Raw genomic sequence first — 57,671 nt, forward strand, 5'->3', positions numbered from 1 at the left:
AAGGATCAAACGAAGTATAAGGATGAGTCTGTAATGACATTTGATGAGCTGGTTGATCTGGCAGGTAAATGGAATGCAAAGGGGTGGCTGCCCAAAGATGCCCCTAAGGTAATTGAGGTTTTTGATGTTCAGGATAAAACCGCTGTAGGTAAGCTTACTGCCCATTGGGGTACTGACTACTTTCATCTTGCTAAATATGGTGATCGCTGGATGATCACCAATGTGCTCTGGCAAAGTCCTGCCCCTATGGATGAAACTGCTAAAAATTAATTCTTATGGCACAGTTCAGTTTAAATATTAATCAACACAACTATAAAGTAGATGTTAATCTGGATACACCATTGTTATGGGTGTTGAGAGATATGTTAGGGTTAAAAGGGACCAAATTTGGTTGTGGCAAGGCGCTTTGCGGAGCCTGTACGGTACACCTTGATGGTAATGCCATTCGTTCGTGTAGCTTTCCCGTGTCTGCGGTCAAAGGTAAAGTTGTGACCATTGAAGGGCTGTCTGAAAATGGAGATCATCCACTTCAACAGGCTTGGGAGGAGATAGATGTACCACAGTGTGGGTATTGTCAGGCAGGGCAAATCATGTCGGCAGCAGCACTTCTTCAGAGGAAGCCCAAGCCTTCTGAAAAGGATATTGATATGGCTATGTCGGGTAACATTTGCAGGTGCGGCACATACCTGAGAATAAAGAAAGCAATTCTGGCTGCTGCTGAGAAAGGAGGAGCAAAATGAGTGAAGTAACTAAAATCAAACGTCGCGACTTTCTAAAGATAAGCGGAATAACAGGTACAGGGCTTATACTTGGTTTTGGGCTGTCGGCACGAGCTGGAGAAAACGTATTGACACAATTTGAGCCCAACGCATTCTTAAAGATCGGTGCGGATAACAGCATTGTCATATTTGCTAAAAATCCGGAAATAGGACAAGGAGTAAAAACCTCTCTACCTATGATCATAGCAGAGGAGCTGGAGGTTGATTGGAATAAGATACAAGTGGTACAGGCAGGGCTTGATGGCAGGCTAGGTGGTCAGTTTGCCGGGGGTAGTACAGGAATAAAGAACAACTGGCAGGCTTTGAGAACAGCCGGGGCAACAGGTAGGTCTATGCTTGTTACTGCAGCAGCAGTGAAGTGGCAAATTTCTGAGAGTGAATGCTATGCTGAACAGGGGAAAGTCAAAAATAAACGAAACAACAAGCAATTTACTTATGGAGAACTGGTTGATGATGCTTCAAAGCTGGACGTGCCGGAGTCTCCGGGCTTAAAAGATCCAAAGGATTTTAAAATTATAGGGACTCCTAAGAAAGGGGTTGATAATCACAAAATAGTAACTGGAACGGCTGAATTCGGAATTGATGCCAGGAAAGAAGGAATGCTGGTGGCAGTTATCCTAAAATGTCCTGTTTATGGCGGTAAGGTTACAAGTTTTGATGATACGGAAACCCGAAAGGTTGAAGGGGTACGGCATGTGGTCAAGATCGATGCCCGTGCACCAGGCCAGCGGGTAGCGGGTGTAGCTGTAGTGGCAGACAATACCTGGGCAGCAATAAAGGGACGGAAAGCTTTAAAAGTAACCTGGGAACATGGTGAAGGGGTGACAGAAAGTAGTGCAGGGATAAACGAGCAATTTAATACCTATATGAGTCAAAAAGGATCAATTGATCTTCGTAATGACGGGGACGTTGATTCTGCTTTTAATCAAAGTGACAAGGTGCTGGAGGCTACTTATGAGGTGCCATTTTTGTCCCATGTTCCTATGGAGCCAATGAATTACTGTGCTGATGTCAAAGAAAATGAGTGTACTGTTTGGGGGCCAACCCAAGTACCTGGATATGTACAGCGTTTGGCTGAAGTAATTACCGGTATAGCTCGTGAAAATATAACTGTAAATATGACCCGTGTAGGGGGTGGCTTTGGTAGGAGGTTAATGGGAGATTATGCGGCGGATGCTGTCACCATTTCTCATGAATTAAAGCTGCCAGTACAAGTGGTATGGACCAGAGAGGATGATATACAGCATGATTATTTCAGACCCGCCGGCATGTACAAACTCAAAGCTGCTCTGGATGATAAAAATAAACTTGTAGCCTGGCACCTTAATGCATCCACTACTTCAAGGTATTTGTATCGAGGTTCGAAAGATTCTCCACACACTACTGAGGTATTTCCTGATGGTTTCCCGGCTGGTTTTGTTTCCAATTTTCGTATGGAATATACCCCGGTAAAAACGCTCGTGCCAACCGGAGCCTGGAGAGCCCCCGGTCATAATGCCACGGCTTTTATAGATCAAAGCTTTATTGATGAAATGGCACATCTTGCAAAAAAAGATCCTGTTGACTTCAGACTGGAAATTTTGGGAGAGGAAGATAAAGAGATGCCATACTCAGATCACGGTGGGCCGACATATAGTACGAAAAGGCTCAAGCATGTTATAAACGTTGCGGCAGAGAAGTCTAACTGGTACAAAAAAGAATCGGGTGTTTATAAAGGTTTTGCTGCTCATTTTATGTTTGGAGCTTATGTGGCAGAAGTTGTAACTTTAGCATTAGACTCAAATGATCAACCACGCATAGAAAATGTGTTAGCTGTTGTGGATTGTGGTATAGTGGTGAATAAGAGTGGTGCAGAGTCTCAAATAGAGGGTGGTATAGTGGATGGCCTGGGAGCAGCCATGTTTGGCGAAGTGACCATTGCGGAAGGTATGGCTCAACAAGACAATTTTGATACTTACAAAATGATCAGAATGAAAGATGCACCCAAAATAGATATTCATATTGTAGATAGTCAAGAGTCACCTGAAGGTCTGGGAGAAATGAGTTTGCCTATGATCAGTGCGGCTTATGCCAATGCCATTTTTGCAGCAACAGGTAAGAGAATCCGAAAGTTGCCAGTCAAGTTATCTGAAGTTAGTTCGTAATATGAAGGAAATAAAGAATATTATAACCGAGTATCACAAGATTGATTTTGACAAGAAGAAGGCCGCCCTGGCTACTGTTGTTAAAGTAAGAGGGTCTTCATACCGTAGCCCCGGAGCCCGGATGCTTATTACTAATGATGGGAGATGGATTGGATCAATAAGTGGAGGGTGTCTGGAAGGAGATGCTTTACGAAGGGCCAGGGAAGTGATGAACACGGGCAAGCCTCAGGTAATAACCTATGATACTACTGCTGAAGGAGATTCTTTGGGAATAGGGTTAGGTTGTAATGGTATTATAGATGTGTTGATACAGGCCATAGACGAAAGTGAAATTGATAACCCTGTCAGGCGACTGGAGAGCTTTGTAAATTATGATAACCTGTCTGTCATTGCAACAGTTTTCAGAACTGAGGAAGTTCCGGGGATTGCAGAACAACTCTGGATTGATAGTGATCAAAAAGTGCAGGGAGATATTGTTGATGAAGCATTAAGAGAACAGATGAGTAAGGATTTGTTTCTTGTTCAACAAAACAGAAAGCCGGAAATTAAGATTTACCAGGAGGGACGATTAGAAGTCTTTTTTGAGATAGTAGAGCCATGTATTGATCTTTTAATCTTTGGAGCCGGGTTTGATGCACGCCCTGTTGTTGATCTTGCCAAAGTGATGGGGTGGGATGTTACCGTGACTGACGAGTGCATTGCGCATATTGCTCCGGCGCGTTTTCCTTTAGCAGATAATGTTAAGCTCTGCAAGCGCGAACATGTTAAAGAAGAAATAAAAATAAAACCTTACTCTGCAGCTGTACTGATGTCGCATAATTACGAATATGATTTTCAGGTGCTGAAAAGACTTCTTTCTACGGATGTAAACTATATTGGCATACTTGGCCCCAGGAAGCGGGTAGACCAAATGTTTGAAGCCCTTGATTCGGAAGGTATTCAATTAACCTCTGAAGACAAGCATCGGATACACAGCCCAGTGGGACTTGACATTGGGGCCGAAACCCCTGAAGAGATCGCACTTTCTATTGTTACTGAGATTCAGGCTAAATTCACTAACAGAAGTGGAGGCTTTCTGAAATATAGAAATGCTCCCATTCATCACCGTGATGGGAAGGAAGATCAGGTGTTCAAGCAGGTTTTTATTAATCAGGCTGAAAGAAACAAGCGTTCAATATAGCCCAATTTGGAGGAGTTGGTAATAGGATTTTATTTGTTAATTTGAAGTGTGAGTAAAATTGGAGTTATCATACTTGCCGCAGGTTCTTCCTCAAGGCTGGGGCGGCCCAAACAGCTTTTGAGGCTCAACGGGGAATCTTTGCTTCAGAAAAGCATAAAAGCGGCTCTTGATGTCTCAGAAACTACCCTAACAGTACTAGGTGCCCACTATCAGGAGATAGGGGAGGAAATCAAATACCTAAAAACCGAAAGCCTCTTTAACCTGGACTGGAATAAAGGGATGGGCAATTCAATCAAATTTGGCCTCCATGAAATTCACAAGCTACATCCTGATCTCAATGCGGTCATCATCATGGTTTGCGATCAACCATTCGTGACTGGGGGGCTTTTGAATAAAATGATAGAAGCCTATCATAAAGGCCACCCCCTGGTGGCGTCAGCATATGGAAACACAGTAGGAGTCCCCGCTTTGTTTGATAGACAATACTTCAAACAAATATTAAAGATCGACGATAAAAAGGGTGCTAAAGCAATTTTAGGACATGGTGACGCCTTCTTAGTTCCCTTCCCACTGGGCGGTCAGGATATAGATACTCCAAAGGACTGGGAGAATTTCAAAGCTTTGTCATAGAAGAATGAAGTTGATATCAGCAAAATAACATGCCTGAAGATATCGATTAATAAAAAAGCCTTCCTAAACTTGAAAGTTTAGGAAGGCTAGTCTTAAAAAAGGTCAGTTTACTTTCCTGCAGGAACCAGACTAATCGCTGCACCACCACCAGGAGCAAGTTTTAGATTGAGTTTATCTTTGCTGGTCACTGTTTTAGTAGTGATCTCATAAGCCGTCGGGTTATCGTCCCAATGAGCATCAGCAGCATCTCCATAAATCGTTGCGGTATAAGACTGGCCGTTATCCAAAAAGCTCAAATCAAGAGTTAGTTCACGAGGATTTTCATCAGTTATTGAACCAATAAACCATTTGTGGGTACTTTTTTCTCTTCTGGCAATGGTGACATAATCGCCAATTTCACCATTCAATACCTTAGACTCTTCCCAGTCTACTCCTACATCACGAATAAACTGTAGAGCCTCATGACCCTTATAATACTCTGGCAGGTCAGCTGCCATTTGCACTGGACCATAGATCACGACATACAGTGCCAGTTGCTGAGCCAATGTGGTGTTTACCTGGTTGTCTTCCTTCCATGGATCCAGTTTGATATTGAAAATGCCAGGTGTATAATCAATCGGGCCAGCCAGCATTCGAGTGAAGGCCACAGTAGGGAGATGTGATGGAGGGTTACCGCCGTCACTGGCCCAAGCGTTGAACTCTTGCCCTCTTAAGCCCTCTCTGGCAATAGCGTTGGGGAGTGTTCTTCTAATACCGGTTGGTTTTATTGGCTCATGAGCATTGACAGCCACTTTGTGTTTTGCTGCGGTTTCGAGTACTTTTCTATAATGGTTAACCATCCATTGACCATGATGATATTCGCCTTTAGGTATGATTTTACCTACATATCCTGTTTTTACGGCATGAATACCCAGGTTCTCCATCAGCTTATATGCAGTGTCTAATTGTTGCTCGTAAGTTCTTGGCGCTGCTGAAGTTTCATGATGCATGATAATGTTAACATTTTTTGCCTTACCATACTTTATTACTTCTTCCAGGTTATAATCTGGGTATGGAGTTACAAAATCGAATACACCTTCACGATCTTCGAAACCGATCCAATGTTCCCATCCCGTATTCCAGCCTTCAACCAACATGGCTCCAATATTATTTGCAGCTGCGAAGTCTATGAACGCTTTGGCGTTTTCAGTGGTAGCGCCATGCTTACCACTTGCCATATCCCATGAAGATTTGCCTAAATGCATTTCCCACCAGATTCCTACATATTTTGTAGGCTTAAACCAGGATACATCACCCAGTTTATTAGGATCGTTGAGATTTACAATAAGTTTAGATTCTATCAGATCTCCTGCCCTATCAGCAATTTGTATCGTTCTCCATGGCGTGTTAAAAGGTGTGTTTCGTTTTACCTTATAGCCGGTAATTTCAGAGCCCACCAATTCACTTTCCATACCAAAGGTTGCCGGATCAACTTTTATAGTCATGCCCGAGTAGTCAGTCAGGTTGGCCTCATGAAAACTAAGATAAAGACCATCTTCGGTTTTCATCGTTACGGGTGTATTTACTGCATTTTTAGGAATATGCGTTTGCGCCAGGTTAGGGTGGTTACGTTTGCTGATAGCATCTATTTCCGAAAATTTAGTTTCATTATAAAGGTGCTCATAGATATCCCAGTCACCTGGCATCCACCATACCTTGTGATCACCGGTGAGATTAAACTGAGTATTCTCATCTGTAATGATAACCTCCTTCATGTTAGGTTGGTTGGGGAAGTGGTACCTGAATCCCAGCCCATCATCATAAACCCTGAAAATGACAGTTAATTTGCGCTCCAAACCCTCCTGCTCGGTGAGGTCGATGGTAAGTTCATTAAAATTATTTTTCACCTTTCTTTGTTCTCCCCAGGGCATCTCCCAGGTTTCTGTGACGGATTTAGATGATGAATTGCTTATTTTAAGTCCTGACCCTAAAGGATCCATCCCCTTAAAGTCAAAACTGAGATACGAACTATCAATTACTACCTTATCATTATGAGCCACTGTATATCCAACTTCCCCGCTTGCATTGGAGAAAAATGTTACAATGTTGTTTCCCGAAGGGGATTCAGCGGTAAGTGGGACGACAGTTTCTACTGGTATCTTGCAAGAGATGTTGAGTGCAAATAGAATGAGTATTAATTGGTACTTATACGCGACCAGACGTTTTAGCTGGTTATTTAACATTTTTAATGGGGTTATGGTTAGTTCAAAAGAGAATGCGAAAATACTAAATTATGTCACAGGTTAATTTACCAATGGTCTACTGTCGGGTTTATCGGGCCAAACTTCTACTATAAAGTATGCTATCTGGCCTATGGTACTGGTAAAAACCACAATCAGTACCCATATGATACGCTGAGTACTGTCGAATGACCTGTTTTTACTAATTAAGATGATGTAGTAGATCATTAAAATAAACCCGGAACTCACGGCCATAAACATTAAAATCATCATTGGAATGAAGGATTGTAAGAATAGAGGGAATTCTTCCGGCAATATGTCCTTGTGCATCTCATGAGAGGCAATATTAATAAAAAACATAAAGAAGAAGATGAAGTAAACCATTAGGAGTATTAATGGTAAGATGGTGAATAGCCCTAGAATTACTTTTTTTGATGTACTCATATACTGTTATGCCTATTGAGATGTAATTTAAGGAGATATTGTCAGAATTGGAATTTTGGTGTAATTACAAAGAATGGGCAGCACATTTGTCAGGTATTTCCAACTATGGTGGAGTCACAGGAAGGGTTAATTTCCTCCTTGGTAATGTCGTCAACCTGAAATTTTTATATTTGAGTTGTTAATCAGAGTAGAATGGCAAGGAAGCTTAGGTTTTACTACATATGGAATATTAAGCACATATTAGTTGGAGTGATTGTCATATTGATTTCTCTGATTGCCATTGTTGGATTCTACAGTTATCCCCGTTGGTATAATTTCTATAAACTTTCCAGGTATGATAAGGTCGCGTGGGGTAAGGTTTTATCTTTTCATGAAAAATCAATAATCAGACAGACCCAATACGGGAGTGGCCTGAAGGTTGATCATTTCAAAGTAAAATATACTTTTAGTTATAGCGACTCTACTTATATAATAAATGAGGAGGTTAACGGCACATTTCTTAATGGCTACAGATTAAGAAATGTGCTGTCCAAACAAGATAGCATTGCCAAAATCCGTTTTTTGTCATCAGACCCTTCAGATAGTATGGTGGATTTAACAGAGATTAAAGAATAGAATTCACCAGATGTTGCCCTTACCTCCAGGGTAAATGTTCAGTTTACTACTATCTACTAATCAAACATGCCTTTTCGGAAGCCGTACCAATGCAAACTTTTCGCCCGGAGTTAAACTCCAGGTAGTCTTCCAAAATGCCATCGCTGAATATCACTCCATTTTCCGGCATTTGAGATTCTATAGTTAGTTTTGTCTGATTATTTATAGCCCCAACTACCAATTTAGAACTCGTGCTTGGACTGTTGTAAGGTTCACGAACAATAAAACACAGGCGGTCTTCATCCCATTGCATTTCGTAGGAATATGTTGAAGTGCTTGTCCCAAAAAACTGGGACAGGCCATTGTATTCATTGAAAATGGAACTCAACCAACCCGTAGAACCTGCACCCGTCGAAACAATCAGCCCACTGGAAGATTGAATCTCTGTTTGCTCGCCAAAGGAGATCTTATATCTGGCCGAAGTGTGATTGGCTTTACCAATGAAAAAATCATTAAAAGCCAACAGTTTTTGCCCATCATTCAACTCAGCCTCCGCAAGAGTGACTCTTTTCATTCGGAAGCTTCCGTTCAAAGACTGTATCAGACCCTCTTGGTAATTACCTATATTGAAAGGCAATAAAACACCACTGTTACGCCCAGGGTCAGGGTTAATAGCAAGGATCGGGTTAGAACCAACATATTTAGCTGTATTGGCGACGAGACCATCCTGCCCCAGTACCACTACAAGGTCTGTATTTGTGAAAATGTATGACGGCAAAAATTCCTTTTCGAGCACTGTGGTTTTCAGTTGTTTAGTCACAGCGCGTTGTACACTTAGCAGGCTGTTGTAGAAGGTGTTATGCTCATGCTCATAGCCGTCGAAGTCGCCACCACTATGTTCTATGTAGAATCTGGCCTGAGATTTTGAGTTGAACCTTTCAATCAACTTTTCTAATCTTGTCTTGTTTTTAATCAGTATTACCCTTTCAAAGTTCATGATGGTGGTATTATTTTGAATGTTTTAGTAAACTATCCAGTAGATCAGGACTAATGTTTAGGTTACTGATCTTACCTGCATTGTCAGCTAATTCTCTGAATGCCAATGCGATGTTTGACCCGGCATCTGATTTTTGAGACATCGCCGTAAGCAGCCTCCAATCCATATTTCTGTAAGGCTTGATCATCGTTTCTATGGCATAGCCTTTCGCATCCGCAGTTTTCTTCTCGTTGGTCACCTTCATATCAATGTATTCCTGCTTTTTGGATTCGACAGAAATATCTGCCTCAACCCTCATTTCCCTGATCTTTCGCTGGTTTTGAGCTTCGGCAACTTCCCTTTCCATCTGCGTTTCGGCGATCTCTTTTTTCTTTTGCTCTATAGCAATCTCGGTATTCAGCTCACTTTGCTTGATCTTCCTTTCCTGCTCCACTGAAAAATTCCGACGTTCATAGATAGCCAAATCAGCTTCTTTTAGGAGCTCTTCCCTGGCTTTTGCCTCTAAAGCTCTGCTGGTTTCGGGAGTAGCTTTAATAGCCAGAATATTTATACTTAAAGGCTCTATACCTAAAGAGGCTATAGTTTTGGAAGCCTTCAAGCCACTGCTGATTGTGCTTTCAAGCGAGGAAGAACTATTAATAGCCTCTCTTAATCCCATTTTTCTTATGAAAGTAGCTGTAGCTGTTTGAGCCTCATTAATCACCCTCGCGTTGAGCTTTTCATGATCGTCAGTTTTAAAATCACCGTTTTCATTTACAGTAAAGTCCAGTAAATCGGCCAATTGTTTAGGGTCTTTGATCTTATAAGTGATCTGCCCCTGAATGCTCGTTTGCTGGAAATCGGATGTAGTTTCGGTGAAAATAAAATTAACATCACAACTGCCCATAGGGATAGCTGTAATCGAGGTATTCGGAGCGAAATAGAAGAAAGATAGCCCTCTGCCTTCATTGACGATCCTGCCGTTTTTGTATTTGATGACATAGGTCATCGAATCGAATTTTATATATTTTATACCAAACATGGCATTATGATTTAAGTGAATTATTAAGTAAGAGTTCTTCCCGGAGTTCTGTCAGGATCTCTCCCAACAGGTTTTTACCTAGCCAGGTTTGGCGTGACTTTGCTCGGGGATCATCCTCCGCCAGCCCTATGCCCCAAATAGCATCTACCGGACTGGCTTCTACAATGGTAGTACCCTCCGTTTTTAACAACCTTTTCAGAAGGTTCTCATTTTGGGTAAACTTGGCTTTATTGCCCTGGTAAACAATGTGCTTGCATTGCTCTTCCCAAACCTGCTGATCGAAGTTTTTCACCTTCCTTCCAAGAGCCTTTTGCTTTCCTGGTGTTTTGGCCTTCAATATCTCAGAGGCAGTTTCCTGATCGTCAAACAACAGCGCCTTATGATACATCATATGCTGTTCGCTACAATTGAAAGTGATGTTATCAATTTCAAAAGTGCAGGGGTGCCAGTTGCTAAATGGGGAAGCCGTCCTCCAGAAGTATGTAAATTTTTCCTCTTTCATTCTTTTACCAGTTTTATGACTTCTTCCCAGTCTTCATAAGGGTCAAAGCCCGCTTTATCTTCAAAAAGTACATTGAAATACGGCTTCTTTTCATAGTAGCCATATTTTTTGCTGACAATCTCTGGATTGCCATTCACATGATCGAAATGAATATCATTTTCTTTAAAGAAGGCCAGATACTTTTCGATCTCGTTTGGATGTGAGCAGGTAAAAAGTATCCTGCTCACATCCTTTCTTTTGCTGATCAGTTGCAGTGCTTCTTTAGCCAGAGGGTAAAACTCTGTTGGGATATTATTCTCTGACCAGTTAGGCTTTATGATAGTCTCGTGAATGTCAAATGCCCAGAAGGTTTTGTCCCAGTTCTTTTCTTTGGCTTGTGCAAATGCTCTTTTGATCGCTCGGGTAATCATCCTACTAGTTGTTTTTCGTTTGTATTAATTTTTGCTCTGTCTCTCAACTCTTCAAAAGTCCACTCCTGAAGCAACTGACCATTTTCAAATATGGTCAACATTTCATCCTTCATTTCAGGGAACTCATGCTCCAGCACGGTTTCGTAAGTTTCAGCCAGCTTTATAAGTTTCAGTCTTCCTCCCTTACTTTTTTTGAAGCTTCCGGTAATATTACCATCAGCATCCATTTCAGTAGGGCTTTTTTGTACTATGACATCTTTGCCATTAACCTCGGCATAACTGCATTTTAAGGCAAACTTTTGGGTGTCACGATCCACTTTCTGCAAAAGTGCTCCGCCCATGCCTAACACCAGATTTTCAGCACTAATACCATTAATTTTTAATGCCTGGTACATGTCTTTGATGGCATCATAATTTACACCATCACCCTGAATGACACGTACTTGTGGAGGCAATACTTTATAACCTTTATCATTGACCGTGTAACCAAACTTGTCAAATAGTATATCGAATACGTTAAGCAAAGTCATTACAGGGTCACCACTGTCGGGGCGTATAACCAATACACCTTCTCTGTCGAGAACCTGGGCTTTGAGGTTTTCTCCCCAGTATTCTTCACAGGCTTTGAAGATGTTATAGCTGTCAGATACGCATGCTACTATGCCGCTAGGGAAGGTGTTGAGTACATGTTTGAATATATCAAGCTCGCCGTCTTTACCCAAAAGCGTACATATACTGTGCTCGGTGGCTGGTATACTTTTTCCATAAACCTCGCTGGTATTGTAATACTGTTGAGCCAGTACAGATCCTGCCAGTGTATCACTTCCCTGAAAGTTGAGCAGGTGGGCACTTCCTCCGAGGCCAGCACTTTCCACACTGCTCACACCACGGAACCCAAAGTCATTCAGTACATACTCAATACCGGCTTCGGCACCTTCGGTAGCGGTTTCTTCGAAATACTGAGTTACAACCTTTTTTACCTCACGACTAAGTGTTGCTACCGTGGTAGGATACCAGATTTGCATAAGTAAAGTCTCAAGAAAATTGGTTAACCAAAAGCATTCAGGGTCGGTGTTCTCTATGGTCATCAGTACATTTTTGGTTGCTATGGCAGTTCCTTCAGGTATAGCCTTAATTTTAACAGGAAGCTTACCGTCATACTTGTCCAGTATATATTGGAACTTGCTTTTGTCAAACACATCGTCACGTCCAAAAACTTGTTTCAGAAACGGTTCGGCCTGATCAAGATCTTCCTGAGTAAAGGCTTTACCTTCAAGATATTCTTTAATGAAGTACTGCAGACCGTAGAAAACCGTGTTATCAAATTTACCGCCACGGCTTTCGAGGTAACTGTATACTTTGGTAGTACCAGGATAGTACAATTTGTGGTGAGAGTACTTGTAAGCATCTGCGAGGAGTATTAAGTTATTGCGTTTCATAGCTATAAATGTTTGTGGTAAGACTTTAATTAGTTTAAAACTGTTGCGTATTTATTGGTCAGGAACCTGATCAGTCCCACATGCTCAGGGCTGAATTGTTCGCTGGCAATAAGGTTTTCTATACCTTCAAGTTTGAACCATTTTACTTCGGCAATGTCGTCATGGGCACTTGGAGTGCCATATTGAAGGTCGCAGCTGAAGAGTAGCGTTATGATCTTATCTGTATCACTTCGGTACCTCCAGTCATCTATTTTCATAGAAGTCTCGTAAGTCATGTCTCCAACCTCGATTTGTCCGCACTCTTCAAGCAGCTCTCGCCTGGCTGATACTTCGTAGTTTTCATCTTCAGGATCCGCAAAGCCGCCAACCAGTCTCCACTTGCTGCTGTTGGCTTTTCTACCTAGCAAGATCTCTTGCTTATCGTTCCTGAATACAGCCACATCTACCGTGGGGTATACCTTTTTGAACTGGTTGTGATAAGCATAAAGTATCCCTGCTCTGAAATCCCTGGAATCGAAGATCTGATCCTGATATTTCTTTCTTAGCTCTGTAGCGTTATAGTCGCCATGCTCAGGAAGGTCAACAGTCTCAAATCTACCTGTGTAGTAGGGGATAAAGCTGTCACGACTGCCATACAGTTTGAATTGCTCCGTTGGGAATACGCTGCTTAACAGGTTGTCCAGGTTTTCTGACCAGGCCATATCGCTGGGGTGATCGCTCAAAGGAAGTACAACCACATCGTTATATTCTTTTTTGATCATCTTCTCGCGGGTGTAGTAATCGTAAGGATTCTTACGCCCGGGTACCGGGCTAATCCCCAGCACAATGATAAGCTTGTTATGATTTGCTTTTACCTTCTCAATGAGGTCAACGTGTCCCTCGTGCAGATATGGTGATTGAAACCGTGCTATTATGACTCCTGTCTCCATTTGTTTTTGCGTTAATGTTACGCAAATATAGATATGTGTAATTATAACGCAAAATAATTAATGTAAAATTTACGCATTTTATTTTGAACTGAATGTAATTAGCTAATAATCAAATATTTAAATGAAATTTTTTTGTGTATGGATGCCGCTTAATTTCAATAAAGGCTTAGAAGGTGTATTGTCAGGGGATAGTTCATGGGTATATTGTTCCCTGAAAATACACGGGTTTACTAGTTTTACTAAGCTTTTAAAGATTAGTAAAGCTTAACCAAAGCTATAGAATGCCAACGAAGCTAACTTGTATAACACAGAGCTTTTGGTGAAAACAACCACCAACAGGGGAGAAGCATGTTACGGCTGATGAGTGGATTGTTACAAACTTAGGCACTGCCACAATCTGGGAGATTCCAAATATTTTCTTCAAATGCGGCAATGAAACACATTTTGTCAGGAAAATTCGGGAATGATGTGGAAAGGGTTAGCCTTCAAAAAAAATCTTAAATCTCAAAAGTGATTCCTTCCTTCTTTAATTCGAAATACTTTTTCTCATTGAAGCGGAAGAGGTTACCAGGCCGGCCGGCACCGGACATACTTTGCTTTTCATCAGTTTCTTCAAGAAAGCCGAATTTGAGTATTTTCTTTTTGAAGTTTCTTCGGTCTATTGGCCTGTCTAAAACTGTTCGGTAAAGCTTTTCAAGTTCTGAAAAGGGAAATTTCTTTTCAAGCAATTCAAAGCCTATAGGTTCATAGGTTATTTTACCTTTAAGCCTTTGTACAGCTACATCTAAAATTCTCTTGTGGTCAAAAGCAAGAGACGGAAGCTTCTTTACATTAAACCACTCTACATCTCTGGCATCGGTGCTGGCATGCAATTCAAAAACATCCGGCTTCACCAGCCCATAATAGGTTATAGAGACCACCCTGTTTCTGGGATCTCGGTTAGGATCGCCAAAACTATAAAGCTGTTCGAGGTAGTTGATCGAGATCCCTGTTTCCTCTTTAAGCTCCCGTTGTACAGCTTCCTCCAGAGATTCGCTATTCTTTACAAGCCCGCCAGGCAAAGCCCACATGCCCTGATAAGGATTAATGTCCCGTTTGATCAACAATACGGATAGACCTTCTTTTGAGGTATACCCAAAAACCACTGCGTCGACTGCTAATTTAATATCCTGATTCAGGCTCATGAGTCAAAGATATTATTTATGTAAATATTACACAAATTTTAGGGCTCCGTTGTATGTATTAATTTATTTCATCAGATCGTTTAAATAAAAACATACTGACTTCCAGCTGAAAAGGATCGTTCTCCGTTGAACAAGAGCATGGAAAAGGTAGATATCAAAAGTGTTTGGATAGATCTACAGGGTGAGCTCTTCAGGTTTATTTCTCGTAAAATACAGGATAGTGCGACTGCACAGGACATTCTTCAGGATGTTTTTATTAAGGTTTATCTCCATGTCGAACAGCTAAACGATGGCCACAGATTAACTTCATGGGTATATCAAATCACGCGTAATACTATATCAGATTACTATAAAAAGAGGCCTGAAATAAGTGGATTGAAAAATGATAATTGGCCTGAAGAGGAGAAAGAAGATGATTTATACAGCTCCTTAAGTAATTGTATCAATAGTAAAATAGCCAGCTTTTCACAGGCAGATCGAGACGTGATGCTCCTCACTTATTTTAAAGGTTACAGTCAAAAAGATCTGGCAACATTTCTTGATATGTCATATTCGGGGACTAAAAACAAAGTACAGCGACTCAGGTCTAAACTGAAGGATTCAATTCTCAATTGTGAGCATGTTGAAGCTGATAGCACCGGTAATGTCATCAACTACCAAAAAAATAATATCTAGAATAATGGGTCTTTTTTGAAGGCTTTCAGTCTATGAATTGAAAACAAAATATAAGACTGATGAAAAATATTGAGGTACATATTGTTAGTGCTTTTGAGCACCAGAATAATGGAGGCAATCCAGCTGGGATTGTATTTGATGCGGATAGCCTGACCCCAAAGCAGAGGCTGGAGATTGCCAGCCAAGTCGGACTTTCTGAAACAGCCTTTGTTTCCAGGTCTGTAGAGGCTGATTATAAACTTGATTTTTTTACACCTACCAGACAAATAGCGCATTGCGGGCATGCTACCATCGCGACTTTTACGTATTTGAAGCAGCAGGGAAAAATAGCAGGTGATCGGTCATCCAAAGAAACTGTGGATGGGGTTAGACAAATATATTTTGAGGGTACAAGTGCGTTCATGGAACAGACAGCCCCAAAATTTATTTCCATTTCGAAAGAAGACAGGGAGTCTGTACTTTCTGCATTGGGTATAATTGAGCAAGACCTGTTATCCGATTTTGAAATTGAAGTAGTTAATACAGGCAATTCTTTTCTGATTGTTCCGGTAAAAAATGAACGTGTGCTTGAAGTGATTGTGCCGCAACATGAACTTATTGAGAGGCTATCTGAAAGGTATGGACTTATAGGATTTTATGTTTATAGTCCTTCTGGAGATGTTCAGACTCATGCTACTTCCAGAATGTTTGCCCCGTTTTACGGTATTAAAGAGGAGGCCGCAACAGGTATGGCAGCCGGGCCATTGGTAGCCTACCTTTATCATTATGGTGCGGTGACCTCTGAAGAGATAGTTATTTCGCAGGGAAAGTATATGAACCCACCTTCCCCCAGCCTGATTAAAGTGAGGCTTAAAACCAATAAGCGTGGTATTGAAAAATTGTATGCCGGCGGAGGAGGCTATCTTTCAGGAGTTAAGTCCATAACAGTTGGCCAGAGTTAAATAAGGAGAGAGTGAGATGAGAACAGTGAAAATATTTCAGGTTGATGCGTTTACGGACCAGAAGTTTAAGGGCAATCCGGCAGGAGTTGTTCCGGAGGCCGACATGCTGGCGGATCAGGAAATGCAGGAAATTGCAAGGGAGCTGAATAATTCTGAAACGGCATTTTTGCTGAAGGGCAATGACCTGGAGTATGATCTTCATATCAGGTATTTCACACCCACAGCTGAGGTTCCGGTTTGTGGTCATGCCACTATTGCAGCTATATATGTTCATGCTTTGCAGCACGCCCTGCCCTCATGTGAACTTAGGGTAAAAGCGCAGGTAGGCATTTTGCCGGTTGCTATCCATGAGCTTCAGGGAGACTATGAAGTTGTAATGGAGCAAGCCCCACCTGTATTTGAAGAGCCGCTTGATAGGCTCATTACTGAAGCGATCATAGATGCATTGGGTATAAAAAGGCAGTCATTGGCTGCTGATAGCCCGATACAGATAGTCTCTACGGGTCATTCAAAAGTTCTGATTCCTGTAAACGAAGAGCGCAAAATAAACGAATTAAAACCTGACCTGGGGGAGCTCTCCCGGCTAAGTAAGGAGATTAATTGCAACGGTTACTTTGTATTTTGTATAACAAAAATGTCACCTGAATATGTTACCTATGGGAGGATGTTTGCCCCGGCAATAGGTATCGCAGAAGATCCTGTAACGGGTAATGCTAATGGTCCTTTAGGTCACCATCATTTGGTAAAACCTGATGGTGCTACATTTCAATTTACAGCTACACAGGGTAATGCCATGCAGCGACCGGGAAGCATGAAAGTTATTGTAGACATACAGGATGGCAAACCTTCTAAAATTAAAATAAAAGGAACGGCGGTAATTGTATTTTCAACTGCCATCAAACTCGATTAACTTATGGATGAAATACTAACTAAAGATCTCAAGGTTCTTGATAGCCTGTTGCAGTCGGCCTTGGACGAAGGTCTACTTTATTTGAATGACATTGACAATATCCCCACTTCGGTTGAATTTGAGGTACTCAATGGAGTAGACCTGCCTTTAACACCCCAGGGAGGTGCTTCCGCGCTTGATGAGTTTAAAAGAAGATATAGGGATCTGATGATATCCTCTTCAGGACCTCGTTATTTTGGGTTTGTTACCGGAGGAGCAACTCCGGCGGCACTTATGGGGGACATACTGGCTACCATTTATGATCAAAACACGCAAACCACCAAAGGGCATGGCGATGTCTCTGCGCTATTGGAGTTTGAGGCTATTCGCATATTGCTCGATTTTTTTGATCTGCCGGATGATTATCTAGGTGGATTTGTGACAGGGGCTACCATGTCTAACTTCACATGTCTGGGAGTTGCACGGCAATGGCTGGGTAGAGAAAATGGGATTGATGTTGCTAAAACAGGTGTGACCGGTGAGTTCAATGTAGTATCTGCGGTGCCTCACTCTTCTTCCATTAAGGCTTTGGCTATGCTTGGGCTTGGGAGTAGCAATATTATAAAAGTTGATACTATTGACCCTTCACGTGAGGCTATCGATATCGAAAAGCTCGAAAAGGCAATAAAAGCACTGGATGGACAACCTTTTATTTTAATTTCCAGTGGGGGAACAGTTAATACTGTAGATTTTGATGATATGCAGGCCATAGCTGAGCTAAAAAGAAAGTATAACTTTTGGTGGCATATTGATGCTGCGTTTGGAGGTTTTGCGGCACTATCTCCGAAATACGCTCATTTGTTGGAGGGATGGGAAAATGCTGATAGTATTACCATTGATGCACATAAGTGGTTAAATGTACCCTATGAAAATGCATTCTTTTTCGTAAAGGAAAAACATAAGATCTTACAGGTAGAGACCTTTCAGAATTCCAATGCGCCTTACCTTGGAGATCCATTGGAAAATTTTAATTATCTCAATTTTCTTCCTGAGAACTCCAGAAGGTTCAGGGCACTACCTGTCTGGTTTACATTGAAAGCCTATGGTAAGCATGGTTACAGAGAGATTGTTGAAAGAAATATTGAACTCGCCCAATCTTTAGGAGACTTTATTGTTAATAGCGAATTCTTTGAGCTTTTGGCTCCGGTGAGGCTAAATACAGTTTGCTTTACTCTTAAGGATGAGCTTGACCCACACCGTACCCAAGCATTTTTGGATGCTGTAAATGACGGCGGAAAAGTATTTATGACGCCAACGGTGTATAATGACAGAAAGGGTATAAGGGCAGCACTGGTCAATTGGAGGACAGCTGAGATGGATATTAGGATAGTGGAGAATGAAATGCTAATAGCCATGAATAAGATTGCTGCCCTGTTGTTTTAAGCAACCTTAGTTTCCAGGAAGGGTTAACCACTTATCAAATTTTTGTAAAATTTATATTGTAAAGCTGATTGCAGAATATATAGTAAATCCCCGCAGTTGTTGGGGATTTGCTCTTTACGGTTTAGTTTTTGTATATCGTCATCACAGTTCTTTTCCTGAAGGTCAATGCAAGCACCTTAGATTTCTATGCGTACCTTTTTGTCATTGGCATATACTTCAAGCTCAACTTTTCTAGTCAGAAGTCTCTTTTCGTTCCTCTATCCCTTTATTGTGTCTGTTTAAACATTCATTTTAGCTTCATGCAGGAGAAGCAATATCATCTCACCATCTGTTAAAATTTGCATGGTCATGAATCATTTTTAGCCTTATATTTAGCCGCTGCTTAAAAATCGGAGGCCTAAAAAATCAACACAGCCTGCGGCAGCACAATAAATTATCAAAAGCTATGACATACATTATTGTTACGGTTGCCTATCTCGTTTTCTTAACCAGTATAATCATCTACAAAAGCCGCTCTGTTAAAACTCAGGATGACTTTGTGGTGGCAGGTAGAGGGGTGCCGGTATATTTACTTGTAGGTACCTTAGTATGTACCTGGATTGGTTCAGGAAGTCTTTTTGGTACGGCGGGCCTGACTTTCAGGTCTGGGTTTTCTGAGCTATGGTTCTCTATGGGAGCATGGATAGGTATTATTGTTATTTATTTCATAGCAGCGCGTATACGCGCAATTTCAAAATATACACTTACAGACCTGCTGGAGACACGATATAACAAGGCTGCCAGGTTACTGGGTACAATAACCATTATTGTAGCCTATCTGGTCATAGCAGGTTATCAATTTAAAGGAGGGGGACGATTCATAAACATACTTACAGAAGGGAGCGTTAGCCCTGAAACCGGTACGATGATCACTTGCGTGCTTATCATATCATTTACTGCACTGGCAGGTATGGTTTCTATTGTTAGTATTGACATTTTTAACGGAGTTATTATGTTGCTGGCAGTAATAGTAGCAGTGCCGCTTGCTATAAACTCTCACGGAGGCTGGGGAGAAGTAGTTAATACAATAAAGGAAACCAGGCCTGATTACCTCTCTCTGACCGAGGGACACAGCTTCACCTGGGCGCTTGGTGTTATCCTGCCTACTCTAATGCTTCTGCTAAGTGAAAGCAGCATTTACCAGAAGTTTTCATCTGCCAAAGATGCACGATCTGCAAAGAAAGCTGTGGTAGGCATGCTATCCGGTGTGGTGGTTATTGAACTTTTGATGTGTACACTTGCTGTTGTTGGTTTTGCTATTTATGCCCATGATTCAAGGTTCTTTTTAAGTGATGGTTCTGTCAACAGGGCTATGTCAGAGGAGATCATTCTCAGAATAGGTTATGAGCAACTACCGGCATATGCAGGCTCACTTATATTTGCTGCAGGTGTAGCTATAATTCTGTCTACAGGAAACACATTCTTGATGGTAAGTTCCACTAACGTTACCAGAGATCTTTTACAGCCTATTTTCGGCAAAGTGGTTGAAGAAAAATTCCTGATGATCCAACGTGTGGCAATTGTTGCTCTTGGCATATTAGCTTTTGTGCTTGTTTCTCAGTTTGAGACGATACTTGAAATGGCATTCATTTCTTATACTATGATAGGAGCTTCTATTGCACCGGTGCTGATGGCCTCTTTCTTCTGGAAAAGAGTTACTCCTGCTGGCGGGGTGGCGTCTATTATTGGAGGGATGATCGTGCCCGTGATTAATAAGGTGTTGGAATCTACGGAGGGTAGTTTCTGGATATTTCCTATGGATACCGATTATATTGCTATTCCTGCATTGGCAGCTTCACTGATCTTGTTGGTAGGAGTAAGCTTAATGACTAAGCCATCTCCGGAAAGTAAATGGAAGCCATTCTTTTCTTAAGATCTAATTGTATTCAAAGTGGGGATATATGTAGTAAAAGAGCATTTTAAACTTGTTCATACATTTGTAATTTTTATGTTTGAATTTGAATGATAGGGGAGATGCTGATTAGTATAAATAGGCCCCGTTACGATAAATTCCTTCTTTATCAGTGTCAAATTGGCCCTTTGATCGAAAGATTCAGGTATATGGTGTTTTTACCACTAATAACTTGTATATTCTATTAAGGTCTATTGCGGACTATGGCTTGGGGCTATGTAATGTATCGGGATGTATGGCAAGAAAATAACTGCTAAAGTAGAATTATAAGGTATTCCAATGTTTGCAAGCTCTATGTTTCTTTTATTTTTTAAATTGAACTGAACAAGCCGGAGGTTGCTTTCGGTTATATGGGGTTAAAAATATGATGAATTATGAAGTGTTGTTTACTCATTCGCCATCTGCATTGGGAGTAATCTCGATGGAGGGAGTAATTCTTAAGGTAAACATCGCATTTTGTGAATTGTTGGGCTTTAAAGAGGAGGAGCTTATCTCTACCTCTATAAGTGAGCATATACATGAAGAAAATCTTCAAGAATACCTTGTTACAGTAGAGGAGTGTATTAAAACAAAAGATAAAAGCACTTGTGATATAACACTTCATTTTTTGAACAGTGCTTCTGTTGCTATTGAGACAAATTATAGGTCGAGTATCATTACTGATGAGCAAGGAGTTGCTTTGTATCAGATTATTACTTTAGAGGCAACTGAGAGAGACAATATCTACTTGGACGCATTGATGAGTAGTTTCCCAGGGTTGATTTATTTCAAAGATCTTGAAAGTCGGTTTTTGAAAGTTAATGAGGCATATATTAAAAAATTTGGTGTAGCCTCTACAGAAGATATTATTGGTATGTCAGATTTTGATTTTTTTGATGAACAGCATGCCAGAAATGCCTATAATGACGAACAAAAAATAATTGAAACAGGCCAGCCTTTACTTAATGTTGAAGAAAAAGAGACTTGGCCTGATGGACACAATACCTGGGTAGCCACTACTAAGGTGCCATTGCTTGGTAGAAATGGAAAAACCATTGGTACCTATGGTATTTCGACTGGTATCACTGCCAGGAAAGAAGGGGAGCAGAACTTAAAGGAGAGAACAAGTATACTGAACGCCGTGACTCTACGAATGCCTGTGGTCATTTATAAGTACTGTGAAGATAGAGGTCTTGAAATTATCATGGGTAACCCTCAGGTGAAGGATGCCTTTAGAGCTAGTAAAATAGTGAAGCTAAGCATGGAGGAAGGTCTTGCCAGTCTGGTAGACAAAGTTTCAGACCAAAGTGAAAAGTACAATCACTTACACTTTAACAGTACAAAAGGAGAGCAACACTTTGAGAATTTCGTATTTAAAAGTCGTTCCGCAGAAAACGAATTTATAGGCCTGGCTTTGGATATAACAGACCGCAAACAAGCCAGGCAAAAAATAAAGAAGAATGCTAAGGAACTCGAAAAAATCAATAGAGAATTAAACCAGTTTGCTTATATCATTTCACATGATCTTAAGGCGCCCTTGCGGGCAATAACTAACCTGTCAGAATGGATTGAGGAAGATATAGGGGAGGTTGAAAATGATGAAGTGAAAGAAAACCTCAAGTTATTGCGCAGCCGGGTGGGGCGTATGGAAAACCTGATCAATGGTATACTTACTTATTCTAGAGTAAGCCGTGCCAAGATAGAATATTCGGAAGTGGATGTAAAAGAAGTAGTTGACGAAGTACTGGACTCACTCATGGTGCCGGCAAAGTTTAACGTCAAAATAGTCGGACAACTTCCTGTAATTAATTTTCCCAGAGTGAACCTGGAACAAATATTTACCAACCTGATCTCTAACTCCATAAAATACCATGATAAACCATCAGGTAACATTGAAGTTGGCTACAATGAAAAAAATTCTTTTCACGAGTTCTGGGTTAAGGATGATGGACCCGGTATATCTCCTGAGTATCATAATAAGATATTTGTAATATTTCAGACGCTTCAGGCCAGAGATAGTATGGAAAGTACCGGTATAGGCCTTACAATTGTTAAAAAGATTGTGGAGGATCGAGGTGGAAGTATAACTTTAGAGTCTGAACCTGGAAAAGGGACTAAGTTTGTTTTTAGCATACCAAAATCAATTGTCTAATAATGGAAGTTAAAATACCAGTTCAAAATAAACGGTTACACATATTACTTGTAGAAGACGATGAGGTGGATATCAGGAATGTAGAGCGAGCATTCAAAAAGAACCATATAGCAAACCCATTACATATTGCCAGAAACGGGCTCGAAGCATTGGATATGCTCAAAGGCAATAATGGTGTTGCCAGGCTTGATCCTTTACCAAAGGTTATATTGCTTGATTTGAATATGCCTAAGATGGGAGGGCTGGAGTTTTTGCAGGCGATTAGGAATGACCCTGATTTGAAATCTATTAGTGTATTTGTAATGACTACTTCCGATGAGGAAAGCGATAAGTTTGCGGCTTATAACCTTAATGTAGCCGGATATATTTTGAAACCACTTTCATTTGAACGTTTTGTGAAGGCAGTTTCGATCTTAAATCATTATTGGACATTGTGTGAACAGCTTTAAAAGATGGACTATGTAACCCAAGTATTGCTCATTGATGATGATGATGTGGACAGAGCTTCACTGAAGAGGTCAATGAAAAAGGCGGATCTTAATTTCTCTTTGACAGAGTGTACTGATGGAGATGAGGCTATGAGACTGTTAAAGGAGAGTAAATATGATTGCATTTTTCTGGATTACCTCTTGCCGGGAATCGATGGGCTTACATTGTTGCGAAAAATCAGGTCTATAGGAATTAAGGCACCGGTAATAATTATTACCTCTCAGGGTGATGAAAAAGTAGCGGTCGAAATGATGAAAGCTGGGGCATCTGATTATGTAGTAAAGGATCAGATAACGCCGGTAAGTGTAAAACGTTTGATCCAGACAGCAACTTTTGTTAGAGAGATAGAAAGAGAACGTGAAGTAGCCGAACAGGCCAGAAAGGTTAGTGAGCTTAGGCTTTCGGAGGCACAAAGGATCGCTAAGATAGGTAACTGGGAGTATGATTTTAAGACGGATGTTGTCTATTGGTCAGAGGAGATGTTTAGGATATTTGAAGTCGATGAAGAGTTTTTTGAGCCGAAACTGATCCATCTTACCTCAATGTTTCATGAAGATGACAGGGCAGACATACAGGCAGAGATTCAAAAGTGTATGGAAGGTGGGCATATCTTTAACCTTGATCTTCGGGCCATTATGCCTGATAACTCTATCAAATATGTCAATGTGCATGCCTATATCCAGTATGAAGTTGATGGTAATTATGACAAATTCGTTGGTACCACTCAGGATATTAATAAACGTAAGCAGGTAGAGCAGGAACTTATAGAAGCTAAAAAACTGGCTGAAGAATCTGGCAGGGTAAAAGAACAGTTCCTGGCTAATATGAGCCATGAAATAAGAACACCTATGAATGCGATCATAGGGTTTGTCAACCTGTTGCTGAAGGATAAAGCAAATTTAAGTACAGATCATCAGAAATATATCAATGCCATACACCATGCTGGCGAAAACCTGTTGGTGATCATTAATGATATACTTGATGTTTCAAAAATAGAATCTGGTAAATTCGAGTTGGAAAGCACGGATTTTAACCTGTTTGAAGTGGTGGACGGGGTGCTTAACCTATTTAAACATAAAGCTGTTGAAAAAGATATCGGCTTAAACCTTACTATAGAAGAGAATGTTCCGCACTACTTACTGGGGGATCCTGTCAGGCTTAATCAAATACTGGTAAACCTGGTTAATAATGCAATGAAGTTTACTAACCGGGGGCACGTTCATGTAAAAGTGGAGACATTGAGCAATTCTGGAGATAAGGCCCTGATAAGGTTTAGCGTGGAGGATACAGGAATAGGCATAGAAGAAAGTAAGTTGAATACCATTTTTGATAGCTTTACACAAGCAAGTAGTGATACTACCCGTAAATACGGTGGTACAGGCCTTGGCCTGACTATCGTTAAAAATATTGTAGAGCTTCAGGGAGGAAACATAAATGTAAAAAGTGAGGTAGGCAAAGGTGCCACCTTCTATATGGACCTTCCATTTGATTTAAGTGAGATGGAGGTTAGTGACAGTGCATCTGAAGAGATGATAAAAAATAGAGATGAAATGGATCATCTGAAAGATATTAAAGTGTTAATGGCCGAGGATAATGAGATCAATCAGGAATTGGCCCGGTTTATTTTTCAAGATCTGGGCTGGGATCTGGATATCGCAGAAAATGGTATTATAGCATTGGAAATGTTGAAGAAAGAGAACTATGATATTGTATTGATGGATATTCAGATGCCAGAGATGGACGGTTACCAGGCTACCCTAAAAATACGTTCGGAGTTTGAGCCGCCCTTGTCAGAAATACCTGTAATGGCTATAACGGCACATGCCCTAAAATCAGAAGTGCAGAAATGTCTAGATGCCGGAATGGATGGCTATATATCTAAACCCTTTCAGGTAGATGAACTGGTAAGGAAAATTCAAGCCCTAATCAGAGATAAGCATAAGTCACCTACAGGGGAGAAGGGAAAAAGGACTACTGAACCCAGGTTTGAAGGAGAACCTGAGGAAGGTCCAGTGACCAACTTGAGTAGTCTTTATGCCCTATCTGGGAAAAACTCCACAATGGTTACTAATATCATAAATATTTTTTTAAAGGAAACACCTAAAGTTATAAAGCAGATAAAGGCATTTTATAAGGAGAAGGATTGGAAGAACCTACAAAGTGCCTGTCATAAAATGAAGTCATCCTGTTCTGTAATAGGGGCTATAGAAATGCACATGAATATGGAAATGATTGAAATTGACTGCCTGAATAATGATATTGATCTCGCCAGAATAGAAACTCTGATCAAAAAAACTGAAACCTTGCATAAAAGAGCGATCATAGAACTGCAGGGTACTCTGGCTACTAATTAGGAAGATCCCCTTGAAATAAGTAATCTCCAGCAAGTTTTTTTGAGATATTGTTCCGGCCAATGAGAGGGGTTATTTTGCTTTCCTGGGCTTAGCCCGATTAGCTTTTGTGTAGTGGGTTTGCTTTACCTCCATATTTACTGACTGTTCCGGGTGTTCCATAATGGTGGCGGCCACTTGGTTTGAGTTTACTGTCATGGGTCTGGTCTTTTTCATGGTAGTATGTGATGGTTTACTTCTTTGACGCTCATTTTAGAGGAAGTCACTCTTTTTGATCGATTTTTCCTGGTTCATTAGTTCTCTAAGTGCTAAATCTCACTTTTGTCAAGTGACTTTTGTTTGAGGCCTTCGTCTCACTATTATAAAATGACCAATAAACTTATATGTCAGGTAATAAAGAGTTGAAGATTCGCGCCTATCACTTAACGGGTAATATTGATATTAAAAGTTGCCGAGATAAGATTCGCGAAAAAATAATTTCTGAGGGCAAAACCGATCTGTTTGTAGAGTCTGGTTTAGAGCAATACATTTTTATCTTTAATTATGGAGTCATAGCCTTTTATAATATGGGTGAAAAGGAGATAGGGATTGCCCTGAATCGTTATTTCCCCAGTGTTTCCAAGGCGCATCTCCCTACCGATGATTTTGTACTTAAGTCGGGGAATCAGGATGAAATTAAAGTTGAGTTTAACAGTTTGAGCCTTCACCTGATCAACCAGGAAACGATTAAAATAGCCATGCTGAATGTGGCACAAAGTGTTGCCCTAATGTATTACGATACCGTATCGCAGGATCTGTTGATGCGTGTTCGTCAGTTTACCACACAGATGGAAGAAGAGGGTAAACTGAAAATCAGCAGGAAAAACATTATGAAGTTTATCGGCAAAGCCCTGAATACTAAAAATAGAATCGCTGAAAACCTGTATATTTTTGATGCTCCTCCGGTTACTTGGAATAACGAATACCTGGAAAAAGTGAATAGTACTCTTTCCAAGCACTTTGATCTCGGCTTGAGATATCGGTCAATAGAAAACACTTTTAGTATTGTGGAAGACAACCTTCATGCTTTTATGGAACTATACCATCAAAGCGAAAGCAGTAAGTTGGAGTGGATTATTATTATTCTGATTCTTGTAGAAGTGTTAGATACCTTTATAGGTAAAATAATTTAAGACTTTTGTTTGTTTCGGTATGTAAGGTAAAGCTTGTTTACCTTACTCTTTGCTCTTTTCAGCCTCATTTTTACGGCACTTTCAGAGAGTCCCAAAGTTAGCTGAATATCTTTGATAGGGTGTTTTTCTTTGTACTTGAGTAGCAATATCATTTTCTCTTCCGGGGAGATTTCATCTAGTAGGTTTTCCAGTATTTTGATTGACAGTTCCTCAGGTACTTCATCGACACCTTCTATCATTTCAGTAACCTCATCAGCCATCTTGTCTGTTATAACCTGCCTTACATTTTTTTTATTTTTTCTCAGGTGGTCGATACAAGTGTTATGGATAATAGAAAAAAGCCAGGTTGAAAAGCGTGCCTCACCTTTGAAAGACTTGATATTGACAAACAATTTGATCAAAATTTCCTGACAAAGATCTTCTGCGATGTCCTCATTTTTGACATAGCTCATACACTTCCTGAGTATATATTTTTCATGCCTCTGCACAAGCAAAGAAAAATACCCTGGGTTGTAAACATCCTGGAGAAGAAGAACCAGCTGCTCGTCAGAAATATTTTTATCTATAATCAAAACAGGGTGACTTTTTAGTAAAACACCGTCAAAACTGTGAATTAGAAAATTAGGCAAAGATGCTGTTAAAAACCAAAGAAAAGATTCTGGATTTGAACATAAAAGCTCAGCCAGATGATGTGACCTGCGGTCCTACATGCTTACATGGAGTTTATCAATATTATGATGATAATGTGTCCCTCAGACAAGTAATCGATGAAGTGAAGCAACTGGCTTCAGGAGGAACAATCGCAGTACTATTGGGCAACCATGCTTTAAAAAGGGGCTACAATGCAACTATTTACACATACAATTTAGGCACGTTTGACCCATCATGGTTCAAGAAAAGAGTTGACCTTACAGACAAGCTCAAGGAACAGGTAAAGGCTAAGCCGGAAGATGAAAAACTTCAGGTGGCTACGGCAGGCTATTTACAGTTTTTGTCTAATGGCGGTACGATAAAATTTGAAGAGCTAACCCCTAATCTGATCAAATATTTTCTAACAAAGAAAATCCCCATCCTGACTGGTCTGAGTTCTACCTATCTGTACGAAAGCCCTCGTGAAACCGGAGAGTTCATTATAGGTACTGGAGAGTATGTTATCCGGTACGATGATGTCAACGGAGCGCCGACAGGGCATTTTGTGATCATTAATGGCTTTAATCAGGAGAAAAGGCTTGCCTTTATTGCCGACCCATTGGACCCCAATCCAATCAGTGAAAAGCAATACTATAAAGTAAGCTTTCATAAACTTATTAACTCTATAATGCTTGGAGTGATGACTTACGACGCCAATTTGCTAATCATATACCCTAAAAAGTATGCCTAAATTAATAATAACAGAAAACCCGGAAAAGTGGAACCTAAAATTTGAAGGAGCTGAGGTGATTTCACCTTCAGCCTATTTCAGTAAACCTGAATACCAGGAGTCAAAGACCTTTAAAATTATTAACCTGTGCAGATCGCATCAATATCAGAGTTTGGGGTACTATGTGTCTTTGTTGGCCGAGGCCAGAGGGCATAAAGTAATTCCGGAAATTGCTACGCTCCAGGACTTCCGGTTTCCATCGCTGATCAGAGATGATGCTGAGGAGTTTAATGCCCTCATTCAAAATAGCCTGAAATCTCAGTCAGAAAACAAGGTAGTGATTCATATTATGTTCGGGCAGGTTGATAACCCTCAATTCTCAAGAATTGGAGTTTTGCTTTTCAACCTATTTCAAATTCCGATAATACAGGCAGTATTTGTTAAAAAGGATAAATGGCAGTTGCAGGCTTTAAAGCCCCTCCATTTGAAGGGCCTTGATGAAGCCAATAGCAAAAAGCTACAGGAGGCACTATTTTTTTATATTACCGGTAAAAAGGTAGTTAGAAAGAAATATAGCCGGAAAAAATATGACCTGGCTATATTGATGAGTCCTGAAGATTCTACTCCGCCATCCAGCCCTAAAGCCATTCAGAAATTCATTGCTGCTGCTGATAAACTGGGCTTTAATACGGAGGTGATCACTAAAAATGATTTTGGAAAACTGGTACAGTTTGATGCCTTGTTTATTAGAGAAACCACCAATGTAAACCACTATACCTACAGGTTTGCAAAAAAGGCCGAGTCAGAAGGGCTTGTGGTAATAGATGATTCAAATTCTATTCTAAAGTGCACCAATAAGGTCTATTTACATGAGCTTCTTGTTGCCAATAAAATTGCCGTTCCGAAGTCCTATATTCTCAGGAAAGATAGTCAGAAAGTACCGGAAAACTTTAACTACCCGATGGTGATCAAACAACCTGATGGCTCCTTTTCAAAAGGCGTTAAGAAGGTATCGGATGAAAAACAATTGGCAGAAACATTAAAAGATCTTTTTCAGAAGTCAGAACTTCTTATTGTACAGGAGTTTATGCCTACGCCATATGATTGGCGTGTAGGAGTGGTCAATAAACAGCCTCTATATGTTTGCAAATACTTCATGGCGCAGAACCACTGGCAGATCGTAGACTGGAAAAAGAACGGGGAACATCGTGAAGGCAAAAGCGAAACCATAGCTGTTTCCGATGTCCCTAAAGTACTTATTGATACCGCATTAAAAGCAACAGCATTGATTGGTAATGGCTTGTATGGAGTAGATATCAAAGAGATCAATGGTAAGTTTTACGTCATTGAGATCAATGATAACCCCAATATTGATGCAGGTGTAGAGGACAGAATTATTAAAAATGGCCTATACACAAAGATTATGGAAACCTTCTTAGAGAGGATACAAAAACGATGAGTAATTCAAGATTACACCTTTTTCAGGGCTATGGCATAGAACTGGAATACATGATTGTTAACAAAGAGTCTTTGGCCATAAAACCAATAACTGATGAGCTCTTTAAAAAAATCAGCAATGAGTATGTAAGTGATATAAATAGAGGAAAAGTAACCTGGTGCAATGAGTTGGTTTTACATGTAGTAGAACTAAAGTGCACAAAGCCGGAGCTGAATCTTGAGGAGATGGCAAGTGAATTTCATGCCAATATCAAAGAGGTCAATAAAGAGCTGGCAACTTTTGATTCTCAATTGATGCCAACAGCTGCGCATCCACTGATGGACCCGAATAAAGAGACATTTTTATGGCCCCATGAGAGCAATGATATTTATGATACCTATAATAAAATATTTAATTGTTGCGGGCACGGGTGGTCTAACCTTCAGAGCACACATTTAAACCTGCCCTTCTATGATGATGAGGAGTTTGCACGGCTTCATGCGGCTATAAGGCTTGTATTACCCATATTACCCGCGATAGCTGCAAGTTCACCTGTTTTAGGAGGTAAGAACACCGGCTTTTTAGACAAGAGGCTGGACTATTATCAGAAAAACCAAAGAGTTATTCCCTCACTGACGGGTAAGGTGATCCCTGAAAGAGCATTTTCAAAGAGGCAATATCATAAATTAATATATGATCGCATAACTCTTGACATAGCTCCCCATGACCCTAAAAAGATATTACAGCCCGTATGGTTGAATTCCAGAGGAGCCATAGCTCGGTTTGACAGAGGGTCAATTGAAATCCGCATTCTGGATATACAGGAGTGCCCTAAGGCAGACCTGGCAATACTTGCATTGATCATTGGGCTCTTAAAAACACTGGTCAATGAGAAGCTGGTCTCTTTTCATGATCAGCAAAAATGGGAGATAGACCCCCTTCATGTCATATTTCAGGAAACAATAAAATATGGGGAACATGCCGTGATTGACAATGCCGCATATTTTGAAATTTTTGGAGTTTCCGGACATGAGCATATGACAGCGGGAGACCTTTGGGGTGAAATTCTCAAAAAGGTGGAGAAGCTGTACCCTGCTGATATTCAACCTTGGCTTACTGAGCTTAATATAATTCTGTCTCAGGGGACACTGGCAAGTAGGGTATTAAAATCATTGGCAGGTGTTTATTCCTTGGATAATATAAATCTGGTTTACAGGGAGTTGTCGGATTGTTTAATGTATAACGAAATGTTTGAATTATGCGTGGAAGAAAAATTTTGATTTCCTGCGAACATGCAGGTAATTATGTGCCTAAGGATTATAAATTCATGTTTGTTGATGCTGAAGAGGCCTTAGCCTCTCATCGTGGTTGGGATCCGGGAAGCCTTAAAATAGGCAAATACCTGGCTCGACATCTGGAAGCGCCACTATTTTATCAGAAAGTATCCCGGTTATTGGTCGAGACCAACAGGTCCCTAGACAATAAAGAGCTTTTTAGCGAATATACCCATAACATCAACAGAGGTATAAAGAATACATTACTGACTAAATATTATCATCCCTACAGAGATGGGATCGAGGGCAAAATTCAGAATTACATTACTCAGGGAGAGTCTGTGTTGCACTTATCCATCCATACGTTCACCCCACAACTCAATGGAATAGAGAGGACAGTGGATGTAGGACTCTTATATGATGATGAGCGAGAAGAAGAAAGGGCGTTTTGCGAGCAGTGGAAAGGACAGCTTGATAATATGCTTCCTGACAAGCTGGTTATGCTCAACTGTCCATACAATGGATCTGATGATGGCTTTACAACTTACTTAAGAACCAAATTCACTGGCAAAGCATATCTTGGGATAGAAGTAGAAGTTAACCAAAGGTATACAGGTACTCCTGCCATGAGCAAAATTAATGAGACCTTCAGCCAATCCCTATTGTCCAGGTTTCTCCCCACATAGAAGCGGGGAGAATATACCCACCTTTTTCAAAACGGCCTAATAACTAACTTATTAAGCGTTAATATTTTATTGATCCCTCTGACGGCCATAGATGATATGCCAGTTTTATCGACAGAACCTGCGCCTCATATATTCTTATAGTACAATACTTTCTCCTTCAGTATATATTTGTAGAATCAGTTAAGTAAAGTTGGTAAGTTTAACCTTCGGTCCATGCCTTTAACTGATTAAATCATTTTTTAAGTTTAACTGACAGATTAATGAAGTTAACAATCACAACATTTTTTATCTTGGTGAGTTTTGTAGGTTTTGCGCAGAACTCAGCACTTAAGCACAACACAGTCAAAACAGTGGCGTTGAACAAGGTCCAGGGGTATTTAGAACACCTACCTCCTGGTTACAGTAGTAATCCTACCAAGAAGTATCCCCTACTTATTTTTTTGCATGGCGCTGGAGAAAGAGGAAGCACACCAGCTGATATGTACAAGGTGGCCAAAAATGGACCTCCAAAAGAAATTGAAAATCAGGGAAGTCTATGCTTTGAAGTTAATGGCAAGCAGGAGTGCTTTATAGTACTGTCACCGCAGTTGACTGGTAGCGGCAACTGGACAGGGTATGCTCAAAAAGATTTTTGGAACTACGTACTGAATGGACCTAATAACTATCGTTATGACCCCAATAGAATTTACCTTACAGGTTTATCCCTTGGAGGTAACGGTGTTTGGGAAAGAGCCTATGATGTTGAAAACTCTAATAATAACCTGGCAGCCATAGCTCCACTATGTGCATGGGGAAATACCTCCAAAGGGTGCATAGTAGCAGAAAGAAATATACCTGTATGGGCATTTCATGGTACATCAGATGACGTGATCGGTTTCAACTCAGGGATAAGCATGTTTAATTCTGTAAACGACTGCGAAAGCAATACACAGCAGAATACGTTTACGGCGATTCAAGATGGTGAACACTGGATATGGAATGCTGTATATAAAACTGACCATTCTGAATACAGTCCAAATGTATACGAATGGCTATTAGCTCACACGCTTAATGATAGCGGAAGTGGCGGCGGAGGCGGTAGCTCTACTACAAACCAACCTCCTGTAGTAGATGCAGGTCAGGATTTAAACACAATAGTTGGAACGGAGTCAGTTAGTTTCGGTGCTGTGGCTTCTGATCCTGATGGCTCTATATCTGAGTTTACATGGACACAAGTTAGTGGACCTACGGCTACGATGTGGAATGCTGACAGAGCTAAATTAACGGTTGCTGATCTTGCAGAAGGTAGTTATGAGTTTAAGATTACAGTAACTGATAATGATGGAGCAAATGCTGCAGATAATGTTTTGCTTACAGTGGAAACACCCTCAGGCGGAGGAGGTACTACTAATGCATTACCTACAGTAAATGCTGGGGCAGATGTAAACGCAAGTACTACTGAAAGTGCTATCTATCTTATCGCTCAGGCATCTGATTCTGATGGTTCGATTGCTTCATATAGCTGGAAAAAGATAAGTGGTCCGGCGGTGAGCCTGTGGAATCCGGATAGAAGCAAGCTGACTCTCGTAAATTTTGTCGAAGGCACCTATTTGCTGGAAATAACTGTACAGGATAATGACGGAGGTCAGGCCAGTGATCAGGTAACTGTAGTAGTAGGAGGTGGCTCAAGTTCAGGTGGTGGAGATACCAGTAATTCAACAGCAACACTTAAGAATAAGGTTTCATCCGATGGAATGCCCTATGCAGAATATCTTCCATCTGGCTATAACACATCTGAGAAATACCCGGTGATTATTTATCTGCACTCTGACGCAGCAGAAGGAACTAACCTGGATCTGGTAAAAGCTGAAGGCCCTCTATACTATGCAAATCAGGGTAAAGAGATATGTGCGAACGGACAGTGCTTTATAGTACTTAGCCCGCAGATCGAAAAGGGATCTGGTTTTTGGAAAGGAAAAGTAGATAGATTTTACAATTATGCAGTGGCAAATTATCCAGTTGATCAAAACCGTATATTTCTTGTAGGGTTTGATGGAGGAGCAGTTGACGGTCTTTATAGGTTGATGGATGGTACCAATAGCCCTAACAGATGGGCAGCTACAGCCGCAATAAGCTACTCTATGCCGTTATCAGTGGCGTGCAACATCGCATCAAGTGGAACTGCGTTCTATATGGCAAACTCCACGCTGGACGAAGAAAACAATTATAACAATGCACTAAGCTTTTACAATGAAGTAGATGGCTGTACGTCAAATACAACACTATTTGTGACTGAAGGAGGTAATCAGGAGCAAAGCTGGAAAAACTCTTTTGATCCGGAAATTACAAACCTTTATGCATGGTTGCTCAACCAGACACTTGGAACTCAGGCCTCAGGTGCTCGTATGTCAGGTGAGGAGACTCAGGTTGTTGAGTCAAATAACTTATTCGAAGGCAATCTAGCAAATTTCGAAAGGAATTTCAGAACTGACAGAAGCTTACTGTCATTGACTACTGATGGGCAGCCGGTAAAAATTGAAGTGAAGTCAATCAATGGCATCACGATTAAGCAAGTAAATAGCAACGGAGAGGTGACACTTGACGATGTAGAAAATGGTATTTACCTGTATTCGATAGAAGATGAACAGAACAACCTGCTTCAAAGAGGGCGGATCGTGAAGTTTTCAAGATAAAACCTGTGTTTGATTATTTGTATAAGGCTGCCGTAAAGGGCAGCCTTATTTATGTTTTAAGGTTTTGAAAGGCTCTGAATGCCAGGGCAAGGCTGATTAAAGTAAGCAATGCTCCAAGTAAAAATGGCGCTCCGGGGAAGTATATCTCATAGATATTGGGATCGGTAAAATATGCAAAGATGCCTGTCATGAGAGGAGGCCCAACAATTGAAGTAATGCTAATTAGGCTTGTAAGTCCCCCTTGTAGCTCACCCTGCTCAGAGGTCGGTACTTGGTTTGACATAATTCCTTGTAGTGAAGGACCTGCCAGTCCTCCCATAGCATATATTACAGTGAAAGCAAACATCATCCACCCTTCATTGGCCAAGGCGAACAACAGGAAACCCATAGCATATACAAATAGCCCAATATAAACACCTTTAATCTGACCTATTTTAGGTAAAATAATGCGGATAAGCAGTCCCTGTACTAGCGCCACCATTAAGCCTACAAAAGCAAGAGAATATCCAACCCACTCTTCCGTCCACTTGAATTTTTCCATGGTAAAGTATGCCCAGGTACTTTGAGTAGCATGAGCAGCTATATAAACCAATATCAGAGAAGATACGAGGCCAAGGATTACAGGGTATTTTTTAAATTGAAGCAAGGCACCGGCCGGGTTGGCTCGTTTCCAGTCAAAAGTTCGTCTGTCTTCCGGTTTTAATGATTCAGGTAATACAAGGAAACCATATAGCCAATTGATGAGTGTAAGTGCAGCTGCAGCTATAAACGGAATACGTGGGCCAAATTGACCTAAAACACCACCTAAAAGAGGGCCTACGATAAATCCTAATCCGAAAGCGGCGCCGATGATACCAAAGTTTTGCGAGCGTTTTTCAGGCGGACTAACATCAGCAATATAGGCTGAGGCAGTTGTAAAGCTGGCTCCTGTAATTCCGGAAACTAACCTTCCCAGAAATAGCCAGCCAATGGTTGGTGCCACCGCCATGAATATATAATCGATACCAAAACCTAAAAGAGAAAAAAGTAAGACAGGGCGACGCCCAAACCGGTCACTTAAGCCGCCCAAAACAGGAGCAAAGAGAAACTGCATGGAGGCATAGGCAAACACCAGCCATCCACCATATACTGCAGCATCGCTGATATCGCCTTGAATAAGCTCTGCAATAAGTGTTGGCATAACTGGAATAATGATGCCAAGGCCAATAACATCAATCAGGAGTGTAACAAATATGAATCCAATAGCTGCTTTGTTATTCTTCATGCCTCTGAAAAAATTTGATCTAAGGTAGTCTAAAAAAACGAAAATCATTATCGGAGGGAAAAGTAGGTGAGAATGTGTATGTACTTGTTATATTTGGTCGGCTGAGTTCGATTAAACTTGTAGCGAAGTCTTTTATATTCAATAATAAAAAGTAAACAATCTATGAAAGCAGACCTTCGAAGCGATACAGTGACCAAACCTACGGTAGGAATGTTAGAAGCTATGATGAGCGCCCAGGTTGGTGATGATGTTTTTGGTGAAGATCCCACTGTAAATGCACTGGAAGAAAAATGTGCCAAGCTTTTTGGGATGGATGCCGCCATCTATTGCCCTTCAGGTACTATGACAAATCAGATAGGTATCAATGTGCTTTCAAACCCATATGAAGAAGTGATTTGTTACAAGGGTTCCCATATCTATAAATATGAAGGGGGTGGAGTAGCAGGCAATAGCGGCTTATCGTTCAGACTGTTGGAAGGTAATAGAGGCAGAGTAGACCTTGAGGATGTTTTAGCTAATATTAACCCTGATGATGTGCATTGTCCTGTATCCTCTATTGTTGCTCTTGAAAATACAGTAAATAAAGGAGGGGGTAGTTTTTATACACTAGCTGAAATTGCAGAGATAGCTGAAGCTTGTATTTCTCGTGGCATCAAAATGCATCTGGATGGAGCACGTCTTTTTAATGCCTTGGCAGAAACAGGTGATAAGCCTCAGGACTATGGTCAGTATTTCGATACTATTTCAATCTGTTTATCCAAAGGTCTTGGAGCACCTGTAGGATCTGTATTGCTGGGAAAGGCAGAACACATTCGTAAAGCAAGACGTATGCGTAAGGTGTTTGGCGGAGGTATGCGTCAGGCCGGATATCTGGCAGCTGCTGGCATATATGCGCTTGACCATCATGTAGAGAGACTTGGAGAAGATCATAGGAGGGCGAGAGAAATAGGCGAAGTGCTGGAGGGCCTGCCTTATGTTAATCATGTGCTTCCTGTAGATACCAATATTTTAATTTTCGAACTTGTAGAAGGAATAACTGCAGAAACCTTTTTGAATAAACTTGATCTTCAGGGAGTAAAAGCCGTTGCTTTTGGGCCACGAGAGATACGGTTCGTAACGCACCTGAATTTTGATGATAAAGCATTGGGCTTTACCATAGACGTATTGCGTCAGCTTAGCTTTTGATGGCTTAGTTGCAATAGAAGTACAGGCTGGTAGAAGTTGAGGGCAACTCAGTATGCCCTCCTTTTGTGTATAAAGTAGTATATGATGGCCGCCAGTATATTGGCAAAGACTGCAAGGATAGTCCAAAGAAGTTTAGAAGTTTCGTCCAACCTTTTATTGACAACCCAGACATCATAAATAACCCAAACTGCACACACTAGTCCTATTAAATAGATTAATCCACTCATTATTTTTATGTTCCGGTTTTTTAATTGATACCTGTGAAATTATCAAAAACCGTTGAGCTAAGCAATCATTTCTGGCTAACCAGATAAACGCCGAGCATAATTACCAAGGAATAAAGTATGGTGAGTACATCCAATTGATCACCACGGAATGCTACAGCCACTAATGTGGCAAACACGGGTTGTAAATAAATGTAACTGCCAACCAAAGAAGAGTTTACAAATTTCAGTGTCCAAACATTAAGCAGGTAGACCAGAAATGTAGCTGCAATGATCACAAAGCCTATGTAAAGCCAGATAGTCACTGGTATTATTGTCCAGTTGACAGTGGAGAGCTCGCTAATCCCAAAGGGGAAAGCTATTATACCTCCAAATAAAAACACCCATTTAATAACTGTAATTGATTTGTACTTGGCCATTAAAGGTTTTACTAATACCAGATAAACTGCATAAGAAGAACCATTGATGAGTATAAGGAGGTCTCCTAAGAATGTTCCTTTGCTAAGAGAAACACCATCTTTTGTAAGTAGTAGGTATGCACCAACTGCACCTATAAAAAAACCAATGCTTTTCTTGACCGTTATACTCTCTTTGCCCAGTGCATAGGCTACTATCATCACCATGATTGGAGAGGTGGTCATAATTACCGAACCATTTATAGGGTTGGTAAGGCTGAGACCTTTAAAAAAAAGAAGCTGATTGGTGGCAACACCAAACAGGCCACATAGAAAGAGCAGCCCGAAATCCTTTCTAGACTTTATTTTATCTGTACCAGTGATGCTGCTTAATAACCAAAAAAGTAAAGTTGCACTGGCAATTCGAAAAACAATAAAGCCAAAGGGTTCTAAATATGCAGGCATTACGAACTTTGCAACCGTGTAGTTAAAACCGTAGATCAGAGTGACAAAGAGAAGTGTGCTATGAATTGTTATCTTTCCAGGCATGCTCAAAATTATCACTTAAAGCATTGAAAATTGTTACCTTTAAAATAAAATACTGTGATGTTTGATTTGAATTTACCATTGGCAGAACGCATGCGGCCGACTTCTCTTGATGATTTGATTGGGCAGGAACATTTGGTAGGCGAGGGTGGAATTTTAAGAAAGACCATCAAGTCAGGGGTGGTTCCATCGATGATATTATGGGGTCCTCCCGGGGTGGGCAAAACTACTATTGCTAATATTATTGCCAATCAGGTAAAGTCACCTTTTTATACCTTAAGTGCGGTAAGTGCAGGTGTAAAAGATGTTAGGGAGGTTATTGATAAAGCCAAAAGGCAATCAAAAGCTATTCTTTTTATTGATGAGATACATCGCTTTAATAAATCGCAGCAGGATGCATTACTAGGGGCAGTAGAAAAAGGTACCATTACATTGATTGGTGCCACTACCGAAAACCCCTCCTTTGAAGTGAATTCGGCTTTGCTTAGCCGGAGTCAGGTTTATACACTGAGATCGCTAGCCGAGGAGGATTTACTCAAGCTAATTGATCTTGTGCTGAAAAAGGATGAAAAGCTAAAAAAGAAGAAGGTACACCTGACAGAGTACAAAGCATTGCTGAACATTTCAGGAGGGGACGCGCGAAAACTACTCAATCTGTTGGAATTGGTCTTTGATTCGCTGGCTGGGGAAGAAATTGAGATCACGGATCAGAAGGTGATGGATATTGCACAGCAGCGAGTGGCGATTTATGACAAATCCGGTGAGCAGCATTACGATATTATTTCAGCTTTTATTAAATCTCTAAGAGGGAGTGATCCTAATGCTGCTGTCTATTATATGGCCCGTATGATAGAGGGTGGAGAAGATGTTAAGTTTATAGCTCGCCGCATGTTGATTATGGCTTCGGAAGATATTGGCAATGCTAACCCTACAGCTTTAGTTATTGCTAACAATACTTTTCAGGCAGTGAATGTTATTGGGTATCCTGAAGCTGAGATTATACTTTCGCAATGTGCTACCTATCTGGCTTGTTCTCCCAAAAGCAATGCTAGCTATATGGCTATTAAAAAAGCAAAGGCCTTGGTAAGAGAGACTGGGGATCTGCCTGTGCCTATGTCCATAAGAAATGCTCCCACTAAGCTGATGAAAGACTCCGGCTATGGCAAAGGGTATAAGTATGCACACGATTTTGCTAATAATTTTGTGGATATGGAGTTCTTGCCTGATCAGATCAAAAGCTCAAAGTTTTATGACCCGGGCAAGAATGCTCGTGAAGAAGAAATGAGAAAACGCTTAAAAGCTCTCTGGAAGGATAAATACGGGTATTAGTTAGTGGTGGCAACTGGGACTAAAAAGAGTAAATTGTTGAGGTGCTAAATCTGATGCTTCGCATTTAATGACTCCAGTACCTGATCTTTATAAAGTCTGCCAATGGGTAGTTCTTTTCCGGGGACCTCTATAGAAGTAGCAGAATATGTCTCAATTTTTTTTACAGCGACTATGAATGAACGGTGAATTCGAAGAAAGCACTCCTCAGGCAATTTTTCTTCCAGATAGCTTATTTTTTGATGGGTAATTACTTCTTTGTCACAGGTTTTGATTCTAACATAGTCTTTAAGGCTTTCAATGTATAGAATGTCTCTTAGTTGCACTTTGACCATTTTTTTGTCAGCTTTCAGAAAGATATAAGCTTCTTCCGATTCTATATCATTGCTGATTTCAGAAGCACCATGAGAAATATCCGTATGGTAAACTCTACTGACGGCCTTCAAGAACCTTTCAAATGAAATAGGTTTGAGCAGGTAGTCTACCACATTTAATTCATACCCCTCCAGGGCGTAATCTCTGTAGGCGGTGGTTATAATTACTTTAGGTGGGTTTTGGAGCGTTTTTACAAAATCCAGTCCTGTAAGCTTGGGCATCTGGATGTCCAGAAAGATCAGGTCGACAGGCTCTTTTTTGAGGATATCAAATGCCTTTAAAGCATTACTGCACTTGGCCACTATTTCTATATTCTCTAACCGGGCTATGTAAGATTCAATGACTTCGATGGCAAGAGGCTCATCATCTACTATGATACACCTGATCTTCATTTTATTATTTACGTTTTTTGGGAGTATTCGTTTAAGTGTAGTTTGAGTACTATGAGATACGACTCATCCGTGTCCAGAACTTTTAGCTCATAGGCTCCGCCATAGAGTAACTCCAGTCTGCGGTTTACATTTTGTAGACCTATACCTTCTCTGTAGTTCTGCTCATCTATGGTTTGGTCCGTACTCTTACTGTTATCTACTTTTAAGGTCAGTAGGTCATCCTTCACATTGAGATCAATACTGATCCAGGAGTGATCTGTTTCCCCGCTAACACCATGTTTAAAGCTGTTTTCAACAAAGGGGAGGACTATCATGGGGGCAATAGTTTTTCCGGATATTTCCCCCCTTACTGAAAATGATACATCCAATCGTTCTCCATACCTTAGTTTTTCCAAGGCTACATAATTTTTTGCCAGCTCTATTTCTTTAGTTAGGGGCACTGTCTCCGTGTTGCACTCATAAAGCATATAGTTGAGCAGGTCCGATAGCTTTAAAACTATTTCAGGTGTGCTGTCAGATTTTTTGAGAGCAAGTGCGTATAAGTTGTTCAGTGTGTTGAAAAGGAAATGAGGATGTATTTGAGCTCTCAAAAACTTTAATTCAGCCTGCAGTTTGTCTCTTGCCAGGCTCTGAGAGTCTTGTTGTACCCTATACCAGTGCTTGAAGAATTTAATAAGCGTTGCCAATACCACAACGGGATAAATGTATGTTGCCGATTTGAGTATTTTCAGCGGATGCCAAAGGCCACCCCAGTCATCATCGGGATAATAAAGAGGACGTTCTATATAATATGCCGTTAGCCAGTGTATAGCTCCCGCTACCAGTAGTACGAGAAGGGCCCAAAAGAAAAAAGGGAAGTACTTTTCTTTGAGCAGATATTTAGGCAGAAGAATGTATATAGTGATATAAGTAGCAAACAGTTTCTCAGGGAGGTATAACAGCTGCATCTTAAATTGGTGAAGATAATCGTCATTAAAACTTCCCCACAATACAGCAAAGAAAGTAGTAAACACCAACCAAAAGAAAATGTGCTTTAGCACCCTTGGCGTTTTTTGATAAAATACTGTAAATTTCTTCTGCACGCTATACCCTTTTATATCATAAAAATAACCCAGATAACCTTCTTAAAATTGCGTTCATAAAGATAATTCGACATATAGCAGAAACCTAATGATGAACAAAGGCTTAATGCCCATGTTCATATTCTTATTGAGGGTAATTTTGATGAAATTGTCTTAATTTGCGTACTATCGTTTAAAATTTAGTGATGCAGAAACCCGCGTTGATTTTTGAGCATTCCCCATGGTTTTTATTACTATGTCTGTTGGCCGGAGCGGCATATGCACTTCTTTTGTACACAAAATCAGGTCCATGGAGTACCAGCTTAAACAAATTACTGTTTGTGTGTCGAATGTTGACAGTAACCATAATTGCGGCATTACTCATTTCACCTGTACTAAAGCAAATTAAGAATATTATAGAGCAGCCAGCTATGATTTTTGCCATAGACAACTCACGGTCCTTGGGAGAAGTGATGGATAGTGTGCAGTTAAGAAAGTTTAATGATAAAATAAAGCAGGTGGCTTCGGGAATAGAGGATCAGTATCGTATTGAATTTCGCAACCTGTCTGGCGTGCAAAGTGATGAATTTCCAGAGTTTATTAATTATAATAAGCAGAGTACGGATCTAAGCAGTTTGCTTAATGATATAAAACAGGATTATGAAGGGCGCAACTTAGGAGGAGTCGTGCTCGTTTCGGATGGTATTTACAATCAGGGTATTTCTCCAACATTTGCAGATTACAACTTTGATGTTTTTACATTGGGGGTAGGTGATACCATTCCCAAGTCAGATTTGTCCATCATATCGCTGTTGTACAATAAAATATCCTACCAAGGTAATAAATTTCCATTGATAGCCCAGGTGACACATCGTGGTTATACTGGTGAGCAGGTAACGGTTTCAGTGATAAAAAATGGAAATGTAATTGCTGACCAACAGGTGAAGCTAGGCGCCGATAATCAATTAGTAGATGTAAAGTTTCTCATTGATGCAGAAGAAAATGGCTACCAGCGTTACCAGGTAAGTGTTCAAAGGAAAGACGGAGAGTTTACTTATACCAATAATCTACAGCAAGCTTATATAGAGGTTATTGAAGGCAAAGAGCAAATAGCACTTCTGGCTCCGGCACCACATCCAGATATCAAGGCCATAAAATCGGCTGTTGAGAGTAATGCTAACTACACCATAGATCAATATATATTGAGCCTTAACGAGGATGTTCAGAAGCTGTCCTCTTCCAAAAAAAAATATGATCTGGTTATCTATCATCAAATCCCAGACCAAAGCGGGCTATACTCACGTTTTGCAGATAAGTTTGAGAAAGAAAAGACGTCTGCCTTGATCATATATGGTTCGCAAACCAATGTGAGGGAATTCAATACGTTTAATAAGGTACTCTCATTAGATGCTATTCCAGGTGAGTATGATCATGTAACTGCTGTATTTAATCAGGGTTTTAACAGTTTTAAACTTTCCGATGAGCTACAGCAGTCCATGGATGAGTTTCCTCCCGTGGTAGTACCCTTCGGCCGTATTTCAATGTCCTCTGATGCGGATATTTTGCTATATCAGCAAGTTGGAAGTATTGCAACCAATAAGCCATTAATAGCTGTTATGCATCGGGATGGAAACAAAAGGGGAGTGGTCCTGGGAAGTGGCTTATGGCTGTGGAAGCTCACTAATTATGCTAAAAATGGCAACGACCAGGCCTTTAATGAATTGATGACTAAGCTGGTTCAATATCTCTCTTCAAAAGAAGACAAGAGGAAATTCAAGACTTACCCTGTTAAAAATGAGTTTCTTACTAACGAGAAAGTGGTTTTTGACACAGAAGTTTACAACGATCTGTATGAGAGAGTTTACGGTAACAAAATTGACCTTTCTCTCACTGACGCTGAAGGTAACAAGTATAACTACAGCTATATTACCAATGAAAACAATACTCGCTATGAGGTTAGCGGACTTCCGGAAGGGGTTTACGGGTACATGGCCGCTACCCAGCTTGGGGATAAACGTGAGGTAGTAAATGGAGAATTTCTGATTAAGGAATTGCAGATCGAAAATATTAATCTCACTGCAGATTTTAATCTGTTGAGGAAGCTGTCCGATAAAACAGGAGGAAAGTTTTACAGGGTAGATGAAATAGATCGCTTCAAAGATGAACTAGCCACATTTAAGGCTCAGGGCACTATTCACACGAGCGAAAAATACCTTCCATTTATTCATTTGAAATGGTTATTCTTCTTGCTGATGTTTTTACTTACCAGTGAATGGTTAATAAGAAAGTATAGTGGAGGATATTAATAACCCTACAATGCTAAAAAACTGTCAAGAAATACTCGGTTGAAGTAGAGCGCTGCTTTACTAAACTTTAAAGCTAACCTTTCAGCCATATTGGCAGTGGGTAGTCATTCAAGTAGGAGCAAATCTAACTCTCGGGCTTGGCCTTTTCTGGATTAATACTTTCAACGTGTTATTTGCGAAATCTAACTGCAGGGCTGTTATCTCGTTAGACCTGGAGGTAGGGGACGGTTAGTTTTACTAATCTTCAAAGACTTGGTAAACGAGACATGAATTTTTAACGAGATTATGGGGTTAATTTACATATCAAGCCTAAGCCCTCGTATAAACAAGAAGGCCATCTCTCTCGAAATGGCCTTCTTTATTTTAGTCGAGGCTAATTATTATTCCTCTTTTTCCTCTTTTTTAGACGCTTTTGGTTTTTTTACTTTAAGCTTCAACTCCTCACCTTTGCCATCGTAATCCGCTACAATGGTAGAGCCTTCCTCAATCTCTCCTTTAAGGATTTCTTCAGCAACAGAATCTTCAAGATATTTCTGAATGGCTCTGTTTAGTGGCCTTGCACCATATTGAGGATCATACCCTTTTTCAGCCAGGAAGTCTTTCGCTTTTGTTGTCAACTCTACATTGTAGCCAAGCGCTTTAATTCTCTGGAAGAGTTTATCCAGCGTGAGGTCAATGATTTTGTGAATATCTTCTCTTTGTAGAGAGTTAAACACAATCACATCGTCAAGTCGGTTGAGAAACTCAGGGCTGAATGCTTTTTTCAAAGCGCTCTGAATGGTTGATTTCATTATTTCATCGGCATTGTTTTGCTTCGATGATGGAGAAAAACCAATTCCGGCACCGAAGTCCTTCAAATCCCTAACACCAATGTTGGAAGTCATGATGATGATGGTATTACGGAAATCAACTCTTCGGCCCAAACCATCAGTAAGTATTCCGTCATCAAGTACCTGAAGCAACAAGTTAAATACATCAGGGTGAGCTTTTTCGATTTCATCCAGCAATACAACACTGTATGGCTTTCTTCTCACCTTTTCGGTAAGCTGTCCACCCTCTTCGTACCCTACATATCCCGGAGGCGCTCCTACCAGTCGCGATACAGAGAATTTCTCCATGTATTCACTCATGTCTATCCTGATCAGCGTATCCTCTTTATCGAACAGGTATGTAGAGAGTACTTTTGCAAGCTCAGTTTTACCTACACCCGTTGGTCCCAGGAAAATAAATGATCCAATAGGTTTCTTAGGATCCTTTAATCCTACTCGAGTTCTTTGGATTGCCTTAGTAAGCTTTTTAATGGCGTCATCTTGTCCGATCACTTTACCGCTCAATTCCTGGTTCATTCCGAGAAGCTTATTGCTTTCTTTCTGAGCGATACGTTTAGTAGGTATGCCAGTCATCATAGCTATAACATCGGCTACATTTTCAGCATCTACTGTATAGCGTTTGCTCTTTGTTTCCTCTTCCCATCTATGCTTAGCCTGCTCTAGTTGTTCAAGGAGTTTTTTCTCCTTGTCTCTTAATTGGGCAGCCTCTTCATACTTCTGGCTTTTTACAACCTGATTTTTCTCTTCCTTGATGTCTTCAATAGCAGCTTCAAGCTTTACAATTTCATCAGGAACGTGGATATTATTAATATGTACTCTAGCTCCGGCCTCATCAAGAACATCTATAGCTTTGTCTGGCAAATACCTGTCACTGATATATCGGTCAGAGAGTTTCACACATGCTTCTATCGCCTCAGGCGTATAGTTTACATGGTGATGATCTTCATATTTTTCTTTGATGTTGTCCAGTATCTGTATGGTTTCTTCAGGTGTGGTTGCATCAACCATTACCATTTGGAACCTTCTGGCTAGAGCGCCATCTTTTTCAATATACTGTCTGTACTCGTCAAGCGTAGTAGCACCAATACATTGAATCTCTCCTCTGGCCAAGGCAGGCTTGAACATATTGGAGGCATCTAACGAGCCCGAAGCACCACCAGCACCTACTATCGTATGAAGCTCATCTATGAAAAGGATCACTTCAGGTGATTTTTCCAATTCATTCATTACAGCCTTCATTCTTTCTTCAAACTGGCCACGGTATTTAGTGCCAGCTACTAAAGAGGCAAGGTCCAGAGTAACGACCCGCTTACCGAAAAGTACCCTTGATACTTTCTTCTGCACAATTCTAAGTGCAAGGCCTTCTGCAATGGCAGTTTTACCGACGCCCGGCTCACCTATAAGTATTGGGTTGTTTTTCTTTCTACGGCTTAGAATTTGAGCTACCCGTTCGATTTCTTTTTCACGGCCTACGATAGGATCCATCTTGTTCTCTTCAGCCAGTTTGGTCAGGTCACGACCGAAGTTATCCAGCACCGGAGTTCTGGATTTTTCAGTGCCCTTTTTCTCTTTTCCGGCTCCTGAGCCCGCTCCACCTCCGAAAATTTTAGATGAATCATCATCTGGGTCGTCAGTGTCTGATGATGCCATAGGGTTTTCTGTCTGGTATTCCAGAAGCTCCTTGACAACATCATAGTTGACATCAAATTTTTCGAGAATTTGTGTGGCAATGTTATCTTCATCTCTTAAGATGGACAATAACAGATGCTCTGTACCTATGAGCTGGCTTTTGAATATTTTGGCCTCTAAGTAAGTTATTTTTAATACCTTTTCGGATTGGCGTGTTAGAGGGATATTGGCCAGATTTTTTACATCGTGAGAAGCGGTACCTTTAGAGACTTTCTCTACGGCTCCTCGTAATTCATCAAGCGCTATTCCTAACTTCCTAAGCAGACCAACTGCTACACCTTCTCCTTCTCTGATCATTCCCAGCAGTAGGTGCTCAGTGCCGATATAGTCATGCCCAAGTCGTAACGCCTCTTCCCGGCTTAGTGAAATTACTTCTTTAACTCTATTTGAAAATTTTGCTTCCATATTTGAGCAATTCTAGTGACTTGTGTAAATGTATGATTTCTTCAAAAATATTACCACCTTCCATGGTAGTATTTACAAGAATGATTTATTAATCGTTTAACGAAATACTAATTCTAAATGTTCATTCTTATGCCATCGAATTAGTAACAGTTGCTGCCGCGTTTGGCCCTTCGCAAAACAAGAGGTCAATTATACTAAGGTTAGCCACAAAAGTACTGCCAAAAACTTGCTGATAGGGTTGAGGGTGATAAAAGGCATTTTGCTCATAACGCTGTTTTGGGTGAATAACTGACCTCAGGTCAATTATATTGCTTTCAGGCTTTTTCTCAAACTTATCTGTAAAATTTATTACAGGGTCAATCTGTAATAATTTAAGACATAATGTCAGTAGATTCAAGTTAAAGTCAAAGAGAAATTTTTCTCTTTTTTGGAATTCACCCTCAAAATAGTCCGAAAAAAACTCATAAAATGGTGCCCGACCATATGCTGACATTATGGTTCGCCAATGGTCATTATACCATTTCTCTTTGTAGCTTATTTTGATGTCCTTTATTTTAATTTTCTTATTGCCCCCTACTACAGGAACGGACAAGCGTTCAACTTTATTGGCACTTAATAGATGACACCTGTTTCGGTAGGTTTGTTTGATGTAGTATTCTTCCTTTTCAATAAGAATAGTATCAAACTTTTTGAGACAGGTAAAATATTCAATACATGGCAGGTAATGAATATCTATAAGTGCGGTTTTTTTGTCAGGCATACTCATGAATATCTCCAAGTCCTTCCCTGAGTACAACAAATTCTTCTTGCGTACAATCAACTACAGTGGACGGAATATTCCCTCCAGGTCCTCCATCTATAACAATATCAACCTGATTTTTAAATTCTTCAAAAATCACTTCAGGGTCAGTGTTATATTCCAGTACGTCATCATCATGCTTGATAGATGAGGTTACAATAGGGTTGCCCAAGATGTTTACGATCATTCGGGGAATGTTATTATCCGGAATCCTGATCCCAACTGTTTTTTTATTTACATTAAGTATTTTAGGTACATTACTGTTGGACTCCAAAATGAATGTAAAGGGGCCTGGGAGTGCCTTTTTCAATACCTTAAAGGTTGGGGTGTCTATACGCTTTACGTAATTGGAAATGTCACTTAGGTCATAGCAAATAAAAGAAAGATTGAAGTCTTTGGGCCTGATGCCCTTGAGCCAACAGAGTTTGTCTATTGCTTTTTTGTTGAAAAGATCACAGCCAATACCATAAATTGTGTCAGTGGGGTAAATAACAATTCCTCCATTCTTCAACACATTTACAATGTGTTCAATTTTATTTCTTTCCGGGTTTTCCTGGTATAGTTTAATTAATTCCGCAGGCATCAGGCTGATTATTTAAATGTATATGCTAAGTTACTGAAAAGAAATAATACATTTAATAAGCGTGAATTGTACTGGTGCTTTTGAAAATAAAAAAGCCCGGTCTTGGAAACCGGGCTCCGTGTTATTGAATTACTATCTGACCATAATGTCATTAAAATTCTCCAAACACTACAGTATGGGCAATAATCCAGATACCATCCCCATTCGTATCATTAACTGTAAATGATGCGGCATGAGTTGTTGGATAGTCTGAGGGAAGAGGGCCAAAGATTTTATTATATCCATATTGGCCTGGAGCCAATGTTGTCGGCATAAAGTCTCCAATATAGATGTGCACTTCCTGTAACGAATACCCACTAAGGTTATAAGTTACTTCTACAGAGTTTCCTGTCATAGTGATAGTAACTGTTCCAACCAGTGTGCCTTTGGCAGTATTGTTTAGACCTGCACCGGCCCAAACATCAAAGGTGTAGGTTCCGTCGGCAGTAAAATTGCCGGCCCATCCCCATCTGTTTTTGGTTAAGGCCAGTGAGGCGTAGGATTCAGGGTTACACTTATTTCCAGTTGTGAAGACATAGCCTGTTCCGAAACCTCCGGTTTTATCAAATTTACCAAAAGCTGTTTCGCAAGTACCTTCAGACGGAGGAGGGGGTGTTTCGCAGCATCGAGGAGTGTATATAGAGTAATACCATGGAACTGAACCATCTACTTTTACACCACCCCCATATGCACTGGATACACCGATGCCGCCATAGCCATTATCAACTAATACGTCAGCATTTAATACTAAATAAACAGAGCCACTGCCACATTCCGACGAGTTATACCCTGGAATTCCTGCCAAAGGAACCGCGAATGTGTGCTCAGTGCCGTTGACCGTTGCTTTGTAAGGAAACAAGCCTGTATTTGGAATGCCATAGAGGTTTTGTGGCATTAAGTTAAGGTCGGTACCTGCCCATAACCTCACATTATTGTTAATATTCAGAAATCCTTGAATAGAATAGACGGTTACATAGAGGTTAATTTCATCATTATAAATTGTTACGGTACCTGCGTAAATATCATTTTCTGCAAAGAGCGTCCCCTCCTGTGGTTCACCACAGAACTCAACTCCTGGCGCTATCAGAGTTGGTGAGGTAATGTTACTGTCATCGGACAAAGCGGGTTCTACGGTATTAACCGATAGAGGGTCGCAGGCGATTAATGCAATACCTAGCATTAATGTCATAAGGGTTTTCATTGTTGCTTTCATGCTGTGTTATGTGTTTATATTTCAAATAACCTTACATGATTATATCGGTAGAATTTAAGCCAACTATCAACCTAGGTGTAAGTGTTTATAAAATAGGATATATAAGTTAATAATAATTTTAATACTTAACAAATAGAAAAATTTTTGCTTAAATTTTAAATATTATGTTATGTTTCCGAATTGTATTATAGGTGTGTTTTGGGGAAATTTAATTTAAAATAGTACATGATTTTTTTCAGAAGTAATCAATTTTTCATGAAGTATGTCCTTAGTTGTACTCACAGGTGCTGCAGACATAATGCATGTTAAAAAAGGAGAGGAACTATTTTATGGAAGGAATTATTACTTTTGTCGAAGTTAGAGGGTGGTGATTACTCACTCTGAAAGCAATGTTAATATTTACTTAAAATCATATGATGAAAAGAAGGAATATCTTCGTCATTTTTATTTTAGTCTTTACCATACTATTATCTTCATTCTCATTTTACGTTTATCAAATGATTTATTCACCAAATTTTCTTGTGGATAAGGAAGATAGGGTAATTATTATTGAGTCAGATGAGACTTTTAAATCCTTGCAGGATAAGTTATACGACCTTAATTATGTTCAGGATCTTGTCTCGTTTAGCTTTTTGGCTAAATTGATGAATTATGATACTCAGATCAAATCGGGCAGATACCTTATAAAGGCAAATATGTCTAATCTTCAGGCCATTCGAATGCTGAGGGCGGGGTTGCAGCAGCCGGTTAATGTTACCTTTAATAATCTCAGGTTGAAGGAAGAGTTAGCCGGGAGACTTACCAGGAATGTGGAGATAACTTCCGAAGACTTTAATAAAGCGCTGAAGCATTATGTTGAGACCAATAAAGAGGGGTTCAACGAGAATAATATAATCAGTATGTTTATTCCTAATACCTATCAGGTGTATTACGATATTTCTGGAGAGGACCTTGTTGAACGTATGCATAGTGAGTACGAAAGGTTTTGGAGTGATGAGCGAAAACAGAAAGCTAAAAACATTGGACTTACCCCTTTAGAAGTTTCAACTCTGGCTTCAATAGTGCAGGCGGAGAGTATAAAAAAGGATGAAAGCCCCAGGATAGCGGGGCTGTATATTAATCGGTTGCAGAAGGGGATAGCACTGCAGGCGGATCCAACACTGGTTTTTGCTTCCGGTGATTTCACTATCAAACGAGTGCTTAATATTCACAAGGAAATAGATTCTCCTTATAATACTTACAAATACCCCGGATTGCCTCCCGGCCCTATTAACATGCCGTTTATACATTCGATTGATGCCGTGCTGAATTATGAGGACCATAACTATGTATATATGTGTGCTCGTGAAGATTTTTCCGGGTATCACAATTTTGCAAGTAACTACAATGAACATTTGAGGAATGCAGCGCGATACCAAAAGCAATTGACTATTGAACAGCGTAAAGCGAGAATGAACAACAGTAATTAATGTTTGAGCAAACCACCCAAGTAAGAGTAAGATACGCCGAAACAGACCAGATGGGGTATGTATACTATGGCAACTACGCAGCCTACTATGAAGTGGCGAGGGTTGAAAGTCTGAGAAGCCTGGGCCTGAGTTATAAAGAGCTGGAAGACCAGGGGATAATGATGCCTGTTCTGGAAAACAAATCGAAATATCTGGCTCCTGCCAAATACGATGAGCTTCTTACCATTAAGACTACCATTAAAAAGAAACCGGCCGTAAGGATTCAATTTGATTATGAAATTTATAACGAATCTGATAAATTGATCCATATAGGAGAGACCCTTTTGGTTTTTGTAGATATGAAAACGGGCAGACCTTGCATAATGCCGGAGGTGATGGCGAATTTGCTCAATCCTTTTTTTGAATAAATGAAGAAAAGAATTACCAAATATATTCTGGAGAGCAAGTATTATCACGGGCTCATAGACCTTCTAAAGCGGGTCAGATTCCGGAGTTATGATGATCTCACACTTTATGAGATCATTATGGTCTTAATTGGTAAGCTCAAGAAAGATGAAATTATTGAAAGAGCCAATGCGGTTGCATTTAATTTTACCGTAGCGGTATTTCCCGCAATCATTTTCCTTTTTACACTTACTCCCTACATTCATCAGGTAATACCAGGAGTAAGTAAAGACTCCATTATGCAATTTATAGGTGATGTGATGCCTGAGAGTATGTATGTTACCGTATACGCTACTGTTGAAGATATTGTAGGTAATACCAGAGGAGGTCTACTCACGTTCGGTGCAGTGTTCTCCTTGTACCTGGCTACCAATGGTATGATGTCCTTAATGAAAGCCTTTAACTCATGTTACAAAACAATAGAGAAAAGAGGCTTTTTTAAGATGCGGTTGGTGGCAACCGGCCTTACAGTTATGCTAGCTGTCGTATTAATCCTGGCCAGTGTACTTTTAGTAATAGGAAACGCTGCGGTTGATGCTATCAACAACTTTCAATGGTTGGATATAGAGGACTACTTGATTTATATCTTCTTTCTATTGCGTTTTGTTGTGCTTTTTATTGTATTTTTCCTGGCGATCTCCTTTATTTATTATTTTGGACCAGCCGTCCATTATAACTGGAGGTTTTTCTCAATAGGTTCGTTGATAGCTACACTTCTCAGTATGGGCGTGACCTATGGTTTTTCATTTTATATATCCAACTTTGCTACTTACAACAAGCTTTATGGCTCATTAGGGGTTTTAATAGCCTTGATGATCTGGCAGGAGATTCTTTCCATAGTGTTGTTGGTAGGTTATGAAGTTAATGCCAGTGTACACCACGCTCACCGTATTTCAGGTATAGATGAAAGTAAGTTAGCTAGCTAGCTAAAATTTGCTTAATATAGCTATACTATGATAGCTAAAATTAATATTCCTAATCTTAAGGAAGCCCTTGTGTTAACTGCAAAGACAGTGGCAAGGTTTCCTTTGGCAACTTTGTGTGGCATAATAGGTACAGTATCCATGTGTTATTATGTGGAGGTTAGCTACGAAAATAAAGAGCTGCAAAAACAACTGATGAAACTGGTAATGGTAAGTGGGCTGGGGATTTCATTCTTTACAGCTTTGCAGCTCATTGGCGAAAACCTGAGAAGTCGAATGGTTCATTATGCCATCCAGGTTATCGGAGCAATATTATTAATACTCTACTATTTTTCTCTACCAATTGAATTGCAAGTTATCCATGGTGTAAGATTTGTGCTTTTTGGTCTTGTGGCGCATCTCTTGGTTTCATTTGCACCTTATATTGTTCATTTCAACAAACCAGGCTTTTGGTTGTACAATAAGCAGCTTTTTCTGCAGATACTTACAGCATTTTTTTTCTCTATGGTGCTGTTTGCGGGTTTAGCTTTGGCATTTCTGGCAGTTGAAAAGCTGTTTGATATTGATATCAGAGATAAAACCTATTCTAAGCTGTTTTTTATAATCACAGGAATATTTTCCATGTTGTATTTTCTGGGAGGTGTGCCCCAAAGAGACGAGATGTTTAAGGATGACGATGCCTACTCTAAAGGGCTATCCATATTTACCCAGTATATACTAATACCCTTGGTAGGTATATACAACATCATTCTATACCTCTATACCTTTAAAATAATTATTCAATGGGACTGGCCCAAAGGTTGGATTGCTTACCTGTTTGTGAGCTATTCTGTATTAGGTATCCTTTCTTATTTGCTAGTGTATCCGGTAGTGACTGAAAAAACGAAAGTATGGCTAAGGGTTTTTGCCAGAGGTTTCTTTATCTCTTTGATACCACTAGTTGTAGTTCTTTATCTCGCAGTTTATCTGAGGGCCTCTGAGTATGGCCTTACCGAGAATAGATATTTTCTTTTTGTCCTGGATTTCTGGCTTTTTGGGGTTGGCGCATATTTCATATTCTCTAAATCCAGGAACATTAAATTAATTCCCGTTACACTTGCTATAGTGGTATTATTAACATCATTTGGTCCATGGGGAGCATTTTCCATGTCTATAAACAATCAAATTCACAGGTTTGAAAGAATATTTAATGAAAAAGTAAAGGGACCTTTAGAGCTTCAATTTGAGGATAAGAAAAGTCTTTCTTCTATTTTGACTTACTTGAAGAAACGCGAAAGCATGGATAAAGTGCAGGCATATTTCAAACATAACGTTGATTCTTTGAAGACATCAAAATATGTAGGTATTGAAAGTGTGCTGCTTCAGGAATATAACCTGGAGTATGTCAATGAATGGCAGGATGAGGAGAGTGCGCTAAGCAGGTACTTTTCCTTTACCACACGTACCAACTACTCGATGGGGATAAAACATGCTTCATTCTTGAGGTTTGAAGACCATCAGGAAAGCAACTTTAAGGGAGTTGCTATTGAGTTAGACTCAGATGAGTTAATTATTAATATAGCAGATTCAGTAGGCTGGGAAGCTCAGATAGGTATTGAATCATTAGTTAAAGATCTGGTGAAGTTACATAACAGTTATGTATATGATATGGAGCCTGAGGCAATGGCCTTACATGGTGATAATGCTGGAATGAGCTATTCTTTGTATATTCATAGCCTTTACGTTGAGCGGTTAGATAAAGAGAAGTTTAAGTTACAGAATATCGGGTTTGACCTCTTTTTTACGAAGCATGAAGAAAAAAAATAAATTGTTGTTTGCAGAAAAAAAATAATCATATACATTTGCAGTCCCATTCGGCGAAAGAGTTCGAATGATAATCAAAGAGGAGTGGCAGAGTGGTCGAATGCGGCGGTCTTGAAAACCGTTGTACCGCGAGGTACCGGGGGTTCGAATCCCTCCTCCTCTGCATAAAGGAAAGGCCTTGGCTAGTAAGCTGAGGCCTTTTTGTTTTTAATGCCTCTTGCTAATCGAGCCCATCAGTCATGGCGAAGCAGGTTGTGCCAGGTTTGCAGATACTGTGATTTTCGTATTTAACAGTTTGCTTATAGGACAGTTTTCTTTAGCCTCCTGAGCCGCCTTTTGGAATTCGTCATCAGAGATCTTGGGCACATCACCCTTTACAACCAAATCTATTTGAACTATGGAGCCATCTTCAAAAGTAAGTTTGGCTTCAGTGTCCAGGTTATTGGGAGTGTAGTCTGAAGCTCCCAAAATAAAGCTCAGTTTCATTGTAAAACAGCCTGCATGTGCAGCTGCTACAAGCTCTTCAGGGTTGGTGCCTATACCATCTTCAAACCTTGAAGAAGCAGAGTACTTACTTTTATCCAGTGCCTTGCTTTGTGTGCTTACAGTTCCATTTCCTTCTTTTCCGGAACCTTCCCAGTGGGCATTTGCTCTTCTTACAAATTTCATAGTCGTTGATTTTAGAGTCTTTAATGATTGTCTTTGGAGAAGTATTTTAACTTTTATTAAAAGTTAGCTCTTTTTCTCTTCAACATTATTATGGCGGGAAAGTTTAAAAGTTTTATTGATTGAGACTATTGATAGTTGCTCTCTCCTCACTGATTCACTAATATTACTTCTAAACGTAAGGTTATATGTTAGCAAAACGCACTCAGGAAGAACGCATTCAAAAAGTCCGGCAACTTATAAGTGAATACTATGGTATTTCCGGGAAATTAAAAGCTCTGCAGGGAGAAGCCGATGAAAACTATTTGATGGAATCTGATGGGGGAGAAAAATATAGCGTTAAGATTTCCTCAGCGAATATTTCTGAGAAGGAAGTAGAGTTTCAAACCGTATTACTGGATTATCTGGATGGTAAAACAGGTCTAATTTTGCCAAAAGTGGTCAAAAGCCTGAATAAAAATGCCTATGAAAAGGTTGACCTTAAAGGAGAACCGAAGATTTTACGATTGCTAACCTGGGTGCCCGGAAGGTTATATGCTGACATGAACCCTCAGAACAGCGGGTTGCTGATTAGCTTGGGTAAAGCTTGTGGTGAGTTAAGCAAGACTCTCACTGGTTTTGATCATCCTGAAGCTCATCGAAAGCAGCTATGGGACCCTGCTCAGGCGGATTGGATAAAAGGTCATTTTGATAAATTTTCAGAACCGGAGCAGGTAGTTATAGCTTTACATTTCTATGAATTGTATGATGCCATACGGCCTTTAATGAAGCAGCTTCGAAAAGGAGTAAATTATAATGATGCCAATGACCATAATGTTATTGTTAATGGAGACTCCAAAAACCCTTTGATAAATGGCTTTATTGATTTTGGAGACGTAGTACATACTTACAAAATCAATGAGCTGGCTATAGTACTGGCTTACGCCATGATGGGTAAGAATAATCCGCTGGAAGCAGCATGTCATGTTATCTTAGGGTACAATGAGATTTTCCCCCTGGAAGAAAATGAAGTGGAGGCGTTGTTTGCTCTCACTTGTATTCGGTTGATTATTACCGTGACTTCTTCTGTTATTAATAAAAAAGAACACCCCGATAATGAGTACTTATTGATCAGTGAAAAGCCAGCTTGGGATCTTTTGGAAAAGCTGGTGAAGATCGCCCCGGCATTTGCTCACTACAGGTTTAGGGCAGCCTGTGGTTGGAGTGCATGTCCCAAAGCTGATAAAATCCGCAAAGTAGCTAAGAATCAAAGCCTGAGGTTCGCCGATGTTGTTGAAGGTCTTTCCAGTCCTAAGTTGTACTGGATGGATTTAAGTGTTGGCTCTCTGGAGTTGGGTAATGCTGCAAATTATCAAACTACCAAAGCTTTTTGCAGGCAGGTCGATCGTTTGATGGAAGATCGTGATGCTGCTATAAGTATTGGCAGGTATGATGAAGTCAGACCAATTTATACTACAGATGCTTATCTGCAGCATGGGAATGATGGGCCTGGGTGGCGGACGGTTCACCTGGGAGTGGATGTGTTTGCAGTTGCCGGTACTCCCGTTTATGCTGCTTATGATGGTATAGTACATAGCTTTGCTAACAACAGCAGTGCGCGAGACTATGGTCCGACGATTATTCTGGAACATGAAGTTAAAGGAGTTAAATTTTATACATTATATGGGCACTTGTCCGTAAAATCTTTGACGGGATTAACGGTTGGGAAACCTTTTAAAAAAGGTGAGCTTTTGGCCTGGTTTGGCGATGAAAAAGAAAATGGAGAGTGGCCGCCACATTTGCATTTTCAAATGATGAGTGATATGCTGAACTATGAAGGGGATTATCCTGGTGTAGTTTACCATGATGAACTGGATGTGTGGAAGCAACTTATTCTTGACCCTATGTCATATATGGGGTTAACATCACCTGAAGGAGACAAACATGATGCAGAGAAAATCATAGAGCAAAGGAAGAAGAGGCTGGGCCGGAGCCTGAGCATTTCTTATCAAAGACCTTTACACATTGTTAGAGGTTTTAAACAGTACTTGTATGACTCCACAGCAAGGCGTTATCTGGACATGGTTAATAATGTCGCTCATGTAGGTCACGAACATCCTGCGGTAGTTCGGGCAGGGCAGGAGCAAATGGCCGTGCTGAATACCAATACCCGATACCTTCATGAGGAACTCGTACATTTTGCTGAGGAGCTTACAGCCACATTGCCTAAGGAACTATCCGTGTGTCATTTTGTAAACTCTGGAAGTGAGGCTAATGAACTGGCGTTGCGCATGGTTAAGGCCAATACAGGTAGCAGAGATATGATAGTGCTGGAAACAGGATATCACGGCAATACTAATGGTTGCATAGATATCAGTTCATATAAATTTGATGGCAAAGGAGGAAAAGGAGCGCCGGAGTGTACTCATGTGGTGCCTACCCCTGATTTGTTTCGGGGACTATATAGGAGTGATGACGCGACAGCGATCAAAAAATATATTGGACATGTAGAACAGGCTTTACTATCTATAACAGAGAGAGGTCGGGGCCTTGCTGGGTTTATTGCCGAAAGTATAATGAGCTGTGCCGGGCAAATACCACTGCCACAAGATTACCTGAAGGAGGTTTATAAAATTGTAAGATCCATAGGAGGGCTATGCATCGCCGATGAAGTCCAGGTTGGTATGGGCAGGGTAGGTGAGAAATTCTGGGGATTTGAATTGCATGACGTAGTACCAGATATTGTAACCATTGGGAAACCCTTGGGTAATGGACATCCCTTAGCCGCAGTAGTAACTACGGAAGCAGTCGCAGAAAGATTTGCCAGTGGTATGGAGTATTTCAATACCTTCGGGGGAAATCCGGTGTCTTGTGCCATAGGTCGTGCAGTACTGTCGGTCGTAAGGGAAGAGGGACTGCAACAAAATGCCTTGCAGGTCGGAGAGAACTTAATTCGGGAGCTTAAACAGCTGCAAACTCAATACCCTATCATAGGAGACGTGCGGGGTAATGGACTTTTCTCTGGTTTTGAACTGGTGAGACAGGGGCTAATGCCGGCAACTGAGGAAGCAGTATATCTATCCAATCGCATGCGGGACAAAGGGGTATTGATGAGTACTGATGGTCCGGATAATAATGTGTTGAAGCTTAAGCCCCCAATTTGTTTCAGTGCAACCGATATGGAATTTTTCCTTGAGAAGCTGGAGGAGGTCTTAAAGGAAGATTTTTTAAAATTGTGATACCGCACATGCATTACTCATTAAATGGTGCAGTAGTAACCGAATGGCAATCACCCAATCTGCTTATCTTGTTTATGGAGATCAAACCAGATCAATACTTTGAAGATATTCAATTTGCAGCAGAGTGGAGCAGTACATAATAAAAAGTAGGTTGCAAAAATTTCATTTGTCTTAACATATGTAAATGCATAGAAGGTTGTTGTTTATCAGTTTTGCATAAACAAAAACAATAATTGATGAAAAAAACTATTGCATTATCTCTCCTTTTGGTGATTGCGATCTGTTTGTTTGCTACAAAACCTCAAAACAAATATTTAACTCATAATGTGGAAAATGAAATGACCTACTCCATACTAGTATTGTACCGGGCAACTAACTATTGGTTAGCATTAAGCAGGGAAGAACGAGGGCGATTTTTTGAAACTGAAATTGCACCAATAATACAGAAATGCGATGAGAGACTGTCCATCAGACTGTTTGATAGTGAGGCTTTTCATGCTAAAACCTCAGATTTCATGCTAGTTGAATGTCAGAACTTGCAAGATTATTACTACTTTATGGAATACCTTAGA

Annotated in this window: 51 protein-coding genes and 1 tRNA gene (2 of these 52 only partly in view); 31 read left to right on the plus strand and 21 right to left on the minus strand. The window is 40.3% G+C overall.

Annotated elements, in window-relative coordinates; translation table 11 throughout:
* The 5 genes in view from JMN32_RS11530 to JMN32_RS11550 are tightly spaced (at most 48 nt apart) and all read left to right on the plus strand, a layout consistent with a single transcriptional unit that may run on beyond the window.
* Positions 1 to 270, plus strand: partial view of a nuclear transport factor 2 family protein gene (locus tag JMN32_RS11530; RefSeq protein ID WP_202856481.1) — the 3' portion only. Its footprint begins 189 nt before the window's first position; only the last 270 of its 459 coding nucleotides appear in the window; its start codon lies off the left edge, out of view; its stop codon occupies positions 268 to 270.
* A 5-nt stretch (positions 271 to 275) separates the two neighbouring features.
* Complete coding sequence (locus tag JMN32_RS11535) at positions 276 to 740, plus strand: (2Fe-2S)-binding protein (protein ID WP_202856482.1); 465 nt, start codon at positions 276 to 278, stop codon at positions 738 to 740.
* Positions 737 to 2,923: a xanthine dehydrogenase family protein molybdopterin-binding subunit gene (locus tag JMN32_RS11540; protein ID WP_202856483.1), complete on the plus strand. Its 2,187-nt coding sequence runs from the start codon at positions 737 to 739 to the stop codon at positions 2,921 to 2,923. The genes JMN32_RS11535 and JMN32_RS11540 overlap by 4 nt, the downstream gene beginning before the upstream one ends.
* A 1-nt stretch (position 2,924) precedes the next feature.
* On the plus strand, positions 2,925 to 4,103 hold the full coding sequence (locus JMN32_RS11545) for an XdhC family protein (protein ID WP_202856484.1): 1,179 nt from the start codon (positions 2,925 to 2,927) through the stop codon (positions 4,101 to 4,103).
* Positions 4,104 to 4,151: 48 nt separating this feature from the next.
* A complete protein-coding gene (locus JMN32_RS11550; protein ID WP_202856485.1) occupies positions 4,152 to 4,733 on the plus strand; it encodes a nucleotidyltransferase family protein in 582 nt (193 codons plus the stop codon).
* Between the two features lie 107 nt (positions 4,734 to 4,840).
* On the opposite strand, the gene JMN32_RS11555 is transcribed toward JMN32_RS11550, so the two are convergent.
* Together JMN32_RS11555 and JMN32_RS11560 are read right to left on the minus strand one after the other, a co-directional pair.
* Complete coding sequence (locus tag JMN32_RS11555) at positions 4,841 to 6,955, minus strand: glycoside hydrolase family 97 protein (protein ID WP_238354442.1); 2,115 nt, start codon at positions 6,953 to 6,955, stop codon at positions 4,841 to 4,843.
* A 60-nt stretch (positions 6,956 to 7,015) separates the two neighbouring features.
* Entirely contained in the window at positions 7,016 to 7,396 is a 381-nt protein-coding gene (locus tag JMN32_RS11560; RefSeq protein ID WP_202856486.1) for a PLDc N-terminal domain-containing protein, read from the minus strand.
* A 192-nt stretch (positions 7,397 to 7,588) separates the two neighbouring features.
* Between JMN32_RS11560 and JMN32_RS11565 the strand changes: the two genes are divergently transcribed.
* A complete protein-coding gene (locus tag JMN32_RS11565; RefSeq protein WP_202856487.1) occupies positions 7,589 to 8,011 on the plus strand; it encodes a hypothetical protein in 423 nt (140 codons plus the stop codon).
* A gap of 49 nt (positions 8,012 to 8,060) precedes the next feature.
* Here the strand turns inward: JMN32_RS11565 and JMN32_RS11570 are convergent, their stop codons facing one another.
* The 7 genes from JMN32_RS11570 to JMN32_RS11600 all read right to left on the minus strand — a co-directional run bounded on the left by JMN32_RS11570 (position 8,061) and on the right by JMN32_RS11600 (position 14,472).
* Positions 8,061 to 8,987, minus strand: a complete 927-nt coding sequence (locus JMN32_RS11570) for a diacylglycerol kinase catalytic domain-containing protein (protein ID WP_202856488.1) — start codon at positions 8,985 to 8,987, stop codon at positions 8,061 to 8,063.
* 10 nt (positions 8,988 to 8,997) lie between these two features.
* Positions 8,998 to 10,008, minus strand: a complete 1,011-nt coding sequence (locus JMN32_RS11575) for an SPFH domain-containing protein (protein WP_202856489.1) — start codon at positions 10,006 to 10,008, stop codon at positions 8,998 to 9,000.
* Positions 10,009 to 10,012: 4 nt separating this feature from the next.
* Positions 10,013 to 10,510 carry an NADAR family protein gene (locus JMN32_RS11580; protein WP_202856490.1) on the minus strand — a complete coding sequence of 166 codons (498 nt, stop codon included), beginning with the start codon at positions 10,508 to 10,510 and terminating at the stop codon, positions 10,013 to 10,015.
* Positions 10,507 to 10,920 carry a hypothetical protein gene (locus JMN32_RS11585; protein WP_202856491.1) on the minus strand — a complete coding sequence of 138 codons (414 nt, stop codon included), beginning with the start codon at positions 10,918 to 10,920 and terminating at the stop codon, positions 10,507 to 10,509. The genes JMN32_RS11580 and JMN32_RS11585 overlap by 4 nt, the downstream gene beginning before the upstream one ends.
* Positions 10,917 to 12,359 carry a nicotinate phosphoribosyltransferase gene (locus tag JMN32_RS11590; protein WP_202856492.1) on the minus strand — a complete coding sequence of 481 codons (1,443 nt, stop codon included), beginning with the start codon at positions 12,357 to 12,359 and terminating at the stop codon, positions 10,917 to 10,919. Before JMN32_RS11590 ends, JMN32_RS11585 begins: the two co-directional genes overlap by 4 nt.
* 29 nt (positions 12,360 to 12,388) lie before the next feature.
* A complete protein-coding gene (locus tag JMN32_RS11595; RefSeq protein WP_202856493.1) occupies positions 12,389 to 13,288 on the minus strand; it encodes an NUDIX domain-containing protein in 900 nt (299 codons plus the stop codon).
* A 497-nt stretch (positions 13,289 to 13,785) separates the two neighbouring features.
* Positions 13,786 to 14,472 carry an NUDIX hydrolase gene (locus JMN32_RS11600; protein WP_202856494.1) on the minus strand — a complete coding sequence of 229 codons (687 nt, stop codon included), beginning with the start codon at positions 14,470 to 14,472 and terminating at the stop codon, positions 13,786 to 13,788.
* 138 nt (positions 14,473 to 14,610) lie between these two features.
* On the opposite strand from JMN32_RS11600, the gene JMN32_RS11605 reads away from it, so the two are divergent.
* From JMN32_RS11605 to JMN32_RS11640, 8 genes are all read left to right on the plus strand, one after another.
* Complete coding sequence (locus JMN32_RS11605) at positions 14,611 to 15,147, plus strand: sigma-70 family RNA polymerase sigma factor (RefSeq protein WP_202856495.1); 537 nt, start codon at positions 14,611 to 14,613, stop codon at positions 15,145 to 15,147.
* A gap of 59 nt (positions 15,148 to 15,206) precedes the next feature.
* Complete coding sequence (locus JMN32_RS11610; protein WP_202856496.1) at positions 15,207 to 16,088, plus strand: PhzF family phenazine biosynthesis protein; 882 nt, start codon at positions 15,207 to 15,209, stop codon at positions 16,086 to 16,088.
* Between the two features lie 16 nt (positions 16,089 to 16,104).
* On the plus strand, positions 16,105 to 16,998 hold the full coding sequence (locus tag JMN32_RS11615) for a PhzF family isomerase (RefSeq protein ID WP_202856497.1): 894 nt from the start codon (positions 16,105 to 16,107) through the stop codon (positions 16,996 to 16,998).
* 3 nt (positions 16,999 to 17,001) lie between these two features.
* Positions 17,002 to 18,420, plus strand: a complete 1,419-nt coding sequence (locus tag JMN32_RS11620; RefSeq protein ID WP_202856498.1) for a pyridoxal phosphate-dependent decarboxylase family protein — start codon at positions 17,002 to 17,004, stop codon at positions 18,418 to 18,420.
* Positions 18,421 to 18,865: 445 nt separating this feature from the next.
* A complete protein-coding gene (locus tag JMN32_RS11625; protein WP_202856499.1) occupies positions 18,866 to 20,332 on the plus strand; it encodes a sodium:solute symporter family protein in 1,467 nt (488 codons plus the stop codon).
* A 403-nt stretch (positions 20,333 to 20,735) separates the two neighbouring features.
* The gene (locus JMN32_RS11630; protein WP_202856500.1) at positions 20,736 to 22,502 is read left to right on the plus strand and encodes a PAS domain-containing sensor histidine kinase; all 1,767 of its coding nucleotides are present in this window, start codon (positions 20,736 to 20,738) and stop codon (positions 22,500 to 22,502) included.
* A 2-nt stretch (positions 22,503 to 22,504) separates the two neighbouring features.
* Positions 22,505 to 22,951 (plus strand): response regulator, encoded by a 447-nt coding sequence (locus JMN32_RS11635; RefSeq protein WP_202856501.1) that lies wholly within the window; start codon positions 22,505 to 22,507, stop codon positions 22,949 to 22,951.
* Positions 22,952 to 22,954: 3 nt separating this feature from the next.
* Positions 22,955 to 25,345: a response regulator gene (locus tag JMN32_RS11640; RefSeq protein WP_202856502.1), complete on the plus strand. Its 2,391-nt coding sequence runs from the start codon at positions 22,955 to 22,957 to the stop codon at positions 25,343 to 25,345.
* 69 nt (positions 25,346 to 25,414) lie between these two features.
* Here the strand turns inward: JMN32_RS11640 and JMN32_RS11645 are convergent, their stop codons facing one another.
* Positions 25,415 to 25,558, minus strand: coding sequence for a hypothetical protein (locus JMN32_RS11645; RefSeq protein WP_202856503.1), 144 nt, complete (start codon positions 25,556 to 25,558; stop codon positions 25,415 to 25,417).
* A 167-nt stretch (positions 25,559 to 25,725) separates the two neighbouring features.
* Here JMN32_RS11645 and JMN32_RS11650 point away from each other — a divergent pair, with 167 nt between their 5' ends.
* Positions 25,726 to 26,514, plus strand: a complete 789-nt coding sequence (locus JMN32_RS11650) for an RMD1 family protein (protein WP_202856504.1) — start codon at positions 25,726 to 25,728, stop codon at positions 26,512 to 26,514.
* Here the strand turns inward: JMN32_RS11650 and JMN32_RS11655 are convergent.
* Positions 26,511 to 27,143 (minus strand): RNA polymerase sigma factor, encoded by a 633-nt coding sequence (locus JMN32_RS11655; RefSeq protein WP_202856505.1) that lies wholly within the window; start codon positions 27,141 to 27,143, stop codon positions 26,511 to 26,513. The genes JMN32_RS11650 and JMN32_RS11655 overlap by 4 nt on opposite strands.
* A gap of 2 nt (positions 27,144 to 27,145) precedes the next feature.
* Between JMN32_RS11655 and JMN32_RS11660 the strand changes: the two genes are divergently transcribed.
* From JMN32_RS11660 to JMN32_RS11680, 5 genes are all read left to right on the plus strand, one after another.
* Positions 27,146 to 27,895 carry a cysteine peptidase family C39 domain-containing protein gene (locus JMN32_RS11660; protein ID WP_202856506.1) on the plus strand — a complete coding sequence of 250 codons (750 nt, stop codon included), beginning with the start codon at positions 27,146 to 27,148 and terminating at the stop codon, positions 27,893 to 27,895.
* Complete coding sequence (locus tag JMN32_RS11665) at positions 27,888 to 29,333, plus strand: RimK family protein (RefSeq protein ID WP_202856507.1); 1,446 nt, start codon at positions 27,888 to 27,890, stop codon at positions 29,331 to 29,333. Before JMN32_RS11660 ends, JMN32_RS11665 begins: the two co-directional genes overlap by 8 nt.
* Entirely contained in the window at positions 29,330 to 30,592 is a 1,263-nt protein-coding gene (locus JMN32_RS11670) for a carboxylate-amine ligase (RefSeq protein WP_202856508.1), read from the plus strand. The genes JMN32_RS11665 and JMN32_RS11670 overlap by 4 nt, the downstream gene beginning before the upstream one ends.
* Positions 30,571 to 31,272, plus strand: a complete 702-nt coding sequence (locus JMN32_RS11675; RefSeq protein ID WP_202856509.1) for an N-formylglutamate amidohydrolase — start codon at positions 30,571 to 30,573, stop codon at positions 31,270 to 31,272. Before JMN32_RS11670 ends, JMN32_RS11675 begins: the two co-directional genes overlap by 22 nt.
* A gap of 260 nt (positions 31,273 to 31,532) precedes the next feature.
* On the plus strand, positions 31,533 to 33,944 hold the full coding sequence (locus tag JMN32_RS11680) for a carboxylesterase family protein (protein WP_202856510.1): 2,412 nt from the start codon (positions 31,533 to 31,535) through the stop codon (positions 33,942 to 33,944).
* Positions 33,945 to 33,993: 49 nt separating this feature from the next.
* On the opposite strand, the gene JMN32_RS11685 is transcribed toward JMN32_RS11680, so the two are convergent.
* On the minus strand, positions 33,994 to 35,208 hold the full coding sequence (locus JMN32_RS11685) for a TCR/Tet family MFS transporter (RefSeq protein WP_202856511.1): 1,215 nt from the start codon (positions 35,206 to 35,208) through the stop codon (positions 33,994 to 33,996).
* 162 nt (positions 35,209 to 35,370) lie between these two features.
* Between JMN32_RS11685 and JMN32_RS11690 the strand changes: the two genes are divergently transcribed.
* Entirely contained in the window at positions 35,371 to 36,393 is a 1,023-nt protein-coding gene (locus JMN32_RS11690) for a threonine aldolase family protein (protein ID WP_202856512.1), read from the plus strand.
* Positions 36,394 to 36,440: 47 nt separating this feature from the next.
* On the opposite strand, the gene JMN32_RS27735 is transcribed toward JMN32_RS11690, so the two are convergent.
* Positions 36,441 to 36,620, minus strand: coding sequence for a PLDc N-terminal domain-containing protein (locus JMN32_RS27735; RefSeq protein ID WP_202856513.1), 180 nt, complete (start codon positions 36,618 to 36,620; stop codon positions 36,441 to 36,443).
* Positions 36,621 to 36,685: 65 nt separating this feature from the next.
* The gene (locus tag JMN32_RS11700) at positions 36,686 to 37,561 is read right to left on the minus strand and encodes a DMT family transporter (RefSeq protein ID WP_202856514.1); all 876 of its coding nucleotides are present in this window, start codon (positions 37,559 to 37,561) and stop codon (positions 36,686 to 36,688) included.
* A gap of 57 nt (positions 37,562 to 37,618) precedes the next feature.
* Here JMN32_RS11700 and JMN32_RS11705 point away from each other — a divergent pair, with 57 nt between their 5' ends.
* Entirely contained in the window at positions 37,619 to 38,887 is a 1,269-nt protein-coding gene (locus JMN32_RS11705) for a replication-associated recombination protein A (protein ID WP_202856515.1), read from the plus strand.
* 44 nt (positions 38,888 to 38,931) lie between these two features.
* Here the strand turns inward: JMN32_RS11705 and JMN32_RS11710 are convergent, their stop codons facing one another.
* Both JMN32_RS11710 and JMN32_RS11715 read right to left on the minus strand, forming a co-directional pair.
* Positions 38,932 to 39,651, minus strand: a complete 720-nt coding sequence (locus JMN32_RS11710; RefSeq protein ID WP_202856516.1) for a LytR/AlgR family response regulator transcription factor — start codon at positions 39,649 to 39,651, stop codon at positions 38,932 to 38,934.
* A gap of 8 nt (positions 39,652 to 39,659) precedes the next feature.
* Positions 39,660 to 40,733, minus strand: a complete 1,074-nt coding sequence (locus JMN32_RS11715; protein WP_202856517.1) for a sensor histidine kinase — start codon at positions 40,731 to 40,733, stop codon at positions 39,660 to 39,662.
* 185 nt (positions 40,734 to 40,918) lie between these two features.
* Between JMN32_RS11715 and JMN32_RS11720 the strand changes: the two genes are divergently transcribed.
* On the plus strand, positions 40,919 to 43,018 hold the full coding sequence (locus JMN32_RS11720; RefSeq protein WP_202856518.1) for a hypothetical protein: 2,100 nt from the start codon (positions 40,919 to 40,921) through the stop codon (positions 43,016 to 43,018).
* A 380-nt stretch (positions 43,019 to 43,398) separates the two neighbouring features.
* On the opposite strand, the gene JMN32_RS11725 is transcribed toward JMN32_RS11720, so the two are convergent.
* From JMN32_RS11725 to JMN32_RS11740, 4 genes are all read right to left on the minus strand, one after another.
* The gene (locus tag JMN32_RS11725) at positions 43,399 to 45,942 is read right to left on the minus strand and encodes an ATP-dependent Clp protease ATP-binding subunit (RefSeq protein WP_202856519.1); all 2,544 of its coding nucleotides are present in this window, start codon (positions 45,940 to 45,942) and stop codon (positions 43,399 to 43,401) included.
* A 127-nt stretch (positions 45,943 to 46,069) separates the two neighbouring features.
* Positions 46,070 to 46,702 carry a WbqC family protein gene (locus JMN32_RS11730; RefSeq protein ID WP_238354443.1) on the minus strand — a complete coding sequence of 211 codons (633 nt, stop codon included), beginning with the start codon at positions 46,700 to 46,702 and terminating at the stop codon, positions 46,070 to 46,072.
* Entirely contained in the window at positions 46,695 to 47,324 is a 630-nt protein-coding gene (locus JMN32_RS11735; protein WP_202856520.1) for an L-threonylcarbamoyladenylate synthase, read from the minus strand. The genes JMN32_RS11730 and JMN32_RS11735 overlap by 8 nt, the downstream gene beginning before the upstream one ends.
* Before the next feature lie 151 nt (positions 47,325 to 47,475).
* Positions 47,476 to 48,576: a hypothetical protein gene (locus tag JMN32_RS11740; protein ID WP_202856521.1), complete on the minus strand. Its 1,101-nt coding sequence runs from the start codon at positions 48,574 to 48,576 to the stop codon at positions 47,476 to 47,478.
* A gap of 416 nt (positions 48,577 to 48,992) precedes the next feature.
* Between JMN32_RS11740 and mltG the strand changes: the two genes are divergently transcribed.
* The 5 genes from mltG (at position 48,993) to JMN32_RS11765 (ending at position 53,378) form a co-directional block, all read left to right on the plus strand.
* Complete coding sequence (mltG, locus tag JMN32_RS11745) at positions 48,993 to 50,045, plus strand: endolytic transglycosylase MltG (RefSeq protein WP_394369172.1); 1,053 nt, start codon at positions 48,993 to 48,995, stop codon at positions 50,043 to 50,045.
* On the plus strand, positions 50,045 to 50,452 hold the full coding sequence (locus JMN32_RS11750) for an acyl-CoA thioesterase (protein ID WP_202856523.1): 408 nt from the start codon (positions 50,045 to 50,047) through the stop codon (positions 50,450 to 50,452). Before mltG ends, JMN32_RS11750 begins: the two co-directional genes overlap by 1 nt.
* Entirely contained in the window at positions 50,453 to 51,415 is a 963-nt protein-coding gene (locus JMN32_RS11755) for a YihY/virulence factor BrkB family protein (RefSeq protein WP_202856524.1), read from the plus strand. It begins immediately after the preceding gene.
* A 27-nt stretch (positions 51,416 to 51,442) separates the two neighbouring features.
* A complete protein-coding gene (locus JMN32_RS11760) occupies positions 51,443 to 53,218 on the plus strand; it encodes a DUF4153 domain-containing protein (RefSeq protein WP_202856525.1) in 1,776 nt (591 codons plus the stop codon).
* A 75-nt stretch (positions 53,219 to 53,293) separates the two neighbouring features.
* Positions 53,294 to 53,378, plus strand: a tRNA-Ser gene (locus tag JMN32_RS11765).
* 74 nt (positions 53,379 to 53,452) lie between these two features.
* On the opposite strand, the gene JMN32_RS11770 is transcribed toward JMN32_RS11765, so the two are convergent.
* Complete coding sequence (locus JMN32_RS11770) at positions 53,453 to 53,884, minus strand: OsmC family protein (RefSeq protein ID WP_202856526.1); 432 nt, start codon at positions 53,882 to 53,884, stop codon at positions 53,453 to 53,455.
* A gap of 185 nt (positions 53,885 to 54,069) precedes the next feature.
* On the opposite strand from JMN32_RS11770, the gene JMN32_RS11775 reads away from it, so the two are divergent.
* The 3 genes from JMN32_RS11775 to JMN32_RS11780 form a co-directional block, all read left to right on the plus strand.
* On the plus strand, positions 54,070 to 57,099 hold the full coding sequence (locus JMN32_RS11775) for an aminotransferase class III-fold pyridoxal phosphate-dependent enzyme (protein WP_202856527.1): 3,030 nt from the start codon (positions 54,070 to 54,072) through the stop codon (positions 57,097 to 57,099).
* An 8-nt stretch (positions 57,100 to 57,107) separates the two neighbouring features.
* On the plus strand, positions 57,108 to 57,239 hold the full coding sequence (locus JMN32_RS27520; RefSeq protein WP_262896715.1) for a hypothetical protein: 132 nt from the start codon (positions 57,108 to 57,110) through the stop codon (positions 57,237 to 57,239).
* Positions 57,240 to 57,335: 96 nt separating this feature from the next.
* On the plus strand, positions 57,336 to 57,671 hold the 5' portion of the coding sequence (locus tag JMN32_RS11780) for a darcynin family protein (RefSeq protein WP_238354444.1). Its footprint extends 105 nt past the window's final position; the window shows 336 of its 441 coding nt (coding positions 1-336); it begins with the start codon at positions 57,336 to 57,338; its stop codon lies off the right edge, out of view.

Origin of the sequence: Fulvivirga marina, from assembly GCF_016775155.1 — a bacterium.
GTDB lineage: Bacteria > Bacteroidota > Bacteroidia > Cytophagales > Cyclobacteriaceae > Fulvivirga > Fulvivirga marina.

Bases quoted from the DNA above. Each gene is read 5' to 3' on its own strand.
- JMN32_RS11535 (WP_202856482.1), top strand. From the start codon at position 276: ATGGCACAGTTCAGTTTAAATATTAATCAACACAACTATAAAGTAGAT.
- JMN32_RS11540 (WP_202856483.1), top strand. From the start codon at position 737: ATGAGTGAAGTAACTAAAATCAAACGTCGCGACTTTCTAAAGATAAGC.
- JMN32_RS11545 (WP_202856484.1), top strand. From the start codon at position 2,925: ATGAAGGAAATAAAGAATATTATAACCGAGTATCACAAGATTGATTTT.
- JMN32_RS11555 (WP_238354442.1), bottom strand. From the start codon at position 6,955: ATGTTAAATAACCAGCTAAAACGTCTGGTCGCGTATAAGTACCAATTA.
- JMN32_RS11560 (WP_202856486.1), bottom strand. From the start codon at position 7,396: ATGAGTACATCAAAAAAAGTAATTCTAGGGCTATTCACCATCTTACCA.
- JMN32_RS11565 (WP_202856487.1), top strand. From the start codon at position 7,589: ATGGCAAGGAAGCTTAGGTTTTACTACATATGGAATATTAAGCACATA.
- JMN32_RS11570 (WP_202856488.1), bottom strand. From the start codon at position 8,987: ATGAACTTTGAAAGGGTAATACTGATTAAAAACAAGACAAGATTAGAA.
- JMN32_RS11575 (WP_202856489.1), bottom strand. From the start codon at position 10,008: ATGTTTGGTATAAAATATATAAAATTCGATTCGATGACCTATGTCATC.
- JMN32_RS11580 (WP_202856490.1), bottom strand. From the start codon at position 10,510: ATGAAAGAGGAAAAATTTACATACTTCTGGAGGACGGCTTCCCCATTT.
- JMN32_RS11585 (WP_202856491.1), bottom strand. From the start codon at position 10,920: ATGATTACCCGAGCGATCAAAAGAGCATTTGCACAAGCCAAAGAAAAG.
- JMN32_RS11590 (WP_202856492.1), bottom strand. From the start codon at position 12,359: ATGAAACGCAATAACTTAATACTCCTCGCAGATGCTTACAAGTACTCT.
- JMN32_RS11595 (WP_202856493.1), bottom strand. From the start codon at position 13,288: ATGGAGACAGGAGTCATAATAGCACGGTTTCAATCACCATATCTGCAC.
- JMN32_RS11600 (WP_202856494.1), bottom strand. From the start codon at position 14,472: ATGAGCCTGAATCAGGATATTAAATTAGCAGTCGACGCAGTGGTTTTT.
- JMN32_RS11605 (WP_202856495.1), top strand. From the start codon at position 14,611: ATGGAAAAGGTAGATATCAAAAGTGTTTGGATAGATCTACAGGGTGAG.
- JMN32_RS11610 (WP_202856496.1), top strand. From the start codon at position 15,207: ATGAAAAATATTGAGGTACATATTGTTAGTGCTTTTGAGCACCAGAAT.
- JMN32_RS11615 (WP_202856497.1), top strand. From the start codon at position 16,105: ATGAGAACAGTGAAAATATTTCAGGTTGATGCGTTTACGGACCAGAAG.
- JMN32_RS11620 (WP_202856498.1), top strand. From the start codon at position 17,002: ATGGATGAAATACTAACTAAAGATCTCAAGGTTCTTGATAGCCTGTTG.
- JMN32_RS11625 (WP_202856499.1), top strand. From the start codon at position 18,866: ATGACATACATTATTGTTACGGTTGCCTATCTCGTTTTCTTAACCAGT.
- JMN32_RS11630 (WP_202856500.1), top strand. From the start codon at position 20,736: ATGATGAATTATGAAGTGTTGTTTACTCATTCGCCATCTGCATTGGGA.
- JMN32_RS11635 (WP_202856501.1), top strand. From the start codon at position 22,505: ATGGAAGTTAAAATACCAGTTCAAAATAAACGGTTACACATATTACTT.
- JMN32_RS11640 (WP_202856502.1), top strand. From the start codon at position 22,955: ATGGACTATGTAACCCAAGTATTGCTCATTGATGATGATGATGTGGAC.
- JMN32_RS11645 (WP_202856503.1), bottom strand. From the start codon at position 25,558: ATGAAAAAGACCAGACCCATGACAGTAAACTCAAACCAAGTGGCCGCC.
- JMN32_RS11650 (WP_202856504.1), top strand. From the start codon at position 25,726: ATGTCAGGTAATAAAGAGTTGAAGATTCGCGCCTATCACTTAACGGGT.
- JMN32_RS11660 (WP_202856506.1), top strand. From the start codon at position 27,146: ATGCTGTTAAAAACCAAAGAAAAGATTCTGGATTTGAACATAAAAGCT.
- JMN32_RS11665 (WP_202856507.1), top strand. From the start codon at position 27,888: ATGCCTAAATTAATAATAACAGAAAACCCGGAAAAGTGGAACCTAAAA.
- JMN32_RS11670 (WP_202856508.1), top strand. From the start codon at position 29,330: ATGAGTAATTCAAGATTACACCTTTTTCAGGGCTATGGCATAGAACTG.
- JMN32_RS11675 (WP_202856509.1), top strand. From the start codon at position 30,571: ATGCGTGGAAGAAAAATTTTGATTTCCTGCGAACATGCAGGTAATTAT.
- JMN32_RS11680 (WP_202856510.1), top strand. From the start codon at position 31,533: ATGAAGTTAACAATCACAACATTTTTTATCTTGGTGAGTTTTGTAGGT.
- JMN32_RS11685 (WP_202856511.1), bottom strand. From the start codon at position 35,208: ATGAAGAATAACAAAGCAGCTATTGGATTCATATTTGTTACACTCCTG.
- JMN32_RS11690 (WP_202856512.1), top strand. From the start codon at position 35,371: ATGAAAGCAGACCTTCGAAGCGATACAGTGACCAAACCTACGGTAGGA.
- JMN32_RS27735 (WP_202856513.1), bottom strand. From the start codon at position 36,620: ATGAGTGGATTAATCTATTTAATAGGACTAGTGTGTGCAGTTTGGGTT.
- JMN32_RS11700 (WP_202856514.1), bottom strand. From the start codon at position 37,561: ATGCCTGGAAAGATAACAATTCATAGCACACTTCTCTTTGTCACTCTG.
- JMN32_RS11705 (WP_202856515.1), top strand. From the start codon at position 37,619: ATGTTTGATTTGAATTTACCATTGGCAGAACGCATGCGGCCGACTTCT.
- JMN32_RS11710 (WP_202856516.1), bottom strand. From the start codon at position 39,651: ATGAAGATCAGGTGTATCATAGTAGATGATGAGCCTCTTGCCATCGAA.
- JMN32_RS11720 (WP_202856518.1), top strand. From the start codon at position 40,919: ATGCAGAAACCCGCGTTGATTTTTGAGCATTCCCCATGGTTTTTATTA.
- JMN32_RS11725 (WP_202856519.1), bottom strand. From the start codon at position 45,942: ATGGAAGCAAAATTTTCAAATAGAGTTAAAGAAGTAATTTCACTAAGC.
- JMN32_RS11730 (WP_238354443.1), bottom strand. From the start codon at position 46,702: ATGCCTGACAAAAAAACCGCACTTATAGATATTCATTACCTGCCATGT.
- JMN32_RS11735 (WP_202856520.1), bottom strand. From the start codon at position 47,324: ATGCCTGCGGAATTAATTAAACTATACCAGGAAAACCCGGAAAGAAAT.
- JMN32_RS11740 (WP_202856521.1), bottom strand. From the start codon at position 48,576: ATGAAAGCAACAATGAAAACCCTTATGACATTAATGCTAGGTATTGCA.
- mltG (WP_394369172.1), top strand. From the start codon at position 48,993: ATGAAAAGAAGGAATATCTTCGTCATTTTTATTTTAGTCTTTACCATA.
- JMN32_RS11750 (WP_202856523.1), top strand. From the start codon at position 50,045: ATGTTTGAGCAAACCACCCAAGTAAGAGTAAGATACGCCGAAACAGAC.
- JMN32_RS11755 (WP_202856524.1), top strand. From the start codon at position 50,453: ATGAAGAAAAGAATTACCAAATATATTCTGGAGAGCAAGTATTATCAC.
- JMN32_RS11760 (WP_202856525.1), top strand. From the start codon at position 51,443: ATGATAGCTAAAATTAATATTCCTAATCTTAAGGAAGCCCTTGTGTTA.
- JMN32_RS11770 (WP_202856526.1), bottom strand. From the start codon at position 53,884: ATGAAATTTGTAAGAAGAGCAAATGCCCACTGGGAAGGTTCCGGAAAA.
- JMN32_RS11775 (WP_202856527.1), top strand. From the start codon at position 54,070: ATGTTAGCAAAACGCACTCAGGAAGAACGCATTCAAAAAGTCCGGCAA.
- JMN32_RS27520 (WP_262896715.1), top strand. From the start codon at position 57,108: ATGCATTACTCATTAAATGGTGCAGTAGTAACCGAATGGCAATCACCC.